At 41.3% G+C, this 57,671-nt stretch carries 47 protein-coding genes (1 of these 47 only partly in view); 31 read left to right on the forward strand and 16 right to left on the reverse strand.

Annotated elements, in window-relative coordinates:
* Nucleotide 1 precedes the first annotated feature (1 nt).
* Complete coding sequence (locus K7X70_RS04385; RefSeq protein ID WP_222535923.1) at nucleotides 2-844, forward strand: DUF1365 domain-containing protein; 843 nt, start codon at nucleotides 2-4, stop codon at nucleotides 842-844.
* Nucleotides 841-2,082, forward strand: coding sequence for an SAM-dependent methyltransferase (locus tag K7X70_RS04390; RefSeq protein WP_222535924.1), 1,242 nt, complete (start codon nucleotides 841-843; stop codon nucleotides 2,080-2,082). Before K7X70_RS04385 ends, K7X70_RS04390 begins: the two co-directional genes overlap by 4 nt.
* Before the next feature lie 210 nt (nucleotides 2,083-2,292).
* Here the strand turns inward: K7X70_RS04390 and K7X70_RS04395 are convergent, their stop codons facing one another.
* The 5 genes from K7X70_RS04395 to K7X70_RS04415 all read right to left on the reverse strand — a co-directional run bounded on the left by K7X70_RS04395 (nucleotide 2,293) and on the right by K7X70_RS04415 (nucleotide 7,795).
* Nucleotides 2,293-2,715: an SH3 domain-containing protein gene (locus K7X70_RS04395; protein ID WP_222535925.1), complete on the reverse strand. Its 423-nt coding sequence runs from the start codon at nucleotides 2,713-2,715 to the stop codon at nucleotides 2,293-2,295.
* Between the two features lie 17 nt (nucleotides 2,716-2,732).
* Complete coding sequence (locus K7X70_RS04400; protein WP_222535926.1) at nucleotides 2,733-3,224, reverse strand: BON domain-containing protein; 492 nt, start codon at nucleotides 3,222-3,224, stop codon at nucleotides 2,733-2,735.
* A 349-nt stretch (nucleotides 3,225-3,573) separates the two neighbouring features.
* On the reverse strand, nucleotides 3,574-4,941 hold the full coding sequence (locus tag K7X70_RS04405) for a DEAD/DEAH box helicase (RefSeq protein WP_222535927.1): 1,368 nt from the start codon (nucleotides 4,939-4,941) through the stop codon (nucleotides 3,574-3,576).
* 110 nt (nucleotides 4,942-5,051) lie between these two features.
* Nucleotides 5,052-6,398, reverse strand: coding sequence for an MFS transporter (locus K7X70_RS04410; protein ID WP_222535928.1), 1,347 nt, complete (start codon nucleotides 6,396-6,398; stop codon nucleotides 5,052-5,054).
* Nucleotides 6,399-6,436: 38 nt separating this feature from the next.
* Complete coding sequence (locus K7X70_RS04415; RefSeq protein ID WP_222535929.1) at nucleotides 6,437-7,795, reverse strand: APC family permease; 1,359 nt, start codon at nucleotides 7,793-7,795, stop codon at nucleotides 6,437-6,439.
* A 111-nt stretch (nucleotides 7,796-7,906) separates the two neighbouring features.
* Between K7X70_RS04415 and K7X70_RS04420 the strand changes: the two genes are divergently transcribed.
* The gene (locus K7X70_RS04420) at nucleotides 7,907-9,844 is read left to right on the forward strand and encodes a DNA topoisomerase IV subunit B (protein WP_222535930.1); all 1,938 of its coding nucleotides are present in this window, start codon (nucleotides 7,907-7,909) and stop codon (nucleotides 9,842-9,844) included.
* A gap of 130 nt (nucleotides 9,845-9,974) precedes the next feature.
* On the opposite strand, the gene K7X70_RS04425 is transcribed toward K7X70_RS04420, so the two are convergent.
* Genes K7X70_RS04425 through K7X70_RS04435 form a run of 3 tightly spaced genes read right to left on the reverse strand, consistent with a single transcriptional unit; the run spans nucleotide 9,975 to nucleotide 18,379 of the window.
* Nucleotides 9,975-10,970: a YihY/virulence factor BrkB family protein gene (locus K7X70_RS04425; RefSeq protein WP_222535931.1), complete on the reverse strand. Its 996-nt coding sequence runs from the start codon at nucleotides 10,968-10,970 to the stop codon at nucleotides 9,975-9,977.
* Nucleotides 10,971-10,977: 7 nt separating this feature from the next.
* The gene (gene tamL / locus K7X70_RS04430; protein WP_222535932.1) at nucleotides 10,978-13,260 is read right to left on the reverse strand and encodes a translocation and assembly module lipoprotein TamL; all 2,283 of its coding nucleotides are present in this window, start codon (nucleotides 13,258-13,260) and stop codon (nucleotides 10,978-10,980) included.
* Nucleotides 13,244-18,379: a translocation/assembly module TamB domain-containing protein gene (locus K7X70_RS04435; protein ID WP_222535933.1), complete on the reverse strand. Its 5,136-nt coding sequence runs from the start codon at nucleotides 18,377-18,379 to the stop codon at nucleotides 13,244-13,246. Before K7X70_RS04435 ends, tamL begins: the two co-directional genes overlap by 17 nt.
* A 165-nt stretch (nucleotides 18,380-18,544) precedes the next feature.
* Here K7X70_RS04435 and K7X70_RS04440 point away from each other — a divergent pair, with 165 nt between their 5' ends.
* Nucleotides 18,545-19,033, forward strand: a complete 489-nt coding sequence (locus K7X70_RS04440) for a cytidine deaminase (protein WP_222535934.1) — start codon at nucleotides 18,545-18,547, stop codon at nucleotides 19,031-19,033.
* Nucleotides 19,034-19,070: 37 nt separating this feature from the next.
* On the forward strand, nucleotides 19,071-22,250 hold the full coding sequence (locus K7X70_RS04445) for a DNA gyrase/topoisomerase IV subunit A (RefSeq protein WP_222535935.1): 3,180 nt from the start codon (nucleotides 19,071-19,073) through the stop codon (nucleotides 22,248-22,250).
* A 103-nt stretch (nucleotides 22,251-22,353) separates the two neighbouring features.
* Here the strand turns inward: K7X70_RS04445 and K7X70_RS04450 are convergent, their stop codons facing one another.
* Complete coding sequence (locus tag K7X70_RS04450) at nucleotides 22,354-24,681, reverse strand: M1 family metallopeptidase (protein WP_222535936.1); 2,328 nt, start codon at nucleotides 24,679-24,681, stop codon at nucleotides 22,354-22,356.
* A 62-nt stretch (nucleotides 24,682-24,743) separates the two neighbouring features.
* Nucleotides 24,744-25,328, reverse strand: coding sequence for a HupE/UreJ family protein (locus tag K7X70_RS04455; RefSeq protein ID WP_187667722.1), 585 nt, complete (start codon nucleotides 25,326-25,328; stop codon nucleotides 24,744-24,746).
* Nucleotides 25,329-25,398: 70 nt separating this feature from the next.
* Here K7X70_RS04455 and K7X70_RS04460 point away from each other — a divergent pair, with 70 nt between their 5' ends.
* A complete protein-coding gene (locus K7X70_RS04460; protein WP_222535937.1) occupies nucleotides 25,399-25,875 on the forward strand; it encodes a DUF6702 family protein in 477 nt (158 codons plus the stop codon).
* Between the two features lie 455 nt (nucleotides 25,876-26,330).
* Here K7X70_RS04460 and K7X70_RS04465 read toward each other — a convergent pair whose 3' ends face one another.
* Nucleotides 26,331-27,383 (reverse strand): hypothetical protein, encoded by a 1,053-nt coding sequence (locus K7X70_RS04465; RefSeq protein WP_187667724.1) that lies wholly within the window; start codon nucleotides 27,381-27,383, stop codon nucleotides 26,331-26,333.
* A 196-nt stretch (nucleotides 27,384-27,579) separates the two neighbouring features.
* Between K7X70_RS04465 and K7X70_RS04470 the strand changes: the two genes are divergently transcribed.
* The 6 genes from K7X70_RS04470 (at nucleotide 27,580) to K7X70_RS04495 (ending at nucleotide 35,107) form a co-directional block, all read left to right on the forward strand.
* Nucleotides 27,580-29,856 (forward strand): TonB-dependent receptor, encoded by a 2,277-nt coding sequence (locus K7X70_RS04470; protein ID WP_222535938.1) that lies wholly within the window; start codon nucleotides 27,580-27,582, stop codon nucleotides 29,854-29,856.
* A gap of 20 nt (nucleotides 29,857-29,876) precedes the next feature.
* Entirely contained in the window at nucleotides 29,877-31,298 is a 1,422-nt protein-coding gene (locus tag K7X70_RS04475; protein WP_222535939.1) for an HmuY family protein, read from the forward strand.
* Nucleotides 31,299-31,386: 88 nt separating this feature from the next.
* Complete coding sequence (locus K7X70_RS04480) at nucleotides 31,387-32,247, forward strand: heme/hemin ABC transporter substrate-binding protein (RefSeq protein ID WP_255606916.1); 861 nt, start codon at nucleotides 31,387-31,389, stop codon at nucleotides 32,245-32,247.
* Nucleotides 32,248-32,300: 53 nt separating this feature from the next.
* Nucleotides 32,301-33,290: a FecCD family ABC transporter permease gene (locus K7X70_RS04485; protein WP_187667728.1), complete on the forward strand. Its 990-nt coding sequence runs from the start codon at nucleotides 32,301-32,303 to the stop codon at nucleotides 33,288-33,290.
* The gene (locus tag K7X70_RS04490) at nucleotides 33,291-34,073 is read left to right on the forward strand and encodes a heme ABC transporter ATP-binding protein (protein WP_222535940.1); all 783 of its coding nucleotides are present in this window, start codon (nucleotides 33,291-33,293) and stop codon (nucleotides 34,071-34,073) included.
* Nucleotides 34,074-34,078: 5 nt separating this feature from the next.
* Nucleotides 34,079-35,107, forward strand: a complete 1,029-nt coding sequence (locus tag K7X70_RS04495) for a hemin-degrading factor (protein ID WP_222535941.1) — start codon at nucleotides 34,079-34,081, stop codon at nucleotides 35,105-35,107.
* A 93-nt stretch (nucleotides 35,108-35,200) separates the two neighbouring features.
* Here K7X70_RS04495 and K7X70_RS04500 read toward each other — a convergent pair whose 3' ends face one another.
* From K7X70_RS04500 to K7X70_RS04510, 3 genes are read right to left on the reverse strand one after another with little or no spacing between them, the layout of a single operon-like run.
* Nucleotides 35,201-36,088, reverse strand: coding sequence for a class I SAM-dependent rRNA methyltransferase (locus K7X70_RS04500; protein ID WP_222535942.1), 888 nt, complete (start codon nucleotides 36,086-36,088; stop codon nucleotides 35,201-35,203).
* Between the two features lie 13 nt (nucleotides 36,089-36,101).
* Nucleotides 36,102-36,854: an ABC transporter ATP-binding protein gene (locus K7X70_RS04505; protein WP_222535943.1), complete on the reverse strand. Its 753-nt coding sequence runs from the start codon at nucleotides 36,852-36,854 to the stop codon at nucleotides 36,102-36,104.
* Complete coding sequence (locus K7X70_RS04510) at nucleotides 36,851-37,585, reverse strand: MlaE family ABC transporter permease (RefSeq protein WP_187667733.1); 735 nt, start codon at nucleotides 37,583-37,585, stop codon at nucleotides 36,851-36,853. Before K7X70_RS04510 ends, K7X70_RS04505 begins: the two co-directional genes overlap by 4 nt.
* 184 nt (nucleotides 37,586-37,769) lie before the next feature.
* Here K7X70_RS04510 and K7X70_RS04515 point away from each other — a divergent pair, with 184 nt between their 5' ends.
* The 6 genes from K7X70_RS04515 (at nucleotide 37,770) to K7X70_RS04540 (ending at nucleotide 43,516) form a co-directional block, all read left to right on the forward strand.
* Nucleotides 37,770-38,459 (forward strand): SDR family oxidoreductase, encoded by a 690-nt coding sequence (locus K7X70_RS04515; RefSeq protein ID WP_222535944.1) that lies wholly within the window; start codon nucleotides 37,770-37,772, stop codon nucleotides 38,457-38,459.
* A gap of 34 nt (nucleotides 38,460-38,493) precedes the next feature.
* Entirely contained in the window at nucleotides 38,494-39,261 is a 768-nt protein-coding gene (locus K7X70_RS04520) for a PspC domain-containing protein (protein WP_222535945.1), read from the forward strand.
* Nucleotides 39,262-39,290: 29 nt separating this feature from the next.
* Entirely contained in the window at nucleotides 39,291-40,235 is a 945-nt protein-coding gene (locus K7X70_RS04525) for a toast rack family protein (RefSeq protein WP_222535946.1), read from the forward strand.
* 58 nt (nucleotides 40,236-40,293) lie between these two features.
* Nucleotides 40,294-40,914 carry an RDD family protein gene (locus tag K7X70_RS04530; RefSeq protein ID WP_222535947.1) on the forward strand — a complete coding sequence of 207 codons (621 nt, stop codon included), beginning with the start codon at nucleotides 40,294-40,296 and terminating at the stop codon, nucleotides 40,912-40,914.
* 63 nt (nucleotides 40,915-40,977) lie between these two features.
* A complete protein-coding gene (ispG, locus tag K7X70_RS04535; RefSeq protein ID WP_222535948.1) occupies nucleotides 40,978-42,945 on the forward strand; it encodes a (E)-4-hydroxy-3-methylbut-2-enyl-diphosphate synthase in 1,968 nt (655 codons plus the stop codon).
* Nucleotides 42,946-43,003: 58 nt separating this feature from the next.
* Entirely contained in the window at nucleotides 43,004-43,516 is a 513-nt protein-coding gene (locus tag K7X70_RS04540; RefSeq protein ID WP_222536509.1) for a DUF2911 domain-containing protein, read from the forward strand.
* 503 nt (nucleotides 43,517-44,019) lie between these two features.
* On the opposite strand, the gene K7X70_RS04550 is transcribed toward K7X70_RS04540, so the two are convergent.
* Complete coding sequence (locus K7X70_RS04550; protein WP_222535949.1) at nucleotides 44,020-44,844, reverse strand: alpha/beta hydrolase family protein; 825 nt, start codon at nucleotides 44,842-44,844, stop codon at nucleotides 44,020-44,022.
* Between the two features lie 173 nt (nucleotides 44,845-45,017).
* Here K7X70_RS04550 and hemA point away from each other — a divergent pair, with 173 nt between their 5' ends.
* The 13 genes from hemA (at nucleotide 45,018) to K7X70_RS04615 (ending at nucleotide 57,319) form a co-directional block, all read left to right on the forward strand.
* Nucleotides 45,018-46,244, forward strand: coding sequence for a glutamyl-tRNA reductase (gene hemA / locus K7X70_RS04555; RefSeq protein ID WP_222535950.1), 1,227 nt, complete (start codon nucleotides 45,018-45,020; stop codon nucleotides 46,242-46,244).
* Nucleotides 46,245-46,268: 24 nt separating this feature from the next.
* A complete protein-coding gene (hemC, locus tag K7X70_RS04560; RefSeq protein ID WP_222535951.1) occupies nucleotides 46,269-47,852 on the forward strand; it encodes a hydroxymethylbilane synthase in 1,584 nt (527 codons plus the stop codon).
* 13 nt (nucleotides 47,853-47,865) lie between these two features.
* Complete coding sequence (gene hemB / locus K7X70_RS04565) at nucleotides 47,866-48,834, forward strand: porphobilinogen synthase (protein WP_222535952.1); 969 nt, start codon at nucleotides 47,866-47,868, stop codon at nucleotides 48,832-48,834.
* A gap of 11 nt (nucleotides 48,835-48,845) precedes the next feature.
* The gene (gene hemL / locus K7X70_RS04570; protein WP_222535953.1) at nucleotides 48,846-50,219 is read left to right on the forward strand and encodes a glutamate-1-semialdehyde 2,1-aminomutase; all 1,374 of its coding nucleotides are present in this window, start codon (nucleotides 48,846-48,848) and stop codon (nucleotides 50,217-50,219) included.
* Between the two features lie 36 nt (nucleotides 50,220-50,255).
* On the forward strand, nucleotides 50,256-51,122 hold the full coding sequence (locus K7X70_RS04575) for a sensor histidine kinase (protein ID WP_222535954.1): 867 nt from the start codon (nucleotides 50,256-50,258) through the stop codon (nucleotides 51,120-51,122).
* A 5-nt stretch (nucleotides 51,123-51,127) separates the two neighbouring features.
* Nucleotides 51,128-51,832, forward strand: coding sequence for a response regulator transcription factor (locus K7X70_RS04580; protein WP_015809248.1), 705 nt, complete (start codon nucleotides 51,128-51,130; stop codon nucleotides 51,830-51,832).
* Nucleotides 51,832-52,347 (forward strand): tetratricopeptide repeat protein, encoded by a 516-nt coding sequence (locus K7X70_RS04585; RefSeq protein WP_222535955.1) that lies wholly within the window; start codon nucleotides 51,832-51,834, stop codon nucleotides 52,345-52,347. Before K7X70_RS04580 ends, K7X70_RS04585 begins: the two co-directional genes overlap by 1 nt.
* Nucleotides 52,348-52,363: 16 nt before the next feature.
* Nucleotides 52,364-53,386, forward strand: a complete 1,023-nt coding sequence (gene hemE / locus K7X70_RS04590; protein WP_062547034.1) for a uroporphyrinogen decarboxylase — start codon at nucleotides 52,364-52,366, stop codon at nucleotides 53,384-53,386.
* 69 nt (nucleotides 53,387-53,455) lie between these two features.
* The gene (gene hemJ, locus K7X70_RS04595; RefSeq protein WP_222535956.1) at nucleotides 53,456-54,001 is read left to right on the forward strand and encodes a protoporphyrinogen oxidase HemJ; all 546 of its coding nucleotides are present in this window, start codon (nucleotides 53,456-53,458) and stop codon (nucleotides 53,999-54,001) included.
* Nucleotides 54,002-54,086: 85 nt separating this feature from the next.
* A complete protein-coding gene (locus K7X70_RS04600) occupies nucleotides 54,087-54,653 on the forward strand; it encodes an RNA polymerase sigma factor (RefSeq protein ID WP_222535957.1) in 567 nt (188 codons plus the stop codon).
* Entirely contained in the window at nucleotides 54,634-55,395 is a 762-nt protein-coding gene (locus tag K7X70_RS04605) for a hypothetical protein (RefSeq protein ID WP_222535958.1), read from the forward strand. Before K7X70_RS04600 ends, K7X70_RS04605 begins: the two co-directional genes overlap by 20 nt.
* A gap of 26 nt (nucleotides 55,396-55,421) precedes the next feature.
* Nucleotides 55,422-56,222, forward strand: coding sequence for an outer membrane beta-barrel protein (locus K7X70_RS04610; RefSeq protein WP_222535959.1), 801 nt, complete (start codon nucleotides 55,422-55,424; stop codon nucleotides 56,220-56,222).
* Between the two features lie 89 nt (nucleotides 56,223-56,311).
* On the forward strand, nucleotides 56,312-57,319 hold the full coding sequence (locus K7X70_RS04615) for an ABC transporter ATP-binding protein (protein ID WP_222535960.1): 1,008 nt from the start codon (nucleotides 56,312-56,314) through the stop codon (nucleotides 57,317-57,319).
* Nucleotides 57,320-57,340: 21 nt separating this feature from the next.
* Here the strand turns inward: K7X70_RS04615 and K7X70_RS04620 are convergent, their stop codons facing one another.
* Nucleotides 57,341-57,671, reverse strand: the 3' portion of a protein-coding gene (locus tag K7X70_RS04620; RefSeq protein WP_222535961.1) for a hypothetical protein. It continues 86 nt past the right edge of the window; only the last 331 of its 417 coding nucleotides appear in the window; the start codon falls outside the window, past its right edge; its stop codon occupies nucleotides 57,341-57,343.

The raw sequence follows: 57,671 nt of genomic DNA on the forward strand, positions 1-57,671 counted from the left end.
AATGAATTCTTCTTTATATAGCTGTAGGGTAATGCACCATCGGCTGGCGCCTAAAACGCACAGCTTTGGCTACCGCGTATACCTGTTTTACCTGGATATTGAAGAACTGCCCATGCTTGCTAAAAAGCTGAGCTGGCTAAGTGTCAATCGCTTTAACCTGTTCAATTTTCGGGATAAGGACCATTTGCATTTGCCGGAAGAAAGTGCCGATCAATATCAGGATCCAGGAGAGCAGAGGTCTACTGATCAAAATAAAAACCTGCGGGATAAACTTAAGAAATACTTGCATCAAAATGGATTGGAGCTGGGAGCAGGCCGCGTAATGCTGCTTACTAATCTTGCTGTCCTGGGCTATAACTTTAATCCGGTTTCATTTTACTTCTGCTTTGATGAGCAGGGGGCTCCACTCTGTGCGGTCGCAGAGATCAGCAACACCTTCCGGGAGATGAAATTGTTTCTGATTAAAAAAGAAGAAATGGAAGGGGAGAGGTTCCGGCAGCGGGTAGAAAAATATTTCTATGTATCTCCTTTTATTGATCTGGATACGCTATTCGACTTCGACCTGGCGATCCCCAATGAAAAATTAACCATTCGTATTGATGATTATGATCAGCAGGGTAATCGTTTTTTCCTCAGCACATTGATGGGGGATCGCAAACCATTAACCAACACAAATTTGCTGCGTTATTTTTTCTCCATACCCATGATTCCACTTCAGGTGATGACCCTGATTCATTGGCAGGCTTTCTTATTGTGGAGGAAGAAGTTCTCTTTTCATAAAAAGAAAGCAAACCAACAGCTCCAAAAAGACGTATATAAACCTTTAAAAACAAATTTAAAATGAGGTCGTCGCTTGCCATTACCAGACACAGAGCTGGATTTTACGAGAAACTAGTCTTGAATGCCCTGTCTAAAATGACAAAAGGCAGTTTAAAGATTACCTTGCCAGATGCTCAGGAAATACAAATTGGGGAACCGCAATCAGTACTAAAAGCCAATATTCAAGTCACAGATGCCACCTTTTTTAAAAACCTGATACTATATGGCGACATAGGTTTTGGCGAAGCCTATGTAGATGGTTTATGGGAAACAGACAGTATTACCAATGTCATCAAATGGGTGTTACTTAATATAGAAAATGCACCTTCTGTTTCTGGAAGTCAGCATAAAACCTGGGCATTAAACGTATTTAAATGGTTAAATAGGGTATACCATAACAGCAGGTCAAACAGCATCTCCGGTTCTCAAAAAAATATTTCTGAGCATTACGACCTGAATAACGATTTCTTCTCGCTGTTTCTGGATCCTTCTATGACCTATTCCAGTGGTTATTTTTATAAAGAAGGATTGACTCTTGCAGCAGCCCAGGACGCAAAATACCAGAGGCTTTGTACGCAGCTGTGCTTAAAATCTACAGATCATGTGTTGGAAATTGGAAGTGGCTGGGGGGCGAATGCCATCTTTATGGCTAAAAATTACGGCTGTAAAGTTACCTCTGTAACCATTTCTAAAGAACAGCAGTATTGGGCAATGGATCAGGTTCGCGCAGCCGGTTTATCTGACCTGGTTACTGTGGAAATTATGGATTACAGAGACCTTAAAGGAAGCTTCGATAAAATAGTTTCTATTGAGATGCTGGAAGCAGTAGGACATAATTATTATCAGGAATATTTTAGTAAATGTAATGAGTTGCTAAAAGCTGAGGGGATCCTTGCCTTTCAGGTGATCACCAGTCCGGACTCCAGATATGATAGCTTGCGTAAAGGGGTAGACTGGATTCAGAAGCATATATTTCCGGGGTCTTTACTGCCATCTGTAGCGAAAATAAATGAGGCGATCAATAAAACCAGTAACCTGACCTTGGTTGATTTAAAGGATTTAGGCTTAGATTATGAACGAACACTACAATTGTGGATGGAACAGTTTAACAGGCACCGTTTGGCAGTGAAAGCGCTAGGCTTTGACGACCGGTTTATTCGAAAGTGGCAATATTATTTTAATTATTGTGAAGCGGCTTTTGCGATGAGGAACATCAATGTAATGCAGATGGTGTATGTGAGGCCGAACAATACCAGCAGGTAAGATTCCTGCGGTAGATAAAAAAAGATTAAATTTCTAAATCTACATCATTACTTTCAGACTGAAATCTTTTGCCCTGGAAAGGGAATAAATTTTCTAGGTCTAAAAGTAACGATATAGATTTTCAGGCATAAAACCCAGTATTTGACGATAGGGTAGTTCTTTATTACGCCGTATTCTGATTATTGCCGTATTCTGATCATTATTAAGGTATTACTCTACTGGAGTTAAGTATTGTGTATACGAATAACCTTGTTCTCCATCATCGGTTTTAATGAGCCACCACTGGTCATTTTCTTTTCCCACAAGTGTTACAATTTCATGGCGGGCAGCTTTTCCAACGATATCATCATTGGTACTAGGACCTTTGCGGATGTTGAGGTTGGAGCTGTTCGTAGTTACCTTTAGCTTAGCGCCTTCAGGGATACCGGCTACACTATTGATGTTCATCACGAGGTCTCCTGAAGCATAATTTGGATCAAGACGTTCGTAAGTATCCCAGAGCTGTTGTTTTACAGCGCCACTGGTAGCGCCATCAATATATAATACGCCATCCTGTTCGCGAACATTTAAGTCGTTTACACCTGCGTTGGTTGCCGCATCAATAAGTTCTTTATATTTTTCTTGTAAAGCCATTTTTCTGTCCTCCTGGATTATTTAATCACCAATTGATTGTCTACCTTTTTAGGTTTCAAGGCATTCAATGCCATCATTAATTTTTGAAGGTCGGCTTTTTTAAGTTCTCCTTTTAAAGTAACCACACCATCATTCACTGTTGCCGCAACCGTAGGGAAGTCCTTTGTGGCATCTTTTACTGCAAGTGCTAATGGGGTATCTGCACTCACTTCAACTTTAGCGACTTCTACAGTTAGGTTATTCACTACAGATTTTACTCCTGGAACTGCTGCTGCAGCTTTTCCCAAAGCATCTTTACTCGCTTCGTCTGTCACCTGTCCGGTGATTGTAACCACACCTTTGTCGACTGCAACACCTGAAGCAGATAAGTTAGGGCTCGACTGGATGGCAGTTTCAACCGCGGTTTTTAGATCAGCATCTTTCGGCGTGCTTTTACATCCAGCAATTGTAGCCACCATAAAGGCAGTTACCATAACCAGAGCCATCATTTTGCTCATTAGTTTTTTCATGTTTAGATAGATTTTGTTTAAACTATTGTTGCTCACCCTTTTTGTGAAGCGTGTATCTACAAGATAACTAAATAACTTAACGTCTGATGTTAAAAAAAGTTTAACATTTAAAGAAAATCACCTCCCTGAAATTAGCCTCCCTACAATTTAACCTCCCTACAATTTAACCTCCCTACAATTTAACCTCCCTGCCATTTAACTTCCCCAAGTATTTTGACCATTAACAAAAAAAGCAAGCATGCTATGAGAAGACCTAGAAAATTTTACCCTTTTTCAGGGTAAAAGATTTCAGTCGTCGAATAGTCTTGCTTGCTTTTTTAGAAGAAGGTTAAAGTACCTCCCCTCTCTTTTATCCTTTTGCTGTGCTGCCTTTAGAGCTCCATCTGCGGCTACCGCTGCTTGGTGTTCTTTTCGCTCCGCTCAGGTTAGGCTCGCGTTGTCCGCCACCTTGACCTTTACCGCCAGATGGTTTACCACCACCATTACCACCTCTGCTATTTCCGCCACGAGAACCGCCACCACCACGTGAACCACCGCCACCTTTAGGTTTTTCAGTTGCCGCGCTCATCAGGCTCTGCCAGCTCATTGCATACGGATGATCTTCCGTTACCGGAATGCTCAGCGCAATTAATTTCTCAATATCTTTCAAAAAATCTCTTTCTTCTGCATCACAGAAAGAAAGCGCTGTTCCACTTAATCCTGCACGACCCGTACGGCCGATTCTGTGTACATAAGTTTCTGGAATGTTTGGCAATTCATAATTGATCACATGTGCCAATTCATCCACATCAATACCACGTGCTGCGATATCTGTAGCCACAAGAATCCTTGTTGCTTTGGCTTTGAAATTAGTCAATGCCCTTTGTCTGGCATTTTGTGATTTATTACCGTGAATTGCTTCCGCTTTAATTCCTACTTTGATCAGGTCTTTAACAATACGGTCTGCACCATGTTTCGTTCTGGTGAAAACCAATGCTGTTTCGATCGACTTATCCTGTAAGATGTGAATCAATAAGTTTTTCTTATCGTTCTTCGCTACGAAAAACATTTCTTGTTTGATCTTTTCGGCAGTAGAAGATACTGGAGTAACCTCAACTTTCAAAGGATTTGTTAAGATCGTATCTGCAAGTTTTTGAATCTCTTGCGGCATGGTAGCCGAGAAAAACAAAGTCTGTCTTTTTACAGGCAGTTTGGCAATTACTTTTTTAACATCATGAATGAATCCCATGTCCAGCATTCTGTCGGCTTCATCCAGAACAAAGATTTCAACATCCTTCAGGTTGATAAAACCCTGGTTCATTAAATCTAATAGTCTGCCTGGAGTGGCGATCAAAATATCTACACCACGGTTTAGTGCATCAGTTTGTGCTTTTTGGCCCACACCACCGAAGATCACCAAATGACGAAGCGGTAAGTTTTTACCATACGCTTTAAAGCTTTCCTCAATCTGGATGGCCAATTCGCGTGTTGGTGTTAAAACCAATGCTTTGATGTTCTTATGAACTTTAGTATTTGTGTGAGGCTTGCTCAGCAACTGAAGCATAGGAATTGCGAAAGCGGCAGTTTTACCTGTACCGGTTTGCGCGCAGCCTAATAAATCTCTGCCTTGAAGTATAGTTGGGATGGATTGTTCTTGTATGGGGGTAGGTTGTGTATAACCTTCTGTTTGGAGCGCTTTTAAAATTGGCTCAATCAGGTTTAATTCTTCGAATAACAATGTGTTTGTCTTTTAATGTATAATAATGAAACGAAAGAATATCGTTCAATGCAAAGATACGTATAACTTTTGGCTTTTAGGTAATTCGCTTATTTCTGGTTAAGTGGCTGTTAGTTAGTTGGTTTGTTTTCTTTGAAGCGGCTAAAAAATAATAAGGCGAGCACACAGAGTACAAAGCCAACGACTCCATTTAAGCGCAGTCCATAATCATGTCCGGGGTCTTTTCCGTACACGGTGAGCATGGCGAAAATAGCAATTCCCAGCGTCTGACCGAGTTTCACAAACAGGTATTTTACCGCAAAAAACATCCCTTCATGGTTTTCTCCTGTTTCTTCGGTGTCTTTCTGGGCAATGTCGGCAAGGATGGCATTGGGTAGAATGCCGAGTGCAGCAAGGGGGAAGGAAGCACAGCACACCAGGATGGCCATCTGCATGGTTGGCGAAAAAGGAAGTTTACCCAGGAAAAATATAGTCACAAATATCAGGCTGAGCACCCCAAAAGCAACGAGTACCAATGGTTTTTTACCAAATCTTTTAGCTCCATAATTGATGAAGGGATAGAAGACCAGGGACAGCAGGACCATGATGCCCATAAACTTCCCACCGTCGGAATCTGGTAAACCCAATAACACGGTGACGAAGAACAGCAGTCCACTGGAAATGATGCTCAATGCGATGTAATAGCTGAAATCTGAAATCAGGTAATATTTGAAATTTGAATTCCTGAACGTATTTTTTATCGCTGGCAGCAATGCGATATGTGTGGGCTTCGCATTGGTATATTCTTTTTCATTGATAAAGATAATGGGCAGGATCATGACCAACCCGGAGAAAATACTGAGGCCCCAGATGGTATACTGCAAGGCTTCTGCACGTTCGGTTAGCGGAAAAAATTGCTGAATCAGGTCGGCATAATTATTACATAAAGCGGCCAGGATCATCCCCAAAACAAAACCAACCTGCTGATACGTAGAAAGGCGTACTTTCTGATTAGCACTATGGGTCAGCTCTGCCAGCAAAGCATTGTATGGGATGATGTAAGTGGTGACCGAAATGAAAAAGCCAGCCAGCACAAAAGTCAGCCACCAGGCATTGGTAATGCTTTCAGCCTTCACCAATGGATAGAAAACTAAGGCGCAAAAAATAACTGCGGGTACAATCGCGTATTTCATGATCGGGATTCTCCGGCCTTTGGGATGGGTGCTGGTATCACTTACCGAAGCGATAAAAGGATCGTAAAGGGCATCAAATAACCTGCCGGAGGCGGCAATGAGTGATAAAATATTGAAAGCCCCGAATACCAATAATTGTGGCACCAGCGGATATAAACCAGAATTGTTTGGCGGTAGATAAAAGTAAGGTAGCATCACAATGATCAGATTGGTCATGATACTCCAGCCCATCATTCCGGCAGCGTAGGCGATTTCTTTTCTTAAAGGCAGTGGTTTTATCGGCATATTCTATAATTCGGGTACTGGTCTGTTTTAAGGCTAAGTTAGGTTTTGGTGTGCTGTTTCCGGAGATAATGATTGAGAAAATAGAGCAGAATAAAAGCAGCAAAGATCAGCAGGCCATTTCTGCCGGCTTCTTGGTCACTGAAATAGATGCTGAAGCCTACAAAAGAATAGGCGGTAATAAAAATCAATGGCAGCAGCGGATAAAGTTTCATGCTGTAAATGGTATTCTTGTCCAGATGGGCAGTTTTTTTCCTCAGGAAAAAGATCGTTGCTGCAGAGCTGGCCATCCCGATACAGTCTAAAAATATGGTGTAATTTAAAATCTTATCGAAGGTTTGTGCATACAATAGTGTGAAAATAGAAATCACAGAAAATACACTGAGACTCACAAACATCACCTCATTTTTTTTGCTCTTTTTACTAAATACGGCGGGTAGGGCTCTTTCTTCGCCCATAGCATACATCACCCTCGGGTTGCTCAGTAAATTCACATTTACATAACCCAATACAGAAAAGTAAACCAGGCAGGAGAGGATCGTGAAACCCATTGGGCCGAATAATTTTCCGGCAAGGATGGCAGCAATACTTTCGGCAGTTTTCAATTGTTCAAATCCAATCACCTTTACATAAGCATAATTGATGGCCATATACAAGACAATAATTATGGCAAGGCCGATCATAATGGCGCGGGGAATCACTTTGCTGGGTTCTTTCGTTTCGCCGCCAAAATTGATGCTTTGCTGGTAGCCGCCAAAGGTAAAGGAGATCGCAATCAGGCAGACGCCGAGTGCCTTTCCATAATCCATCCAATCAGGTGCAACACCGGTGATCGTTTTAAACTCCGGTAAGCTATTGCTGATATTTGCGGCTCCTGGACCGGTAAAGATGGCGCAGATCAAGATCAGCACCATACCTATTTTTACCATCGACAATACATTTTGTGTCTTTGAGCTCACTTTTAATCCGAATAAATTGAGCAGATAAAACAAGAAAATGGTCACTGCAGCAATCACAATCCTATAAAATTCTGTTTGCAGTTCGAGGGGAAGAATGATTTTACTAAAGTACTCGGCACCAATCAGGGAAACTCCTGCAACAGAAGCGGCATTGGAAACCACGATGATACAATTGATGGCAAAGGCAATAGAAGGATGGTAAAATGCAGAGAAAATCTTGTAGTAACCGCCGGTAACAGGGAATCTCGAACCGATTTCGGCATAAGTCAGTGCGCCGCAAAGGGCAACTAGTCCACCAATGATCCATGCAGAGAAAAACAACTCCGGAACCTGTGACGCTGCAGCCACATTTATCGGTGTCCGGAAGATGCCCATCCCGATCACCAAACTAACCACAATCATAGATAAGTCGAAGAGGGAGAGCTGTTTCTTCTCAGGCATAAGGGATTTGTTTTATTCCTTGAATATACACGAAAATGTGTATTTGTTGAAACTTTGATGTTGATTCCCCGGCATATTACCTTAAATTTGTAATTCTACTCAAATTACATCATGGCTGAACCGAATTATAACGAAGATAGTATACGCTCCCTCGATTGGAAGGAACACATCAGACTGCGTCCCGGTATGTATATCGGTAAACTTGGAGATGGTTCTGCTCAGGATGACGGGATTTATGTATTGCTGAAGGAGATCGTCGACAACTCAATTGATGAGTTTGTGATGGGTGCCGGACGAACCATAGAAATTACCGTTTCTGATCAGAAGGTAAACGTCCGCGATTATGGTAGGGGAATCCCATTGGGTAAAGTAATTGATTGTGTATCAAAAATCAATACCGGTGGTAAGTACGATAGCAATGCCTTTCAGAAATCTGTAGGGCTGAATGGGGTGGGTACCAAGGCCGTAAATGCCTTGTCTAACACTTTCGTGGTGCAATCGTACCGTGATAATAAAACTAAAAAGGTAGAGTTCTCCAGAGGAGAGATCACGATTGATAATCCGATCATTGATACCACACAGCGCAATGGTACCGCGATTACGTTTTATCCGGACGAAACGATTTTCAGAAATTACCATTACATCACTGATTTCGTGGAAAGTATGATCTGGAACTATGTGTTCCTGAATGCCGGACTAACCATCAACTTCAACGGACAAAAATATTTATCTGAACGTGGACTTTACGACTTACTGCACAAACACGCAGGGGCGGAAACGATTCGCTATCCGATCATTCACCTGAAAGGGAATGATATTGAGATCGCCATGACCCACGGACAGCAATATGGAGAAGATTACCATTCTTTTGTAAACGGCCAGCATACTACCCAGGGAGGAACTCATCAGGCGGCATTCCGTGAAGCAGTAGTGAAAACCGTAAGAGAGTTTTATAAAAAAGAATACGATGCTGCAGATATCAGGGCTTCCATTATTGCCGCGATTTCGGTCAGAGTACAGGAGCCGGTATTTGAATCTCAGACGAAAACAAAACTGGGTTCCCAGAATATGGGGCCAGACGGACCTTCAGTAAGGACTTTTATCAATGATTTCGTAAAGAAAGAATTAGACGATTACCTGCACAAACATACCGATGTAGCAGATGCTTTATTGAAAAGGATCTTACAGTCGGAAAGAGAACGTAAAGACATTGCGGGTATTAAAAAACTGGCCAACGACAGGGCTAAAAAAGCATCCTTGCACAATAAAAAACTGAGAGATTGTAAGGTGCATTTTAACAGCACACATGAGAAGAAATACGAAACGACCCTGTTCATTACAGAGGGTGATTCGGCTTCTGGATCGATCACCAAGTCGAGAGATGTGGATTGCCAGGCAGTATTCAGTCTAAAAGGAAAGCCTTTAAACTGTTATGAGCTGACTAAGAAAGTAGTCTATGAGAACGAAGAGTTCAACCTGCTGCAGCATGCTTTAAATATTGAAGATGGCCTGGATGGTTTACATTACAACAATATTGTCATCGCTACCGATGCCGACGTAGATGGAATGCACATCAGGTTACTGATGATGACTTTCTTTTTGCAGTTCTTCCCGGATTTAGTGCGCTCAGGACACGTATACATCCTGCAAACGCCTTTGTTCCGCGTTCGTAATAAGAAGGAAACGATTTATTGCTATAGCGATGACGAGCGTAAAGCGGCCATTACCAAGCTGGGAAATAAACCAGAAATTACTCGATTTAAAGGACTGGGTGAGATCTCACCAGATGAGTTTGGTTTGTTTATCGGAAAAGACATCCGATTAGACCCGGTGATCCTGAAAGACCAAACGATCAAAAGTCTACTGGAATATTATATGGGCAAAAATACCCCAGACAGACAGCGTCATATCATCAAAAACCTGAGAATAGAAAAAGATACTTTAGAAGATATCGTAGCTCCGGCAGATCGTTCTAAAGCAGCTGCTGCGCTAAAGCAGGAAGCTGATGATGAAACAACAGATGAAGAAATGATCGCAGAATCTGCTTAAATTAAGCAGTGTTTGGCGCTAAATATGGCCCGTAAATCAACTGATCTACGGGCCATGTTTATTTAAAGGTTTTTAATTTCGAAGTTTATCACTCTAAAAATTGTTAACTCTTCAAAACAAAGGCAGGGAATTACTTTAATTGAACCGTATCTTCCGGATGCTGAGGAGGCAAGGCAGTCACTTCTCTCTCCACCACTACGACCTTAGTATGCACTGCATACTTGCTGGGTTTAATACCAGTATCATATTTTTCCGCATAAGCTTGTGTAAACTCAGCTCCGAAATAAAGAATAATCGCGGTATAATAAATCCATAATAGAATCACGATGATCGATCCGGCAGCACCAAATGCCGAAGCTGGATTGCCCACTTCTATGTAAATGCCGATGAGGTATTTACCCATGCCAAACAGCAGGGCGGTAAACAGGGCGCCAATAAAGGCCGGTTTCCATTTCAGCTCCACATCTGGTAAGACCTTAAATATAATGGTAAAGATACTGGTCACCACAGCCAGTGTGATTGCATTGGTAACCATCAACATCATCAGTTCCGAAATTTCTGCGATGTTGATATAATTGGCGATCTTATGTCCGAGGCCAACCACTAGACTATTCACTACTAAAGAAACCAGCATTAGAAAGCCCAGAGATGCAATCAATGAGAAAGAGAGCAGCCTGTTGACAATAAGTTTTTTCCATCCTTTTTTTGGAACGGCCTTTACTTTCCAGATCAGGTTGATGCTGTCCTGAATCTCAATGAAAACTGCTGTAGCACCAATAATCAAAGTGCCAAAACCTATAATCAGGCCCAGCGTACTCTTTCCGCTATAATTGGCATTGTTTACAAAGCTTCTCAATTGATTCGCTGCATCTTTACCAACCATGTTTCCAATTTCTGCAAAGAACTTTCCTCTAGGATTAATGCTGCCGATATCTGCCGTATCCCCTAAAAATAAGCTGGCTGCAGAAAGTACAATGATGATCAGCGGGGTTAAAGAAAATATCGTATAATAAGCAAGTGCTGCACTTAATTTCATCACGCGATCTTCCATGAAGCCTTTTCCGGCGGCAATAAAAAGATGCCCTGTGGCCTTAAGGAATTCGAAGGTTTTCTTGATAAAATTCATGCTGCTGTTAGAATGGGTAACCAATACCCAGGTTAAATGTTAAGTTTTGTTTTCTCCAGGTACTGCTGCCAAAATCGATGTCCTTGATCACCCATGCCGGTCCGGTAGGTAAATCAGGTCTTCTGATAGGGAAGGCCAGGTCCAAACGGATCACAAAGAAGGAAGCATCTACCCTTAATCCGGCACCTGTACCTACAGCCATTTGATTCAGGAAGCTGTTGAATTTAAACTGCCCTCCAGGTCTATCCGGATCGTCTTTCCTCAGCCAGATATTTCCTGCATCGATAAATGCAGCACCATAAAGCATACTCACAATTTTGAAACGCAGTTCAGAATTCAGCATGATTTTAATGTCACCACCCTGATCTCTGAATTTTAAAGTATCAGACACCTGAAATGTGCCAGGTCCCAATAACCTTGACCCATAGGCACGGATGTCACTGCTTCCCCCGGCAAAAAATTGACGAACGAAAGGGAGTGCCTTGCTATTTCCATAAGCATAGCCCATACCTACATTTAAACGATTGGCCCAGGTTACTTTTTTGTTGACCTTGTAATAGTTTCTTAAATCACCTTCCAGCCTGATAAATTGAGAAAGTGCGGTACCAAATATAGATTTTTGTCCTTGGTCGTCTTTAGGGGCAAATAAACCAAATAGAGTACCTGAGGTTTCCAGATCAGCAGAGAAATAAATGTTGTTTCTTTTACTTTGATTTACCTGATCATTATAGGTGAAATTATAGTTTAGGCCTATGATAAACTGGTTCTCTAAGCTGCTTCTTAAGGAAGGACTGCTGAGAAATATAGAAGTGTCTTTTACATTAGACCTGACATAATTGATGGAGATCGGATTAAAAATATGTTCTTTATAAATGTTTTCTTTCCAGTCGTAACCAAACTCTCCCTTAATGGCATTTAAGCTGTAATCTTTTCTATTCAGAATTTGATAAGAGGTTAGGATATTTGTTTTTGGAATGAAAGCATTGGTACTGTTAAACTTGAAAAATGGCAGCAGGAAACGTGGGAAAATCAATTTTGCCTGTCCGGTTAAGGAATAGGAGTTACCCTGCGCTTGCTGCGATCCTCTGATTTGCTGTTCAAAACCACCACTGGCACTGATTTCCAATTGCTCAGCACCACGAAACACATTTCTCGTCGTTTGAGTAATCTTCACTTCTGAACCTACAAAGTTATTCGACTTACTAGTTCCTATCACCTGAAAGGATAGCGAATTTTTCTTTAAGGGTGTCAGGTAAAAATTCACATCCAGCTGGTTGTTTTTAAAACTATCTACTGGTAGGAAATCTGCTTTAACCACCTTAAATGTACCAATGTTTACCATCCTGTTTAAGGATTGATTATGGTCCTGACGGTTATACAATTCTCCTTTGTTAAAAAATACAAGGCGATCAAATACACCCAATTTAAAGGTATTCCTTGGGTCTTTAATGATGAAATCTTTATAAAGAACCGGTTTACTAGCCCTGATCAAAGAATCAAACCTTAAGGAATAATTAGGGTAAATGGTGATGTCATTAATGGTATAAGGCTTCAATGCTGCATTTGGGGTAATCTCTTTTACTTTTAAAAAGATATTTACATTGTGCTTGCCAATTGTACTGTCTACCTGAAGAATCAGGTAATCTGGATTAAAGTAAAAATAACCACTTTGCTTCAGGTCATCATCAATACGCTCGCGCTCCGCTTTGAACACATCAAAGTCGTAAAAATTACCTGGTTTGAGTAAACTTTTTGAAGCATTTGTACGGATGATCGCGGCAATTCCCGAGCTGTCTGTTGGGAAATTTACCTTATTGATTTGATATCTATCGCCTGTTTCAGCGGTATAAACTGCTTTAGCTCTTCTGTTTTTTACGATGGTATCTCCGGTTACTGTTGCCTGTAAATACCCCTGACTAATTAAATAGCTAGTCAGCACAGCATTGTTGTAAGGAATTTTAACCTGGCTTTGCAATACCGGCGGTTCTCCCACTTTATTACGCAGCCAATAGCGAATACCTTTTTGTTTTTTTGGTTCGCCGGCCAGGTTATAGATGTATAACTTTATTTTCAATCCTAAGAATGATTTGTTAGGACGTGGTCTGGTTTTAGCCTCTAAAACTCCCTTCACATCTTTCTCCTCAGAAATCTTTCCTGTCGAATCCGGGTTGATCCTTACCGTTGCACCTGTATATAAGTTCTGTCCAGCCGGCAGGTATTTAATATTGCTGCAGGCAGAAAATACCAGGCAAAGACTCATAAAAAATAAAGGTCTAATTCGCTTTCTCATTTTTGGGCTTCTGTTCTTTTTTAATCGTTCTTCTGTCTTTGAATCTTCTAAAGATCTCACTGAATTTATTGTAATCTACTACTAATGCAAAACCTAAACCAGTTTCTATGATCTGACCTTCAATAATACCTTCCGTTTGGTTCCTTCTGTAGGCACGGAGGCGGTAACGTCCATCTTTAGAAAGTAGATATTCTATATTGACGTTTCCGGCAATGTTGCTGGCATTTTCATTATTCTGACCTGAACCGCCTTCTAATCCAAAAGAACTACCCACCGTCACCGTCAGTCTGTCGTCTAAAAGTTTTTTAGATAAACCAATTTCCAATTCAGTACGGTTTTCTAATTTTCCGGTAGAATAATCCTCCGAAGTATTCAGTCCGAAGTTCACATCTACTCCTTTAATCAGATCGGAAGCCAGGTTGTTCAATTGCTGCGTTAATAATTTACTCACACTCTGACGGGCATAATTAGCTACAAGTCCATTGCCGCTTCCTGCTAAACTTTGGAAAGGATTATCTGCAACAAAGCGTTCCAATGCCAGTAAAGCAAATACCTGTTTGTTCAATTCACTCTCATTGGCATTTACCTGCTGTAGCTTGGTATACACACGGCCCCCTATAATTCCACGTTCATTTTCTGGCAAGTCCAGCTTGAAACTGATGATCGGTTTCATTATTTCACCATCAATCATCAGGTATACCTGGAATGGGAATTTTTGTTTGGATTGAGTTCTTGTCGCATCATCCACCTCATTGGCAACTAGATCGATTGCAGGTGCATTTACTTCGTACAGTGCTGTAATGTCGACATTTGCGGATGTCGGTTCACCAGTCCACACAATGCTGCTGCCTTGCTGGATTTTAAATTCTCTGGTTGCAAGGCCACCAACAGAAAGTTTATAAGATCCGTCACTCAACTCGTATCTTCCGGTCATGCTGATCTTGCCACTTGGGTCCATCGTCGCATTTAAAGTCCCTTCTCCTTTTACCTTCAGCATATCACCATTAGAAGGGTCAACGACAACGTTAAACTCCGCTTCTTTATTCATTTCTATATCTACACTTAGGTTGATGCCCTGGATTGGTGCTTTATTGAGGCTATCCGCTGCACTGGTCAATGCCATTTTGCCATTAAATGGTGGGGCATCTTCATCTATAAACTGAACCACACCTTCCTGATCTATAATAGAAGGATCTGAAGTTGGCATGGCAAAGAAGAATTTAGTTCCTTTGTTAACGGACATCGCGATAGTGATCTGTGGCTGATTTAGATCTCCCCGTATTTTAAAGGCTCGGGTAGTGACAAACACTTTACCATAAATCATGTCATTATCGGCTTCCGTAGAATTCATCAATCTGAAATTATTGGCAGAAATATCTAATCCGAAACGGAAGTCTGTATAGTTTTTCGTATACACCATACCATTCACTTTTAGCGGCTGATTTAAGGAATCCAATACCGTAAAGTTGTTGAATTTGATCCCTTCCTCATTAAAGCTGATGGTTTCATTTGGCATTCTGAAATAAGAATTTACATAGGTAGCAGTAAAGGCAGCCTGGTTAAATTTCACTTCTCCACGGATCACTGGTGCTGTTAACGCACCTTTTACTGACATTTCTCCGCTGATCGTTCCAGAACCATTTTTAATCTGACCCATAGAAACGCTTTCCAGTTGTTTCAGGTCGATCTTGTCCACATGCAAGGTTAAATCTAAAGCACTTTCAGGTGCGGTATAATAGAAACCATTCGCTCTCAGCTCGTGAACACCGGATAAGGATATATTCGTTTCAAATGCATTTTCTGTATTGTTATTGACAGCCAGGCGTAAAGTACCCAGCTGATCTTTCTGATAGCGCAGCTGATCAATGGTTAAATTGGCTTCAAATTTCGGTGTGCCCATCAGGTCTTTTGCATCCACCGTACCATTGATGGAACCACCAACTAAAGAGCTGTCTTGCTCTGCGAATTGAGTCAGTGTTTCAATTTTAAAATCTTTAAACAATACTTTTAATGGCGCATTAGGCTCATTACTTACACTATTGACACTCAACAACTGATTGTTTCTGCTGATGTCAAAGTTCCTTGCCATGATGCCGGATTGTCCAAACTGAATGTAATTGTCTGGTGCCACAAGCCATTTCTGGTAGTTTAGCAGCAGCTTTTGAGGATCCAGACTAAAGCGGAAATCTTTATTGATCGATTGGAAAGTACCACCCAGCTGGTATTTGTTCTTCAGTTTGCTGTCTCTTAAATAAATGTTAACCCCTAAGTTATTGTTCAGTGCATCTCCGCTGACCTCTGTATTGTACAGGTTGATAGAAGTGCTTTGCAGGCTTTTTACCGTTAGCTTATAATTGATTTTCTGGTCTGTATTGTCAATGCTCAACTTGGTGCTGTCTACCTTGTAATCGCCATAAACTACATGAGGAACCCAGGCCTTCATCGATAAACTGTCTTTCTTCGTATCCAGCAATCCGTAGATATAGGAAGGGGAGAAGGTAGTTAGTGAAGGCACAAAATTCTGTATGAATTTAGGATTGTATATTCTGGCGAAGAAGCGGATGCGCTGATCAGGAATCTGCTTCACTTCTCCGAATTGATAGTATTTGTTGATTTGATTGGTAACGGCTGTAGCTAGATTGGTCAATTGATACTTTCCATCTATACGGGCACTCATCAACTCCGATTTTAAAGTCAGCAAACTTTTTTCGGCAGTCGTTTCTGCATGCAGCTGAATGGTATCCATGTTAAACTTTGTGCCATCTTTTACCACTTGTAAACCTTTGATAAAGACGTCGCCATTCAGGTAATCGACATCGGCAGTGCTCAAGTCTGCAGCTATTGTTCCAGCAACTTTAAATTCCGTCGGACTAAAGTTCAACGCTTTAAGGTCTACCTGTGTCAAGTCCATCTGCGCTTTTACGGCAGGATATTTACCTGCAATATTTACGGCCGCAGTCAGGTTGAAATTCAGGTTACTGTCGGCCATTTTGCTTTTCAGGTTCAACTTCTGCTGCGCATAAGTACCATTCAAACTCAGGTTTTTATAAGTGTATTTGTTGTAAACAGCACTCAGCACTTGCCCATTGATTTTAACGGCAGCAGTTTTTGGATCTAAGCCAGTTCCATTGATATGCGCTTTAACCGTGATTCTACCCAGCTGTGCTTGTTGTTTTAGCAGCTTTCCAACATTGAAATTGTTCAGGTTGATATCTGCAGTATATTGTTCTTTTCCTTTCGGCCCTTTCATGTTTGCCAGTAATTTGGCCGATCCCATATCCGTATTGATATTAAAGCCAGTATTGAAATTGGTTAAGGAACCGGTAAACTTGCCATTGGCCTGAATCGTATTTGGCAATTCTATATTAGTCGGTAATGTGCCCTTCGGAATCACCACCATCAGGTCTTGCTTGCTCATTGAAAACTGCCTAATGTTCAAGTCTGCATATAGCTTTTTCATATCCGGCAACCCTCTGACTTTACCATTGACATCGATTTTGGTGTTTTTTAAACCACTTGCCTGGAAACGTGGGATGTTCAGGTTATTTAGGTAACCATTCAGGCTGCCATCGATCTTTAACTTTTCATTTCTATAAGCGGCAGGTACAGCATCAGAAAAATAAACGGCATCCTTTAAACCTATGATAGAGTTTTTAACCACCAGGTTGATTTTTACCCTTTCCGGATGTTTCGTCAGATCCTCCATTGAGGTGTACGTCAATGAAGTGGCATTTTCAACGGAAGTATTCGGTGTTTTTAAGATAAAGTTTTTAACGTAAATCGCCTTGTCAGTATAAGAAACATCACCTTGAAGCCTTGAAAGCTGGAAACCGCTTTTTTCTTTCATAAAGCCTTTTTTTACGTTCACTTTGATGCCATCCGGACTGTAACTTAAGCCCTCCGCTATCACCTCCAGATCCCGGATTTTTAGGTGATTGAAGTCCATACCTTTTGCTGGTTTAGCACTAAGGTTGTCGTATTGTATGTTGTTTTTTGAAAGATTTAGCTTGCTTAAAAGTAATGAAATAGGCGCAGATTCCCCTGCTGCTGATGCTTTTGATGGTGCTGCGGGTTTAAACGCAAACAACACATCTGAATTGTTTAACGTGGCCTCTTCTAACTGGTAATTGCTTTTTGTTAAATCCGCCATCAGTTTATTAATGGAGAATTCTTTCAGGTTTACTTTTGCCTTCATCTGTGTAGCAGAAGCTTTATAATCTACCGTAGAATTGTTGATTTTTCCAGTGGCAACGTTATATTTATTATGCGTCAGATCGGCAATTAACTGCGTCAATACCAATTCATTCAGGTTTACATCCGCACTCATCTGTGACACCTGGTCGTCAAAACTGATCTTCACATTGTTAAATCCAAAATCCTGGATCTCTACTAAAGGAAGTTTTCCAGATTCCGTGTTTGCCGTATCAATACTTTTTTCAAGCTGCGCTTTTAGTACCGTAAGCGGTTTCCGCTGCGCATATTTTAAATCGGTATTTTTTAAAGTAAGAGATTTGATCACATAACGCTGCTGATCCATATCAAAGTCCTTAATATTGGTTTTAAATTCACCAAGATTAAGTTTCATCTCATTTCCTGCCACATCATCACGGTAAACAATTCCAATATCTTGCAGGCTGATTTTGCTGACCGAAAATTTAAGTGTAGAAGTGGTGTCTTTTGCTACCTGATCTTCCGGTTTATTCTGGTCAGACATAAATGCGTCTACTAAAAAGGAAAAATTGAAAGTGGTATCCGGATTAACCCGGGTCACATTTGCCCTGATATTTTCTAAGGAAATATTATTGATCTCTATTTTATTGTTTAATATTTTGAACAGATTCAGGTCGACTGCCAATTTCTGCGCGTACAGTAAAGTGTCTCCTTTTCGATCTTCCAGATAAAACTTATTCAGCACAATGTCCTTTGGAAAAGCAATATGGATGCTTTCCAGGCGAACTTCAGTTTTGGTCTTGTTTTTTAAATAACTGATTGCCTGATCTTTTACGAAGTTTTGGACGGCAGGAATGTTGAGCGAAATCGCAAGCAGAACCACTAGCAAAATGAGGCTGGCGATAATCCATAATACGACTTTAAGACTTTTACGTATATATTTATTCAATTGACTTAAATTGATAGTTTGCAGTATTATTGGTTAACTAAAACCATGCCACCGGACAGGTTTTGTAGTGTAATCCCTATAAGTACAATCAATATAATAAAATTGTTTATGAAGGTGGCCAAAAATTGATGTTCAGTATAATTTCGAAATTTGTATGTTTAGCCCATGGAAGAAAGAAACTTCACAATCAGTTACCAGTCGTTTAAGGGACTGGAAGCGTTAAACGAAAAAGATCAGGCATTGTGTTTAAAGGCCGAGGAAGCCTTGAAAACCTCCTATTCTCCGTATTCCGGATTCAAAGTAGGAACAGCGATACAGTTAAAAGGTGGGAGAGTAGTGCTGGGCAGTAACCAGGAAAATGTAGCCTATCCTTCGGGATTATGCGCGGAAAGAGTCGCCTTATTTGCAATCGGTTCAGAAGATCCGAATGCAGTGATTGAAAGTATGGCAATTACCGCAAAAACTGATAACTTTGTCATTGAAAAACCGGTGACTTGCTGTGGCGGCTGTTTACAGGTCATGGCAGAGTTTGAACAAAAGCAAAACCAAGAAATTGAAATCTTGTTTTATTGCATCAACGGCGAAATTTTAAAAGTTAAAGGGGTAAAAAATCTGATGCCTTTCGCATTTGTAGAATCGCGGCTTTCAGTATAATTCAATCCTTATATTTACAGCATACAATCCATTCTTGATGAGCGACGAAATAGAAAAAAACATAAACGAAGAAAGCAAACATACCGTAATACCTATCAATGGACTTTATGAAAATTGGTTCCTGGATTATGCTTCTTATGTGATCCTAGATCGGGCCGTACCACACATTAATGACGGTTTGAAGCCAGTTCAGCGACGTATTTTACACTCTCTGAAAGAGATGGACGACGGCCGTTTCAATAAAGCCGCAAACGTGATCGGGAACACGATGAAGTATCACCCACACGGGGATGCTTCTATTGGTGATGCCATGGTGCAGATCGGACAAAAAGACCTGCTGATCGATTGTCAGGGTAACTGGGGTGATCCAATTACCGGCGACAGTGCTGCGGCACCTCGTTATATTGAGGCCCGTCTTTCCAAATTTGCCAATGAGGTTGTCTTTAACGGAGATACTACGGTATGGCAATTGAGTTATGACGGCCGTAACAATGAACCCGTTACCTTACCTGTAAAGTTCCCTCTGCTATTGGCACAAGGTGCAGAAGGTATTGCGGTGGGTTTGGCGACGAAGGTAATGCCGCACAATTTTATCGAATTGCTGGAAGCTTCCATTGAAGCTTTAAGAGGGCAGCGCCCAAATATATTACCAGATTTCTTTACCGGAGGAATGGCCGATTTTTCTGCCTATAACGAAGGTATGCGCGGTGGTAAAGTAAGGGTGAGGGCCAAAATCACAGAAAAAGATAAGAAAACTTTAGTCATCACAGAGATTCCTTTCAGCACCACTACCGGTTCTGTAATTGATAGTATCCTCTCTGCAAATGATAAAGGAAAGATCAAAATCAAAAAGATTGAAGACAATACTGCCGCGCATGTGGAGATTGTGGTACAACTTGCCCCTGGTATCTCACCGGATGTGACCATTGATGCACTCTATGCCTTTACTTCCTGCGAAGTCTCCATCTCCCCAAATACCTGTATCATTAAAGGAGATAAACCTCATTTCCTGAGTGTAAACGATATTCTAATTGAGAATACACAAAACACAAAGGCTTTACTAAAACTGGAATTAGAAATTAAATTAAACGAACTTCAGGAGAAGATTTTCTTTAGCTCATTGCTGAAAATCTTTATTCAGGAGGGAATGTATAAAAATGCGGAGTATGAGAACTCCACCAACTTTGATACGGTAGTAGAGGTATTGAACAGGTTGTTCGAACCTTTTACGCCACAGCTGTACAGGGTCATCCTGCCGGAAGATTTCAAAAAGCTGATCGATAAACCGATGAGCAGCATCACGCGCTTCGATGTGAAGAAAGCGGATGATCAGATGCAGGCCCTGGCGGATGAGATCAAAGTCGTGAAAAATCACCTGCGCCATTTAACAGATTATGCCATTGCCTGGTTCCAGCGATTACTGGATAAATACGGCAAAGGAAGAGAAAGAAAAACAGAAATCCGTTTATTCGACAGGGTAGAAGCTTCCAAAGTGGCTTTGGCCAATGTGAAGCTGTACCTGAACAGGGAAGATGGTTTCATCGGTACCGGTTTGCGTAAAGACGAGTTTGTAGCCGATTGTTCGGATATCGATGAAGTGATCGTATTCAGGGAAGATGGAAAATGTATCATCACCAAGGTAGCCGATAAAACATTTGTGGGTAAAGGAATCCTGCATGCACAGGTGTTTAAGAAAGGGGATGAACGGACGATTTACAACCTGATCTATAAAGATGGAGCGAGTGGTATTTCTTACGTGAAACGTTTCGCAGTAGTCGGCATTACCCGTGATAAAGAATACGACCTGACCAAGGGCAGTAAAGGTTCTAAAGTGCTTTATTTCACGCCTAATCCTAACGGAGAAGCGGAAATCGTAACGGTGATGTTAAGACCGCATACGAAATTAAAGAAACTGCAGTTCGACCTGGACTTTGCAGAGATCGCCATCAAAGGGCGTGGTTCACAAGGAAATATTGTTTCTAAATATCCAATCAAAAAGGTCTTGCTGAAAAGTAAAGGTGTTTCTACCTTATCTGGATTGAAAATCTGGTATGACGAACTATTGAGAAGGTTAAACGTGGACGGCAGAGGTAAATACCTGGGCGAGTTTGATGGAGATGATAAAATCCTGCAGGTACATAAAGACGGCTGGTACGAGCTGAGTACTTTTGATTTGACCAATCACTTTGATGCGGATTTGATCCTGATTCAAAAGTATGATCCTGAAAAACCATTTACGGTAGTTCAATATGAAGGTAAAGCGAAGAACCATTTCGTGAAACGCTTTGTTTTCGAACCGATTGCAGTAGGTAAAAAACTCAGCCTGATCTCTGAGGAAAACGGCTCTAAGTTCCTTTACCTGACCAGTAATCCTGAAGCAATGCTGAAGGTAGATGTGTTAAAAGGTAAAACACAAACGCCAGAGACCCTGGAAATCCTGCTTTCTGAATTTATTGACCTGAAAGGAATTCGTGCAAATGGAAATCGTTTAACCCAGCATGATGTTCAGCATATTGAAATCTTCAACCATGAAGAAGAAGAATTAGAAGAACTAGGAAAAGCGGATACCAGTACCGAGGAAGATTCGGGAGAAGAGCCGGAGGATACAGCCTTAGCAAATGAAAGCGGAACTGCTGTGGAAAACAATGGGGAAAGTGATGTTGATCCTGATGATGAAGGTGAAGATGGTGAAAGGAATGCCGATGATCAGGCTGGTGATGATGAACCCACACCACCAAGCCCGGAAACTCCAATACAGGCTGAGGAAATTGCAGCAGCACCCGAAAAGGCAGCCGAAAACGAACCTGTAGTAGAAAACATAACAGCAGCAGCTCCAATAAAAGAAACAAAGCCGAAAACTAAGAAACTGGCATTGGAAGAAAATACCTCAGCAGTACCTGTTGTGGAGAAACTGTTGGTAAAAGAAGATATTCCACATTCAAATGTGGATAACTCTGTGGATAAGGCTGTGGAGAATAAAGAAAAGCCAGTGCTGAAAAAGCCTTTTAATGCCCCTGCAAAAGAGGCTGTTAAGCCTGCTGCTGCGGATGTGGAGAAACCGAATCAGGCAATTGTACCGCCAGCTGAGGAGAAATCAGCAGCTGCTCAGGCAAACACAGCAGCAGCACCGGCAGAAACAGAAAAGCCTAAGAAAGCATGGAATGCTAAGAAAGTTCCTTTAGAGATCACGAATAGAGATCAGCTGGATTTGTTTTAAATCGCTTTTGAGCGATCAGGACTGATCAGAAATCATAAAAAAAATGAGCCATAAAGTATACCACTTTATGGGCTCATTTTTTTTATAGGTGATAGGCTATGCTTTATTTTTGTCGGGCTTGCTGCATCGGGTTGCCTCCTGTTGAACTGCCTCTAGGCGCTTGCTGCTGTTTGAACAGCTCAAACCTGGATGGCTGCGCTTTTCTTGGCCAGGAGTTATTATTCTCGTCTATATCGGCCGTTTCACGGTAAGGGTCAAGCTGAACCGAGATCACTTCCTTGTCTTTTGCAAAAACCTTGGTCACCTGGTTTTCATTCTTTCTCCAGATATACGCAGGAATCCGGTCAATCTCCTTGCTGCCATCTTTAAAAGTCCATTCAATGATAATCGGCATCACCAGTCCGCCTTCATTAGAAAATGATAATTCATAAAAGTTCTTTTTGCTTTCATACAGTTTTTGCTCTTCTGCAGATAGTGAACCGTAATATTTTTGGAATTGCTCATCTGCTGTTTTGCTGACTTCAAAACGGTCAAACTTGTTGTAAAAATCCATTAAGCTGGTGTCCTGTTCTACTGCGAATTTTATACCTGCTTTTCTGTTTCGGCCTCTGCTGATGTTGTCATTGTTTTTTTCATAAGACTTTTGATCTTCTTTATTTTCTAAAGCCTGTTTTTTGCTGTCCATTCGGTAATAGCGGACCTCATTTAAGGCAATATCGACAGGATCTGTTCCAAAAAACCAGCCTCTCCAGAACCAATCCAGATCTACTGCCGAAGCATCTTCCATCGTGCGGAACAAATCAGCCGGTGTAGGGTGTTTAAAAGCCCATCTTTTCGCGTATTCTTTAAAGGCATAGTCGAACAGCTCTCTGCCCATCACTGTCTCTCTAAGGATATTTAATGCGGTTGCCGGTTTCGCATAGGCATTAGGCCCAAAGTTGATGATGTTTTCAGAATTGGTCATGATTGGCTCCAGCTGATCTTTAGGCATTTTCATATAATCGACGATTTTATGTGCCGGACCACGCTGCGATGGATAATTGTTGTCCCATTCCTGTTCCGCCAGATACTGGCAAAAAGTATTTAATCCTTCATCCATCCATGACCATTGGCGCTCGTCTGAATTTACAATCATTGGAAAAAAATTATGCCCAACTTCATGGATAATCACCCCGATCATCCCATATTTCGTTGATTCTGTATAGGTGCCATCTTTTTCCGCGCGACCGTGATTGAAGCAGATCATCGGGTATTCCATACCGTTAGCCGCCTCCACAGAAATCGCTACCGGATAAGGATAGGGGATGGTATGTTTCGAATATACTTTCAGCGTATGGTCAATTACTTTAGTCGAGTATTTGCTGTAAAGCGGATAAGCTTCCGGGCCATAATACGACATAGACATGATTTTTTTACCATTGATGGTGGTAGCCATTGCATCCCAGATCAACCTGCGGGAAGATACCCAGGCAAAATCCCTAACGTTTTCTGCCAGATAAGTCCATGTCTTTGTATTGGTTGCTTTTTTAGCTAAAGCAGATTTTGCCTCTTTCAGGTCTACAATTTCTACAGGAGATTTTGCAGTTTGAGCAGCATTCCATCGCTTTAAACTGCTGCTGCTGAGTACTTGTGCGTAATTCTGACATTCGCCTGTGGCACCCACCACATGGTCGGCAGGAACAGTCATGTTTACTTTATAGTTTCCAAATACCAATGCAAATTCCCCTCTTCCTTCGAATTGTTTGTTTTGCCAGCCCTGGTAATCGGAATAAACCGCCATTCTTGGGAACCATTGGGTGATGGTGAAAAGGTAATTGTCGTCTTCCGGGAAGTATTCATAACCACCTCTGCCATGAACAGTCATCCGGTTGGAAATGTTATAAGTCCAGGAAATCTTTAGTTTGTATTTCCCTTTAGGTTGAAGCACAGTTGGAAGGTCAATCCTCATCATGGTATTGTTGATGGTATAAGGAAGTTTGGTTCCTTTTTCATCGGTCACACTGATAATTTTTACCCCCAATTCATTAGGACTGTTGATAATGCCTGCCAGGTCCTCGAAATTCATTTGATTGCTGATCTTGCTGGTTTCCGTCAGCTTGTTATCACTGGTAGATTTATGTTCATTTTCATCCAGCTGCACCCATAAATAGCTGAGCGGATCAGGGGAATTGTTGTAATAAGTAATAGATTCTGAACCTTTCAGGCGTAGGTTTTTTTCATCCAGTTCTGCATTGATTTCATAATCGGCACGTTGCTGCCAATAAGCTGGTCCGGGAGCTCCGGAAGCGGAACGGTAAGAGTTTGGATCAGAAATGATCGTTCCTAGCTGCTCAAACTTGTTGCCGTGATTGGATCCCGGATTGTTCAAATATTGTGCATTGCTGTTGAAACCGATAACGAGTAAAGCAAGCAGGAGTAAATTTCTTTTCATTAGTTATTCTTGAGGTGGTGGTTTGGTTAAAATTGGTGCTGTGATATATGATTCTTCCCGATTTAAAAGGCAGCGGAAAAGCGTTCTGCAGCCATGATAAAGGAGATACCAAATATAGCAGATGAAACAAAGAAAGTCCAGTCCCAGCGTTTAATTTTAAATACGCCAATGAGGATCGCGGAAAATAGAAGAATTCCGATGACAATGATGACCTGACCAAATTCCAATCCAAGATTAAAAGCCAAAAGCTCAGGGACAATGTTGCTGCTTTTCCCAAGTAAACTTTTCAGGTAATTGGAGAAGCCTAGTCCATGGATGAGGCCGAAAAATAAAGCCAGTAGGTATTTGAAATTTGTTCCTCCTTTTTTGGGTCTTTTGTTTAAAATATTGCCTGCCGCAGTAATCAGAATGGTTACAGGAATAAGGAATTCAATCAATGGAGTGTGTAAACTGACGACTTTAAAAACGCTTAAAGCGAGGGTAATGCTGTGGCCAATGGTAAAAGCGGTTACTAAAATCAGGACTTTCTTCCAGTCGCTGAGGGCGTAGGTGACGCAAAGTACCACCACAAAAAGGATATGGTCGTATCCTTGCCAGTCTAAAATGTGTTGCCAGCCTAACTGGAAATAAAGCCAAAAATCTTGCATTGTGAATTGAATTCGTAATTTCGAATTAATTATACACACATTTTTTTAATTTCAGGGCATCCAAAGGGCTATGTTGAATATTCTATTGATTTATCTGTTACCTATTTTTCATCCGTTTTACGTAAGTGTAACGGAGATTACACAGGATCCCAAATCAAAAGTGCTGCAAATCAGTGTACGTGTGTTCTTTGACGACTTCGAAAAAGCGCTGGATCATCAGTATAAAGAGAAGGTAAATATTTTGAAGCCCACAGATCGTAAAAAAGTGGATTTACTCCTGGCCGATTATATCAGGAAGCACCTGCAGATTAAAGTCAATCAGCAAACTTTGAGTTTTAAGTACCTGGGGTATGAGATCGAAGAAGATGCCGCCTGGTGTTATTTTGAAAGTCCTGCCATTCCAACCATTAAAAACATCGAGGTTAAAAATGATCTGCTCTTTGCTGAGCATGAAACCCAGTCTAACATGATCCATGTTACCGTAAACGGAAAAAGAAAAAGTACCAAACTAGACAATCCTAAAAATTCGGTGAGCCTGTTTTTTTAATCAATTGCTCATTTTTTTGTTTTATATTTTTTCAGGAAAGATAGCCCGATGGTTTAATCTATGGTTAAGCCCGGTCTGTGCGTGGATTTAATTTTTTTTTTTGTCCTTTTATTGTTTTGCTCTTCTTTTACTTTTGTTTTGCTGCAACCAAAAGAGGAGCAAAACAATAGCAAAAGAAGAGCAAAACAATAGCAAAACAGATAGCAGTCTAAAGCCTGGTTTATTCTGGGTTTCCTGAGGCCTGTTTCTCTTATTTTTGTTCAACTCCCGACACATCGTCTTGTTTTTTTTTGAACTCTATTTCTGATTTTTTGGAAATTTTACTGGAAATTTATAATTCTTTAAACGTGTATTTTGTTAATTCAATTTTGCTTCCGATTTTCCAAATTAAATACAGGCCATAAAAAAAGGAGATCCATGGGATCTCCTTTTAAAATATCGGAATAGCAGTGCTATTATTGGTATTGTATATAAAGTGGCACTGGTTTTAGTTTCAATAACTCTTCTGGAGTCATCAATCTGTTTGGTGCTTTCTTCAAGTCATTTTTATAGAACAATTTAAATCCGGTAAACTGAACTGGTTCAGGGAAGATAAAGTGACGGTAAGTTCCGATTTTAAGATCTGGTTCACCCCATCCATCCATGTGCATCACGATTTGAACTTCCGGACGAAGTTTAATGTTTTTATAGTTCGTCACCATTTTACGGGTGAAGCGGTGAACCACAAATACTTTAGGAGGAAGGTTGTATTTTTTTACCAGATTAGCCAGGTATTCTGACACATAGTTAATGTCTGCAGCATCATAAGTACCAATTTTCTTTCCTGGTTTGCTGCCATCTTTCATGGAGAATTCCGGATCAATACCTAAATGTACCTGAGGCATCTGCAGGTATTTTTCTAACCTTGGCAATTCTTTCTGAATGCTGCTTAAACCTACCTGAATATCTAAAAATACAATTGCATTTTGCATTTTAGCAATGGCCAGAACGGAGTCGATCTGTTTATCACCCATACGGTTGATGTACATTCCGTCTTTTCCTGGTGTACCACTTGCTACAGAAGCAATGTAATGCACACCTGGTTGTACCGGCGTACTTGGATCTGCCTTTTCCCAGTGTTTTACTTCCTTATTTAAGCGGCTCCACATTTCTTTAGGGGCATACTCACCTAAAGCACCCATTTTTTTAGAGTGTAAGTTTCCGTAATAAACCACAATACGTTTAAATGGCAGGATGGCACCAGCTAATGGATACGGGCCTTTTTTTAGTCCCCAGTTTCCTGTAGTATCGCCATTGGCCATTTTACGGATCAGGGCATTATATTTTGCCGTGTCTACCGGTTCACGTACTGAGCCTATTTCAGGCTCTGGGGTAGCTACGGTATCTCCATTGGCAGTAACCGTCTTCGTCTTATCGTTCGTTTTTTTTGCGTCAGAAGTGCAGCTGATGAATACACCTAGCGATGCCATTCCTATCAAAACTCTTCCTGCTAACTGAGGTATTTTCATATAAAGGTAATTGTTTTTTAAAGATAAATATTGTTACAAGTATAACACTCTTTAAAGTAATAAAAAAGCAGTTTAGTAAAGCAAGGTCCTATTATTTCTACTGCTTATTAGAATTATTCTAAATAATATTTGGAATAATTCTAAATAAGTCCTTATACTTGCAGTGCTATTTAAAATCATTCTAAATAATCAAACAATGAAACGATTGCTGCTGTTGCCAATTTTACTTCTTTTTCTCTTCATTACAGTTAATGCTCAGGAAAAAGGCGGATTTATCTCTGGAAAAGTAAATACAGCAGATGGCAAGCCAGCAGGAAATGTATTGGTTTTTATCAAAGGCTTGAAAAGTATTGCTTATACCAATGCGGAAGGAAATTTTAAAATCTTTTCTCCAAAGGGGGCGCAAGTATTGGTTTTTCAAACAGCCACAAAAAAACAAATAGAACAGCCAGTTACGGTAACAGGGAATCAGCAGCAGGAAACTCCTGCAGTCAGCTTAAGAGAAAATTCTTACGAACTCCATGAAGTGGTGATTACTGGTCAGTACGAACCACAATCTCTGCGAAATTCTGTCTATAATGTTCGAACGATCAGCAGTGAAATGATTCGTTTACGTGGGGCAACAGAGTTGAAAAATATATTAAGTACCGAATTGGGCATTCGTTTTACGACCGATCGGCCAACCGGAATCAGCAGTCCAGACTTGATGGGCGTATCCGGTGCAGGGATTAAAATCCTGCTGGATGGGGTTCCGATGATGGATCGTGGTACAGGTAAAGAAAGTTTAGGACAGATTGATATCAACACCGTTGAGCGTATAGAAATTGTGGAAGGTCCTATGTCTGTGATTTATGGCACTGACGCCATGGCAGGAGTGATCAATATCATTACCAAAAGCCGCGGACAAGATCATTTTTCAGTAACCGCCAGAGTTCAGGAAGAAACTGCGGGTAGAGAATATGATGCATTTGACGGCAAAGGAACACACAATGAATTTCTGGGCTTCAACTGGCAGAAAAACGGCTGGAATGTGGCAGCTTCCGGCAGCCGTAATAATTTTGGTGGCTGGCAAGGTAATAAAATTGGCCGCGAGCAAGAATGGCTGCCTAAAAATCAATGGCTGACCTCGGCTGCTGCCGGATATAAAAATGAAAAATTCGATGTATGGTATCGTTTCAACGGAGCCGACGAAAGTTTAAAACTTTTAGGCCCGATTACCAATTCACCAAGGGTATCCGATAAAGAATACATTTCTAAACGTTGGTTCCACCAATTGCAGGGATCTGTATTTGTAAACGATAAGCTGAGCATCGATGCTGCTGCGGCCTATACAGATTATAGTCGCCGGACTTTATCCACAGATTTGGAACTGGCTACAGGAAAAGAAACCCTATCAACAGAATTGGGTTCACAGGATCTGGATGAATTGGCTACGGTCTTCTTTAGAACTACCGCGCAATATCAAATATCACCGGAACTGGTTTTACAGCCGGGTATTGAATACAATAGGAATTCTGGTCAGGGGGGGAGAATCAGCGGATCACCGGTCATCAATGATTATTCATTTTTCTTATCCACACAATGGCAGGTAAATGAAGCCATTCAATTGAAACCTGGTTTCAGGCTGACTAAAAACTCCATCTATAAAGCGCCGCCAATCATTCCGTCCTTGCATTCAAAAATCAGATTGAATAAAGACCTTGACCTTCGCCTTTCTTATGCAAGAGGGTTTAGAGCGCCAATGCTGAGAGAGCTTTATTTTTACTATAAAGATACCAACCATGACATTGCCGGGAACCTGGACCTGAAAGCTGAATACTCGAATAGTTTTTATGGCTCTCTTGCCTGGGCAGTAAAAACTGCTCCTGATCTGCGATTCAACACGATTGTAAGTGGTTTTTTCAACGACTATAAAAACAAGATTGATTTAGGACTAGTGGAGGGGACTACGAATGTAAATACCTACCTCAACATCGCTAAGAATAAGACGACAGGCGGAGAGTGGAACAATACTTTATACTGGAAAGGTTTACAAGCCAGTTTAGGCTTCGCTTATATCGGTCAATATAATTTGTATTCGGAAGAGAAAGAACAATTTGGTGATACCCCGAAGTTTGTGTGGACACCGGAAATCAATTCCAATATCTCTTATCTGCTGCCAAAAATCAACACCAATATCAGCTTGTTCTATAAGTTCACAGGGAAGAAATCGACTTATATCTTGAGCCAGGGGGCCAGCGGTACCACTGCAAGATTGTCGAAAATGGCTGCGTTTCATATTGCAGACCTGACTTTAAATAAAACCATTAACAAATACCTGAGCCTTAACGGAGGAGTCAGAAACTTATTCGATGTCACAAGAATTCGTGCTACAGGTGTAGAAGCGGGAGCACATACCAATGATGGCAGCAATCCATTCGGCTATGGACGTTCTTATTTCCTGGGCTTAACGATGAACTGGGCTAAAAAATAAACCAAAAAAATAAGAATATTATGAAAAAAGTTTTCCATTTCCTTTTAATGATCTCTCTGATGGCAACGGCAGTATCCTGCAAAAAGTCGGATCCGCCATTGCCAGACAATACGATCAGTTTTGAAGCTGCAAAGCAAGGTTTAGAGGCCGCAGCTTCAGAAGCAGTTTTGAAAATCAACTTAACAAGAGCAGCAGATGCTGCTGTAGCAGTAACCGTTAACCTTCAGGGAACTGGATTAACTTACGGAACAGAATATATTACTGAGCCAGCAGCAACTGCAAATGTATTGACATTGAGCATCCCAGCTGGTTCAACAAGTGTTTCATTTAAAGTGAAAAAGGTAGCCAATGCCATTCTGAATGGGACAGAAACCATTGCTTTTACCATTGGCGCTGCCGGAAGTCCTGCAGTAATGGGCAGCACGGTGAAAACAGAATTGACTTTCTCTTCAATTACTTCTGAAGGATCTCAATTGACACTGAAAGGAATTTTCGGGGCTGAAGCTGGAAGCAGTGCATTAAATTCGGTGTATGTTGATTTAAGCAGCAACTCCATGGTCAATGTGAAAAGAGATGCATGGGTACTTGGTTTTGCTTCCGGAGCTGACTTCCGCGTAAGATTGAACAATACCAATGGAACTTCAGCGATTAAACTGGCTGGTAAAACTGATTTGAATGCCGTAACTGCATCAGATGTGGTATTGGATGATTTAGCAATTGCTTTGGGCGTTTCTGAATCTGCAACAGACCATCCTTTTGTAAATATCGACAACGTATATGGTGATGTAACGAAAGATGTGATGGCCAATGTTTCTGCGACTGATGCAGACAATAAAGTATTTATCGTGAATCCTTCAGGAGGTAGCCATACTTCAGTATTGTCATTAGACAACTTATTGAAAATTCGTGTGCTGAGAAAAGGAACAGGATATACTTTACAATATGCAAAATTGAAAGAAACTACTTTCAAAACGATCGACCTGGTTAAAGATGACGCAAACAACTATGTGTTTGTAGATTTCAGCGATGTAGCGAAGGTAGTGAACGTAGAGCCTGCAAAAGCGAAATGGGATCTGGTATGGACCTGGTCTATCTATTATGGAGCAGCAGGTGCAACGACTTATCCTTACGGATTCTCTGATATTGTTTTTGTGAACAATGTGGGTGGCGTTCAGGCAGCACAAGTGGCGACTACTACGGTTTCTTTTGCCAACTATAAAGAAAGCAACATTGCGACGACTACTTTCAAAGCGGATCGTAATGTAATTGGTTCAGACTGGCGTTCTACCAGTCCGGCAACAGGAGTTAAATCGGATCGTTTCTATGTAATTAAAGACGGTTCAGGAAATGTATATAAACTGAGATTCATCTCAATGGGTGCTGGTGATGGCGGTAAACGCGGTGAGCCAGTGATTGAGTATGTACTCGTTAAGAAGGGCTAAAATTTGGTTAGTTTAGGTTGTAGGAAGCTTCCGGTGGATGCCGGAAGCTCATCCTTCTTTTACCGCAGCAGATTTTAAATACAAAAACATGAAATACAAACTAATTATTTTGTTCTGTGGCGTATTGGCACTGAGCGCTTGTAATGCCGGTGCAGACAAAAAGACAGCCAACCAGCAACTGGACAGTATCAAAATTGTTTCCCTCAACGGAACGATTTCTGAGATTGTTGCCGGCCTTGGTCTGGAGAAAAATATTGTAGGGACAGATATCACCAGCAATTACCCGGAGCGCCTGAAAAGCAAGCCTAAAGTAGGACATAACCGGAGAATTAATGCAGAGGGTGTGTTATCCCTACAACCAAATATCGTAGTCGGCATGGCGAAAGAAATGAGCCCGCAGCTGGCTACGCAGTTTAAAGCAGCAGGAATCCGATTGATCCTTTTCGATCAGGAATTTACTGCAGAAGGAACGAAAAAGTTGATTCATGCGGTGGCAGACAGCCTTCAGTATACGGCAAAAGCAGATTCACTGGCGAAAGCTTTTGAAATGCAATTGGCCGAAGCACAAGCGCATGTCAATAACACTAAAAAACCTAAAGTATTGTTCATTTATGCCCGTGGCACGGGAACAATGATGGTTGGCGGTACAGGAACACCGGTAGAAAAGGTAATTGAAATGGCCGGTGGTGTGAACGCCATCACTGAATTTGAAGAATACAAGCCTTTAACCTCTGAGGCATTGGTGAAAGCAAATCCTGATGTGCTGTTGTTATTTGACGACGGACTAGAAAGTTTAGGTGGTATTCCAGGGCTGTTAAAAGTGCAGGGGATAGCCGAAACCAATGCAGGAAAGAATAAAAGAGTGGTGACCATGCCAGGTGAAATGCTGACCAGTTTTGGTCCGCGATTAGGCCAGGCAGTAACTTCATTAGCAGAAAAGATAAAGTGATCAGGAAAACAGGATATATCCTTTTAAGTTTAACCCTCGTTTTAATTTTAACGATGGTCATTTCGTCTTGCGTGGGGGCGGTGCCCATTAGTTTTTCTGAATTAATGTCCATCATTGCTTACCATACCGGACTATCCGGGCATCAGAATTTTGAGTCCCAGCAGGCAGCGGTATTTTTAAACCTGCGCTTGCCAAGGGTGATGTTGGGGGTGTTGATTGGTGCTGCGCTTGGGATTTCCGGTGCTGCTATTCAAGGGCTTTTCAGAAATCCATTGGCAGAACCCGGATTGATTGGTATTTCCTCAGGGGCTACGCTGTTTGCGGTCGTGATGATCGTGCTGGAAACGAAAATATTTAAACAATTAACGGGAGTTCTTGGGTTTTACGCTTTGTCGGTAGCAGCATTTATTGGTGCGGCATTAACCACTATGCTGGTGTATCGCATTGCGATGAGAAACGGAAAAACCATCATCACCACTTTGCTGTTGGGTGGAATAGCGATCAATGCCCTGGCAGGTGCATTTACAGGACTCTTAACTTATATGGCTACAGACGCACAACTCCGCAACATTACATTTTGGAGTCTGGGGAGTTTAGGCGGTGCAAGCTGGCCAACAGTAACTGCTTTATTGCCTTTTGTTTTGATTCCGATATTGGGCTTGCCTTTTTTGTCTAAATCCTTAAATGCACTGGCATTGGGTGAAGCTCAGGCGATGCACATGGGCGTAAATGTGAAGGTGGTAAAATTACTGGTGATTGGTCTGGCTACGATGGCCGTTGGTGCTTCCGTAGCTGTGGCAGGAATTATCGCCTTTATCGGGCTGATTATTCCACATATTTTAAGAATGATGTTTACTGCTGATCATCGCCTGGTTATTCCAGGATCGGCATTGCTGGGTGCAGCTTTGCTTACCCTGGCAGATTTGATTGCAAGAACAGTGGTTGCACCGGCAGAATTGCCAATAGGTATCTTGACTGCCATGATTGGTGCCCCTGTATTTATTTATATCATCATTACGGAAAGAAATAAAACGAACCCATAAATGATCAAGGTAAGAGAACTGAGTTTTAAGGTAGGGAATAAAAAGTTATTGGATAATTTGAGCTTTGACGCCCATAAAGGGGAGTTGCTGGCCATATTAGGAGCCAATGGCGCTGGAAAAAGCACATTGATGAAATTGCTTTGTAAAGAGATCCGCCCTTCTTCAGGAACGATTTCGATCCATGATAAAGCCTTAAATGATTACCGTCTGGAAGACCTGGCAAAAACACGTGCGGTATTGTCGCAGCACAATACTTTGTCGGTTTCTTTTCAGGTGAATGAGCTGGTTTTAATGGGGCGTTACCCTCATTTTCAGCAAAAACCTAGGGAAGAAGATTTCAAGATTGTTCGCGAGGCAATGGAGGAAACAGGGATTACCCACCTGGCTTCCAGGGATTACAACACGCTTTCCGGTGGAGAGCAGCAAAGGGTACAGCTGGCCAGGGTAATCGCACAGGTTTATGACAGTCCGAATGCCTGTTTGTTTTTAGATGAGCCCACCAATGGCCTGGATTTATTGTACCAGCAGCAAATTATGGAGCTGGCCAGGAAGCTGGCCGACCGCGGTTATTGCGTGGTTTGTATCCTGCATGATATTAATTTTGCTTCCCGTTTTGCAGACCGCATCATGATGCTGAAGCAGGGAGAAAAGGTGGCCGAAGGCTTACCAATAGAAGTGATCAATTGTGAAAATATACACAAAACCTTCAGTATAAAAGTGAAACTGATGGAATGTGAAGGTTATACCTGTCCGCTGGTTGTACCAGCAACGATATTAAAGTAAGAATTATGGAAAAGACATTAGATTTAAAACAGCAATGGGAAGCTTTCAAAGTTGAAAATCCTAAACTAAGAATCAGAGATGCGGCCCGCGCATTAGGCACTGCCGAAGCAGCACTAATTGCCACTACGGTAGGGGATACTGCCATCCGCTTAAAAGATGAATTCCCTGAAATCCTTCAAGGTGTAGCAGCTTTAGGAAAAGTAATGGCTTTAACACGTAATGACAATTGCGTACATGAACGTAAGGGAGTGTATCATAAAGTGACTTTCCGTGGCTCCATGGGCCTTGCCGTAAATCCTGATATAGACCTGAGGTTGTTCATGAGCCAATGGGCATCAGGTTTTGCTGTCAATGAAAACAATAGAAAAAGCCTGCAGTTCTTTGGAAAAGATGGCGAAGCAGTACATAAAATTTACCTGACGGAAGCTAGTCTGGAATCTGCTTATGAAGATTTAGTCGCTAAATACACTGCGGAAGATCAGAAAGCAGCATTAGAAATCAGCGCAGCAAAAGCACCGATAGCGGAATTGCCGGATGCAGAAATTGAAGTGGAAGTATTCCAGAAAGCCTGGCTGGCTTTAGAAGATACGCATGATTTTCATGGTCTTTTGAAAACCTATACCGTAACCAGGACTCAGGCGCTGCGCTTGGCTCCGGAAGGACATGCTTTCTCTATTACTTTAGCTTCTTTGAAATCCATATTACATAAAGCCTCGGAAACAGATCTGCAGATTATGGTATTTACCGGTAGTGCGGGATGCATTCAGATCCACACAGGTTTGGTAAAGAAATTAGTAGAAACAGGACCTTGGTTCAATGTACTGGATCCTGATTTTAACCTGCATTTAAGAATGGATGCGATTGATTCGATCTGGTTGGTTAAAAAGCCAACAAAAGATGGTATTGTGACCAGTATTGAAGTTTTTGACAATAAAGGTGAAATTATCGTCCAGTTTTTCGGAAAGCGTAAACCAGGTATTCCAGAAGATGAAAACTGGAGGTTTATCGCCAATGAGTTGGCGGTAATCGCCTAAAGAACTATCCCCTTCATTGGGTTGCTTGGGTTTAGGTGTGTTTAAAGCGTCGGATTAGGCCCCGACGCTTTGTTTTTTATAGCTGAGGTGTGTTTACTTACCGAAATGATTGAACTTTCCGAAAACACCCAATGGCAATTTAATACCAGAGGTCGCTTGTAAGAACAATTCTCCAGTCTCCAGATTTTGAACCTGTGGGAAAGAAGTCTTGATCAGGTTTTCTACAATTACAGAAGAGAATCCTAAAGAGTAGGTGTTTAAGATTAAGAAGTGTTCATCTTCATCCAATAACTGTACTACATCCTGCATCATCTCTTGAATATGGTCTTCCAGTTTCCATTTCTCGCCATTTGGTCCATGGCCAAATGCTGGTGGATCTAAGATGATACCATTGTATTTTTTACCGCGTTTCAGTTCTCTTTTTACGAACTTTAAAGCATCTTCTACAACCCAGCGCACATCTTTAAGGTTCGAAAGTTCCTGGTTCTCATTGGCCCAGTTCACCACTTGTTTGATAGAATCTACGTGGGTGGTATCTGCACCTGCCGCTTTCGCGATCAATGATGCTGCACCAGTATAAGCGAAAAGATTCAATACTTTAGGTACTGGTGTTTTGAACTTTTTAACGCAGGAAGAGATATAATCCCAGTTTACTGCTTGCTCAGGGAATACTCCTACATGTTTGAATGAAGTTAAACCTAAACGCAGGTTGATGCTCACTTCATCATTTTTATAGTTTACATTCCAGCGATCCGGAAGGTGTGCGGAGGTTTTTGTCCATTCGCCGGTTGTTGCCGAGCGACCTTTGAACCTGATATGGGTTAATTTTTTCCATTCTTGTTCAGACATCATCTTTTTCCATACAGCCTGAGGTTCAGGTCTGCATAAGATCAGATTTCCAAAGCGTTCTAATTTTTCAAAATCACCACAATCAATCAACTCGTAATCTTTCCAGTGTGTGGGTGTTAACAGGCTTATCATAAAAATATGGGTATTAAAATTTGTCTTTTGCAGCTTTCATAAAGCGGCTGGCAAAAACAAAATCATTTAGTTCTTGAATGTCAGTATGGGCGATCTCTTTATTGGATCCTTCCCAGAATTTTTTTCCTTCGTGTAAGAATAGGATGTAATCTCCAATTCCCATTACGGAGTTCATATCGTGTGTCACGACCACGGTGGTGGTATTGTATTCTTCGGTCAGCTCTTTAATCAGCTCATCGATCACGATGGATGTTTTCGGATCCAACCCAGAGTTGGGTTCATCCACAAACAAATATTTAGGGTTCATGGCGATTGCACGGGCAATACCCACCCTTTTTTTCATCCCTCCGGAAAGTTCCGCAGGAAATAAAGCGTTTTTGCCAACCAGGTTTACCCTTTCCAGACAGAAGTTTACGCGATCGAGCTTTTCAGAACGTGCCTGATCGGTGAACATATTTAAAGGGAACATGATGTTCTCTTCTACCGTCATGGAATCAAAAAGTGCAGATCCCTGAAACAGCATACCGATTTCTTTTCTGATCTCAATCTTTTCCTCAAAGTTCATGGTGGTGAACTCGCGTCCATCATATTCTACACTTCCTTTTTCAGGATGGTGTAAGCCAATCATACACTTTAATAAGGTGGTTTTTCCGGAACCGGAACCCCCGATGATCAGGTTGGTTACTCCGGGTTTAAAGATGGCCGAAATCCCTTTTAGAACATCATTGCTGCCGAATGATTTGTAAATATCTTTGATTTCGATCATAGTAATAATTGGGTTACGATGTAATCACAAGCTAAAATAGTAATACAGCTTACTACAACTGCTCTGGTACTTGCCTGAGCTACTTCCAGTGCGCCGCCTTTTACGTAAAAACCTTCATAAGCAGGAACCGAAGTAATGATAAAGCCAAATACAAAAGCTTTTACCAGGGCTACTACAATGGTATATGGATTGAAGTCGGTAGTGATACCTTGAATATATTCAGCCGCAGAAACGGCACCTGATAAGGTACCACCAATAAATCCACCGCCGATACTCAATACCATGGAGATGATCACCAATAGGGGAACCATCGTAATTCCGGCAAGGATCTTTGGTAAGATCAGGTATCCTGGAGAGTTGATGCCCATAATCTCTAAGGCGTCAATCTGCTCACTTACGCGCATGGTACCAATCTCTGAAGAGATGGCAGAGCCGATTTTTCCGGCCAGTACAATTGCGGTGATTGTTGGACTAAGTTCCAGAATACTGGAGTCCCTGTTTACAGAACCGATAATGGTTTTAGGGATGAAATCGCTAACCAGCTGAAAGGCGATCTGTAAGGTCATTACCGCGCCAATAAAGGTAGAGATAATAGAAATCAGACCGAGTGAGCCTACGCCGATAAAGTCCATTTGTTTGAAAATGGCCTTCATATATATGCTTAACTTCTCCGGCCTTCTGAAAACAGCCTTTAATAAGAGTATGTATCTGCCAAAATTGGTGAAATTCATTTAATGAAAATTAGCTATGGTAATAATGCAATATTACTACAAAGAAACAACAAAAATTGTTGGGTCATTGCTTTATTTATTAAATAAATATTTCGTTTACTGCTCGTTTAGTGCGAGTTTAAGTGCGGTAAGGCCTATATACTATAGGGCATTTTATGTAATATTGCTGACAAATTTATAGGAGATGAACGCTGTAATTACAGGAGCTACCAAAGGAATTGGAAAAGCGATTGCCATTAAACTGGCGGAAAAGGGGTGCAATATTGCGATATGTGCAAGGAATACTGCTGAATTGGAGGCTTTTAGCGGGGAATTGAGGGCTTTTGGAGTTCAGGTATTCAGCTTTGCTGCGGATCTGGGTGTGAAAGCCGAAGTTGCCAATTTTTGCAGTGCAGTGAGCAGAACCTTTTCCAAGGTAGATGTATTGGTGAATAATGCAGGCACATATTTGCCGGGCATGCTGCTCGAAGAAGCAGATGATGCCTTCGAGAAACAGTTGAATCTGAACCTCTTGGCCCCCTATTATCTTTCTAAATATTTTGGTGAAATCATGTCTGATCAACGCTCAGGGCATGTTTTTAACATCTGCTCGGTAGCCAGTAAAGAAATCGTACCAAATGCCGGCAGCTACAGTGTAACTAAATCAGCCTTACTTAGTCTTAATGATGTATGCCGGGAGGAGTTATCGAAATACAATGTTAAAGTGACGGCAATTTTGCCAGGTTCCACCTTAACGTCTTCATGGGAAGGGACAGAAATCCCTGCGGAGCGTTTTGTACAGCCGGAAGATATTGCCAATACGATATACAGTATTTTAAACCTAAGTGCCGGTGTAAATGTTGATGAAGTAACCTTAAAGCCGTTACAGTTTTAAAGAAAAATATAAATAAGAAAAGGAGGATAGAATTATGGAAAAGCGATTATTTAGAAATGAGCACGATAAAGTTTTAGCGGGTGTTTCCTCAGGAATTGCGGAGTATATGGAGGTTGATGTAACCATTATCAGATTGTTGTTTGTGCTTTCGACCATATTTTTGGTGGGTACAGGGGTATTGGTGTACATTGTGATGTGGATTATTGTTCCTGTAAATAATGACCCGACAAAGCGTTTCTCCAAATTCAACGATTTTTATAAAGGGCAGCCTAATAACCCATTCAGTACACCGGGGAGTTTTTCACAAGCACCACCAACACCAAAACCTGAGCAGCCCGCTTCAGCAAGCAGCTGGACTTCATCTACGATAAATGAAGATCCATTTAACTTTGGTGCTAAAGCAGAGGATTTGAATAAGGTATTCCCTAAAACGAATAATGAAACCGGGAGAACAGTAGGTGGTTTGTTCCTGCTGGTGATTGGGATTTACTTCCTGATGAATGAGTTTGATATCATCCCATTCTGGTTTAGCCTGGGTAAATTATGGCCATTGGTATTCGTTGCCATCGGTGCGAGTTTCATCATGAAAGGCAAGAATAAGAATGCCTGGGAAAATTGGAAAGAACAGCAGAGTAGGGGTTTTAATGGGGATGCACCAGTAAACCCGGAAGCACCTGTAACTCCGGAAAGTCCGGTTAATTCATGGCCAAGTGATGCGGCAGCGCCTTCAGCACCTGCTGCAGGTACGGAAGGAACAGTGCCACCTGTAGACGACAGGTTTACCAAACGTGATCAATTGTAAGGAATTTTTCATTTTATAAATTTAAACAGATGAAGACAGATAGAATAATGTGGGGTATCGTGCTGTTGTTTATAGGCGGCGTATTACTTCTGGAGAATTTTCATATTATTGATTTTTACTGGCGCAGTGTGATCCGCTTCTGGCCGATCTTCCTGATCATTGCAGGGGTAAATATCCTTTTCAGCAGGAATAAATCACAGGTAGGCGGGATAGTATCTATAGCCGTTTTAGTAGTGACTTTGTCGATGTTGTTCGTTAAAGGGCAGCAAAGACCAAATGACGGACGCAATTGGTTAGGAGACGAACTGAGCGCAGAGATCAATACCGATGAAAATGACAACGATAAATCGTATGAGGAGTTGAACTTTTCGGAGCCTTATACGGATAGTCTGGGTAAAAAAGTAGTGCTGAACATCTCTGGAGGTGGTACTTCTTTTGAGCTGAAAGGATCAACAGATAGCTTACTTCAAGCACGTGTACAGAAGAAAGCAGGTGAGTTCTCGTTGAGTAAAAGTACGACAGACAGTTCTACCACGGTTACTTTCAAAATGAAAGGCAAAGGCTGGACGATGAATGACGGCGGAAATGATGTAGACTTTCATTTGAACAAAAACCCGGAATGGGACTTGCATATGAATATGGGTGCCGGAGAAGTAGATTTCGATTTTACCGATTATAAAGTGCGTAACTTTAACTTTGATGGTGGTGCTGCGGCATTGGACATTAAGTTTGGCAGTCTGCTGCCGATCACCGATGTGAATGTGAAAACAGGAATTGCTGATGTGAAGATTAGTGTGCCAACGGAATCAGGCTGTAGGATAAAAACTAAAACCGGACTTTCTGCTAAAGATTTTACCGGATTTACAAAGATGAAAGATGGTACTTATGAGACGCCAAACTATGCCAGTTCAACCAACAAAATTTTTATTAATCTGGATGGTGGATTGAGTAACTTTGAAGTGAAGCGCAATTAGCACCGGAAATTAAAAGGTGGTTCGCCATTTTTATCAATACTATATATAAAATATTAGCATGGAAAACGGGGTTAGCCCAGAATATACCGTTGTGATCAACGGAAAACCAACGGGGCCGTATGCTTTAGATATGCTGAAAACCTTGTCCATCCTCCCGGGAACATTTATCAGGAAACCTGGAATGGACGATTATAAAGAAGCTCAGGAGTTCGCGGAACTTCGTGAGCTTCTTGGTTTTACTTACACCAAGACCGCACCTCAATATTTTGCTTCATTTGACCAGCGCCTGCTGGCCAGTGTGATTGATTATTTTCTGATCACTATCTGCTACGCAGTTTTAGTGCTGATCAGCTTTGCTTTTATTTCGGAAAAAACAGAACGCATTGCCGCGATCGTGATCGGCTTGCCGCTGATCCCAATTGCCAAGTTTTTCTATGGCAGTATCGCAGAAGCCGGTATTAAACAGGCGACACTCGGAAAGGCTTTGCTGAATATCCAGGTGACAGATATGAAAGGGAACCGCATTAGCCTGGAGAAATCTTATGGTAGGAATGCCGCAAAAATATTATCGGTACTTCCTGTTTTCTTTGGCTATCTATACAGTTTCCTAAATCGGAAACAGCAATGTTTTCATGACCTGATTGCAGACACACTTGTGGTGAAGGATAGACTGATTTAACCAACATAATCTTTATCTTTGCTTCATATTCACATCGTAAGTTGATGTTGATGTCTTAAATTGATGGAAGAAGCAGCTGTTCAAAAAGAGTTAAGTGGTGGGTATTGCAATAGTTTAACCCAATATTCTAGGTTTTTAACCCGTGAGGTAAACATCGGTGATGTGCCTATGGGTGGATTAAATCCAATCCGGATACAATCGATGACCACCACAGATACGATGGACACGATTGGTACTGTAGAACAAACCATTCGCATGGTAGAATCTGGCTGTGAATACGTACGTATTACTGCGCCAAGTATCAAAGAAGCGGAAAATCTAGCCAACATCAAGAAAGAATTGCGTTACCGTGGGTATCATGTACCCCTGGTTGCCGATATCCATTTTACACCCAATGCCGCAGAATCTGCAGCAAGGATTGTAGAAAAGGTAAGGGTAAACCCAGGTAACTACGCTGATAAGAAGAAATTTGAAAATATAGAATATACCCAGCAAGCCTATCAGGCAGAACTGGACAGGATTTATAAGAAGTTCATTCCTTTAGTGAAAATCTGTAAAGAGTACGGTACGGCCATGAGGATAGGTACCAATCACGGCTCTTTATCAGATCGGATCATGAGCCATTATGGCGATACCCCAAGAGGAATGGTTGAGTCGGCAATGGAGTTTATCCGCATGTGCGAGGCGCAAAACTATTATAACCTGGTGATTTCAATGAAAGCGAGTAACACACAGGTGATGGTGCAGGCTTATCGCTTACTCGTAGAAACGATGGTGAAAGAAGGAATGAATTATCCTTTACACCTTGGCGTAACTGAGGCCGGAGACGGCGAAGATGGCAGGATTAAATCGGCGGTCGGCATAGGCACTTTGCTGGAAGATGGTTTAGGAGATACAATCCGTGTTTCCCTGACCGAAGATCCTGAATTCGAAGCACCAGTAGCGAAAGCAATGGCTATGCGCTATGAAAAGAGAGCTTTAAATACTTTGCTAAGCCCGGAGCGCGAGAAAATTACCATCAAAAACCTGCCTTACCAACCCTATGAGTACAACCGCAGGGTGACTGCTCCTGTGCAGCATATTGGTGGGCATCATCATCCAATTGTGATGCTGGATGTGTCAAAAGAAAATTTAAAAGATCCTTACTTTTTAACCGCTGTAGGGTATAAATATAGTGCCGGACTGGATAAATACAATATGGCCGATCAGGCTTGTGATCTTGTTTATCTTGGCGATGCGCTTCCTTCATTTTCATTTCCTGGAAACCTGAAGCAAATCTATAATTACCAGACCTGGTTAAATCTGAAAGATAAGCACAATTGTCACCCTTTAATGAGCCTTGCTGAATATCAGGAAGCCGCAGTAAAAGATGCACAGCTAAATCTGATCAGTGTGGATGCCAATGAGGAGGTAGATTGGTCGCTGCTGAAAGATAAGGAAAACATTGTATTGGTGTTGGAAACCACTGCCGATCATGGTATGGCCGCACAGCGCGCCTTCTTTGTCCAGTTGTTAAATGACAAGATTCAGCTTCCGGTAATTATCAGAAGAAACTACCCAGAGCTGAACGCAGATGACTTAATGTTGTACGCTGCTACAGATACTGGTGCCCTATTTACCGATGGTTTAGGGGATGGGATTTGGCTTACCGCCGCAGAATCTGTAGGTCTTGCATTGGTGAATTCTACCAGTTTTGGCATTTTACAGGCTACGCGTACGAGGATCTCTAAGACAGAATATATCTCTTGTCCAAGTTGTGGACGTACGCTGTTTGATCTTCAGGAGACGACACAATTGATCAGGTCACGTACAGATCATTTGAAGGGAATCAAGATCGGTATCATGGGTTGTATCGTGAACGGTCCAGGTGAAATGGCTGATGCGGATTATGGTTATGTAGGAACAGGTCCGGGGAAAATTACGCTTTACCGGGGTAAGGAAGTCGTGAAGAAAAACGTAAATGCAGACCGTGCGCTGGATGATTTAATCGACCTGATTAAAGAAGATGGCAACTGGGTGTATGTAAGTTAATTGTTGCTTTTTATTCTATAAATTTTCATCATCTTAGTGCATCAAAACCCAAAAGATGATGAAAAGAAATACATTGTTAGCATTAACCCTATTTGTAGGGTTTTTCAGCCTGAATGCAAGCGCACAGGAGAAAAAGAAAGCCAGTCCGCCGGCAAGTGTTAAAGAAACCACCAGTTCTGGGGTAACTATTGCTATTGATTACAGTCAGCCATCTGTGAAAGGCAGAACAATTGGTGGAGAAATTGCACCTTATGGTAAAGTATGGCGTACGGGTGCCAATGAAGCCACCACTTTTGAAGTCAGCAAGGCTGTAAAAGTAGAAGGTAAAAATCTTCCTGCAGGTAAATATGGTTTGTACACGATTCCTGGAGAAAAGGAATGGACGATTATCTTTAATAAAACCTGGAAACAATGGGGAACAAATTATGCGGAAGCAGATGATGCGTTACGCGTAACAGTAAAACCTGAAAAATCTTCGGCGTTTACAGAACAGATGACATTCAAAATTGACAAGTCAGGTAAGGTGACGTTGCTATGGGGAGACAAGTCGGTTTCTTTCCGCGTGAAATAAAGTTTTAAAAAAGAGGTTGATGATTCAAAGGCTGGAACCTTTGCCCGAAGAGGGCAAAATTCCTAGGCCTTTTCTTTCATCATCCTCTTTTTTTTATTTGAGGTCCGTTGAGGAGGTGATTGCTTACTTGGTTTGGACCTTTGTTGTTTGCTGGGTTTGAACCTTTGTTGTTTACTTGGTTTGGACCTGTGTTGTTTACTGGGTTTGGACCTGTGTTGTGTATTAGGTTTGAACCTTTGTTGTTTACTGGGTTTGAACCTTTGTTGTTTACTAGGTTTGGACCTGTGTTGGTTACTGGGTTTGGACCTTTGTTGTTTACTGGGTTTGAACCTTTGTTGTTTACTGGGTTTGAACCTTTGTTGTGTACTAGGTTTGAACCTTTGTTGTTTACTGGGTTTGGACCTTTGTTGTTTACTGGGCTTGAACCCTTGTTGTTTACTGGGTTTGGACCTTTGTTGTTTACTGGGCTTGAACCCTTGTTGTTTGCTCGTTTTGGACCTTTGTTACTTACGTTTTAGGAATTCAAGGCTTTTATCGCAGACTTCTTGTAAGTGTTTAGGCAGTTCTGTTTCCTGATAGGGATGACTGGCACCAAATACATGGTTTGCTCCTTCAATTTTTTGGATTTCGGCTTTTAGCTGCTTCTGCGCTAGTTCTTGCGCGACACTGAATTTGACATTTACATCTTCATCACCGTGTAGGATGAGCCAGGGGATTTTTACTCGCGCTGCGGCTTGGATAATGCTAAATGATTCTTTATTGGAGTTGAAATCTTGTAGCAATGTACTGTTTAAAGGCATCTTCTCTTTTGTTCTTGCATTTTCTACGTAGATTTTGCCAGTTTTTACCCATTCTTCTTCCTGTTCTGGTTTCCATAAACTGGAGAAATCGGCAATGGCTGACCAGGTGATGAGCTTGGTAATTCTGGGATCTTTTGCTGCTTGGAGTATGACCAAGCCGCCACCTCTGCTATGACCGATGAGGTAGATGTTTTTTGGGTGATAGGTTTGTTCCGTGTAGTTGATCACGGTGTTTAAATCTGCCAGCTCCATGCTGATGGTATTGGACGCAAATGCTTCCATATCTGTGACATCATTCGGATTTTCCGGGCTAACTCCGCTGTGCGACAGGTTAAATTTAAGGTAAGGATAGCCGTTTTTTGCAAAATATCGGGCAACAAGGTGATGCGCTCCCCAATCTTTAAAGCCTTTAAAGCCGTGAACGAAAATTATAATGGACGAATTTTGCTGCTGATCATCAACGGTATAATCACCAATTATGGGCTTCCCTGATGAGCCGGTTAGGCTAAATTGCTCGTTTTTAATCATGTAGGTGTGTTTTATTGTTTTACATCCTCTATAACAAAATTAAAGAAAAGATGTTTCTATTGGTTGGGTTTATTTGGAATCGTTTTAAATAGCTCTTAATTACTCCATAATGACAGTGAAATAAGCTTCGGTTGTTACTTTTGTTACACTAAAAATAAACAGAGTACGACATTTTGGAATATTTAAAAATCATTGCTTTTACGCATAAACATATTGACCTAAAAGCATTGGGTAAATTGGTGATATGTGAGCAGACATTAGACGACAGATTGAGGAACATTCAATCGGAGTTAGATGTTAAAGAAATATTCTACATCGGAACCTGCAACAGGGTTGAATTTGTGTTTACTTCTGCGCATCATCTGGACAAAGCTTTTATTACACGCTTCCTTACGGTATTGAATATGGGCTTGCCTGAAGAATACATGGACAAGTTCGTTGAAAACGTTGTGGTGTATGAACAAGTGGCCGCTTTTAATCATTTATTACGTACTTCCTGCTCTTTAGAGAGTTTGGTAGTAGGAGAGAAAGAAATTCTTGCTCAGGTACGGAAAGCTTATGAAGCTTGTCGCGTGGCAGGATTTACTGCGGATTATATGCGCATGATTATGAATAGGGTGGTGAAAACGGCGAAAGAAGTTTATACACATACCAATATTTCAAAAAATCCGGTTTCAGTTGTATCTCTGGCTTATCGCAAATTGCGTGACCTGAAAATTGTCAGCAATTCAAGACTGCTAATTATCGGTGCGGGTGAGACGAATAAAAATATCGCTCAGTACCTTAAAAAACATAAATACTCCAATTTCTCGATTTTCAACAGAACGGTTGAAAACGCAGAAGTATTGGCTAAAGAATTAAATGGGACAGCCTACCCGCTGTCTGAACTGGAAAACTTCAACCAGGGATTTGATGTGATCATCACCTGTACAGGTGCTACTGAGCCCATCATCACAAAAGAAATCTATACAAAACTTCTAAATGGGGAAACTGGCAAAAAGATTATTGTCGATTTAGCTATTCCTAATGATACCGCTCCAGAAGTGGTCGCAGAATTCCCAATTCATTTTATAGAAGTCGAATCTCTGAAAGAGATTGCACGCAAAAATATTCAGGAACGTTATGATGAGCTGGTGAATGCCGAGCACATCATAGAAGAAAATATCAAGGACTTTGAATTGGTATTACGTCAGCGCAAGATAGAGATTGCAATGAGTAGTGTTCCTCAGAAAATCAAGGAAATTAAGCATACTGCTATCAATGGTGTCTTTGCCGAAGAGATCAGCGGTCTTGATGAAAACTCAAGATTGGTGTTGGAAAAAGTGATGAATTACATGGAAAAAAAATGTATCAGCATTCCAATGGTCATGGCAAAGGAGATATTGGTAAAGAATAGCTAGATTTGCCCAAAAAATAGCATTAACGTGAAAAGACTTATTATCGGTACGAGAGGTAGCGACCTGGCTTTATGGCAGGCCAATTTTATTAAGGATAGACTTGCAGAGATTGGTGCCGAAGCCGAACTAAAGATCATCAAAACTCAAGGAGACAAAATTCTAAACCTTAGGCTGGATAAGCTGGAAGGCAAAGGTTTTTTCACCAAAGAGCTGGAAGAAGAACTTTTAGGGGGTACCATTGATATAGCCGTACACTCCCATAAAGATTTACCAACTACACACCCTGCAGGCTTAACTATTGCAGCGGTAACAGAGCGTGAGGATCCCTCAGAGCTGTTATTGATCCTGAAAGATTGTGTAGACATCAAACAAAAGCTTTCCCTGAAAACGGGAGCAATGGTGGGTACTTCTTCCAACAGACGTAAAGCACAAATGCTTTCCCTGCGTTCTGACCTGAATATTGAAGATTTAAGAGGTAATGTGCCTACAAGAATTCAAAAGCTTAGGGATGAGGATTATGATGCGATTTTATTGGCGAAAGCTGGTGTGAATCGTCTAAACATCGACCTTTCAGAATTCCATGTGGAAGTGGTAGATACAACAGAACTAGTTCCTGCACCTGCACAAGGCGCATTGGCCATCCAGATCAGAGAAAATGATGCGGAACTGGCGGAATTGCTGAAAAAACTAAACCATCAGGAAACGATCGACGCCATTGGTGTAGAACGTAAGGTGTTGAACCTTTTTGAAGGTGGCTGTCACATGCCTTTAGGATGTTACTGCAAAAAAGAAGATGGAATGTATGAAATCTGGACTTCCAAAGCGGAAACTGATGAACATTTCCCTGATCGCTTCTTTTGTCGCGAGGAAAGCCTGGAAGGTGTAGCCGAAAAAATTGTTGCTAAATTCAGTACGGATAGAAAATTACCTGCAAAGGTGTTTATCTCCAGAGAAATTGGTGAACATAGCTATTTTAGAAAAGCATTAGAAAAACATAATATTGAAATTGAAGGCAGATCATTGATCCGTACGTTCCCAATCGTAACCGTATTGGATCCCTTCTATCTTAAACACCTCAACTGGATATTCTTTAGCAGCCGCAATAGCGTGGAATATTTCTTCGCATTGAAGCCTTTATTGCCTAAACATGTGAAGTTTGGCGTAGCAGGAAGAGGTTCTGAAGATTCATTGAGAAAGGCCGGACACCTGGCAGACTACGTAGGTGAAGGTGGTGATATTGATGAAGTAGCGGAACTTTTCGCCAAATTGGTTGCAGGGCAAACTGTATTGTTCCCAAGAGCGCAGGATTCATTACAGAGCATACAAAAAGCGTTAACACCAGATACGAAAGTAGTGGATCTTCCAATTTACGAGACTGTAATTGAAGAAGATGTAGACCAGACGTACGCAGAGGTGCTGATCTTTACCAGCCCTTCCAATGTGGAAGCTTATTTTGTGGAAAACTTATTAGAACCGGGACAGCAGGTTATTGCCATCGGAAACTCGACAGGAAAGAAATTTGATGAGATGGGCGTAAGCTACATCCAGCCCTATTCTCCTGATGAGATCGGATTGGCCGAAGCAGTATTCGGAATAGATATAAAACGATAAAAGTAAATTTAATATGGTGCACCGTCCGCGTAGATTGAGAAAGAATCCTTTAGTGAGGGAAATGGTAGCTGAAACGAGGTTATCTAAAGACATGTTCATTTTTCCATACTTTGTAGTACCGGGAAAAAATGTAGTACATCCTTTAGGAGCAATGCCAGGCATCAGCCATTTTTCTGAAGATACTTTATTGAAGGATGTGGAAAAAGGATTAAAGCTCGGTGTGAATAAGATCATGCTTTTTGGTGTAGGTGATGAGAAATCTGAAGATGCCGCATCAGCTTATCATGATCATTCCCTGGTTCCTTCGGCAGTTCGCCTGTTAAAGAAAAATTTTGGAGAAGATTTGTACGTCGTAACTGATGTTTGTGTTTGTTCTTATACGACTCATGGTCATTGTGGAATTATGAAGGACGACTATGTTCAGAATGATCCAACAGTGGAGGTGATTGCTAAAATGGGATTGGCACATGCGGAAGCGGGTGCAGATATGCTGGCGCCATCAGATATGATGGATGGCAGGATTTCCGCGATGAGACAATTAATGGATGGACAAGGTTTTGTAAATACGGCAATCATGTCGCACGCTACAAAATTTGCTTCTGCTTATTACGGTCCTTTCCGTGAAGCGGCAGACTGTGCGCCGAGTAAAGGCGACAGAAAAGCTTATCAGATGGACTTTAGAAACGGTAACGAAGCGCTTAGAGAGGCTTTACTGGATGAAAGTGAAGGCGCAGATGTATTGATGGTGAAGCCAGCTTTGGCTTACCTTGATGTGATGCATAACCTGAAACAGCATACAAATTTGCCGATTGCTTGTTATAACGTGTCGGGAGAATACTCGATGGTGAAGGCTGCTGCGGAAAAAGGATGGATTGATGAGCAGAAAGTAGTGATGGAAACCATGCATGCTTTTGCGCGTGCGGGTGCAAGTATCATTACCACTTATCACATCAGGGATATGGTTGAAAAGAATTGGTTGTAAGTAAAAAAAATATGTTAGAATCTTTAAAAAAAATGTTTTCAGGAAATGAAGGCGAAATGCCAGTGAATACTGGTAGTAAACCTGATATTTCGAGAGAAAAATCGGCAGAACTGTATGAAAAAGCAAAGAACTATTTCCCTGGAGGGGTAAATTCTCCGGTGAGAGCTTTTAAATCAGTATATGGCACTCCTTTGTTTATTCAAAAAGGAGATGGCTGTTTCGTATGGGATGCCGATGGTAATCAATTTATAGATTTTTGCGGAAGCTGGGGCCCATTAATTTTGGGTCATAACAACGCTAAGGTTAGGGAAAAAGTAACGGAAGTGATGCAGAGTGGAATGAGCTTCGGCGCACCTACCGCATTGGAAAACGAGCTTGCAGAACTGATCATTAAAAACAACAAATTCGTAGAGAAAATCCGTTTTACAAGCTCAGGTACGGAAGCCGTAATGTCGGCAATCAGACTGGCTCGTGGTTATACCGGAAAAGATAAAATCATCAAGTTTGAAGGCTGTTACCATGGTCACACCGATTCATTATTGGTAAAAGCAGGTTCAGGCCTGGTTACTTTCGGAGAAACTTCTTCTGCAGGTGTTCCTAAATCATTCGCTCAGGAAACGATTGTGATTCCTTTGAATGATACAGAAGCCATCAAAGCCGCTTTCGAGCAGTTTAAAGATGAGGTTGCTGCGGTAATTATTGAGGGTATTCCAGCAAATAATGGTTTATTAATGCAGGATGCTGAGTACATCAAATTCCTGGAGCAAATCTGTAAAGAAAATAAAGCATTATTGATTTTTGATGAGGTGATTACTGGATTCAGAATCGGTTTTGAAGGTGCTGCTGCTTATTATGGGGTGAAACCGGATATTGTTACTTATGGTAAGATTATCGGTGGTGGATTGCCAGTAGGTATGTATGGTGCTTCAGCAGAAATTATGGGCCACATTTCTCCGGATGGCGGCGTTTATCAGGCAGGTACATTATCGGGAAATCCGGTAGCAATGGCCGCAGGTATCGCCCAGTTAACAGAGCTATTGCGTTCAGGTTTCTACAAAGAATTGAACAATAAGGCCTCAGAATTTGCAGAAAGCATTCAGCGTTTTGCGACAGCCAGAAACTACAAGCTGAAAGTATTTCACGTAGGTTCTATCTTCTGGATGGCCTTCACAGATAAAGATAAGATCCAGTGCGCCGAGGATATCGATCCGGCGAGCATGGAGAAATTCAAACTGATGCACAGAGAGTTATTGAACAGAGGCATTTACTTAGGTCCATCAGGATATGAAGTAGGATTTGTGTCTGCTGCACACACTAAAATTGAGCTGGAGAAAGCGAAAAGAGCAATCTTCGACAGTCTTGATGTGGTTTTCAGAAATAAGTAATTATAGCGTATATTTAAATAGTATAAAACTGCTGCTTTGAAGAAATCAATTGTCATCTTTTATTTTATGTTGCTGTACTCCTTGGTACAGTTGATCTCCTGGGGAGCATTGGTAGTAAGATTGGAGCCTGCCAGAATGGCCATGGTGATGGGAGAGGGATCTGTATTCCTTTTTCTACTGTGTGTAGGTGCCTACTTTTTACACCAGTCGATTAAAAAAGAAGATCGTTTAAGAGAACAGCAGCAAAACTTTTTACTTTCTGTAACGCATGAACTAAAATCGCCTTTGGCAGCCATTAAATTGTCTGTTCAAACGATCATTAAACGCGACCTTGACAAAGCCAGACAAACTTCATTATTGAACAATTCCCTAAAGGACATTGAGCGTCTGGACGACCTGGTGGAGAATATGCTGCTGGCTACGAAAATCGAGAATGGCTCTTTATCTTTTCCGAAAGAAGAGTTTGACTTTTCAGAGCTGGTGACTAAGGTTACAGACCGTCTGCAGATCCACTCTTGTGGCTGCGAGCAAGTGATCACCTTGTCGATAACGCCTGGTATAAAGGTAGTTGGAGATCAGTTTTCCTTGTCTTCTGTAGTGACGAATCTAATTGAGAATGCTGTCAAATATTCAGGTCCATGTGCGGAAATAGATGTCGAATTGACAGTGAAGGATGGCCACCCGTTTTTAAGGGTGGCTGATAAAGGTCCAGGTATCCCAGATCAGGAAAAAATGTTGATTTTTGACAAATTTTATCGCGTTGGTAATGAGAATGTAAGAAAATCAAAAGGAACAGGATTAGGCCTGTTTATTGTTAAGGAAGTATTACAAATGCACGACGCTGATATTAGCGTTAGAGATAACGTACCGCATGGTGCTATTTTTGAAATTACATTTAGTTGATCATTATGCAACAGAAATTAAGAATATTACTGGTCGAAGATGAAGACCACTTGTTAGATGCTATAAAATTGAACCTTGAACTGGAAGGCTATAAAGTTCATGCAGTAAAAGACGGTAAGACGGCTTTAAAAGTTTTTAAAGAAGAACGTTTTAACCTGATCATTCTGGATGTAATGCTTCCTGAAATGGATGGATTCCAGGTGTGTGAAACCATCAGATTAGAAAATACAGAGGTACCTATCCTTTTCCTTACGGCTAAGAACACAAGTGAAGACCGTGTAATGGGGTTGAAAAAAGGTGCGGATGATTATCTGGTTAAACCTTTCAACCTGGAAGAACTGATTCTTAGAGTTGGTATTTTAGTGAAACGCAGTATGAAAGCTGATGACCTGAAAGAAATTAACTCATATAAAATCGGCGATAAAACGATCTATTTCAACTCTTTCGAATTGAAACAGGATGATGGTGTGATTGTTCCATTGACTAAGAAAGAAACTATGCTATTGAAATTACTGATCGAACGTAAGAACGAAGCAGTATCTCGTGAGCAGATTTTAGAGACGGTTTGGAACTATGATGTTTATCCTTCAACACGTACGATTGATAACTTTATCCTGACTTTCCGTAAGTATTTCGAACCAGATCAGAAAAACCCGGTTTATTTCCATTCCATCAGAGGTGTAGGTTATAAATTCACAGATATTCATTAATGTACAATAATAAAGGCAGGTATGCCCTCATGGCACTCTTCGTGATTGCTGCGGGAGTATGCCTTTTCTACGATCAAATTCAACTGGCTGTATTGGCCGGTTTTTTCTTTGCCTTTGTGATTTGGAGCCATTTCAAGCACAGCTCGATTTTATTGGCTTCCAAGTACTTTAAGAACGGGGATTACGAAAGAACAGAAAAGATATTGGCAGAAGTACCTAATCCGGATCGCTTAGCGCGAAACAGAAGGGGATATTACGAATTTATGCGTGCCAATATTGCACTGAAAAGAGAAGAGTATGAAGATGCCGAGCGTCATTTTCAAATTGCCAGTCGCTTTCCATTAGGTGGCAAAAACGACAAGGCTTTTGTGATGATCCACCTGGCCAATCTCGCCCTGCGGAAAAAGGACCTGGAACGTACCAGGGCTTATATTGAGCGGGCCAAAGAACTGGCTGTTACCCCTAGAGCACAAGAGATCATTAGTAAAATTGAGCAAGAAGCAAATCGATTATAAAACAAACACAATATAGATGAACACGTTATTTTTAGATGCCGCATTTTCGAAGCAAACAGAACGTCCACCGGTATGGATGATGCGCCAGGCTGGCCGTTTTATGCCTGAGTACTGGGAAATCAAAAACAAATACTCTTTCCTGGAGATGTGCAAAACGCCAGAAATTGCAGCGGATGTAACGATGTTGCCAGTGGATTTACTGGGTATCGATGCTGCCATCCTTTTCTCGGATATTTTAGTAACCGGAGAAGCTATGGGCGGTGACCTGAGTTTTACTCAAGGTGTTGGGCCAAGATTCGCCAATCCTGTACGCTCTGCGAAAGATGTAGATAACTTAAATGTAGATTGCCTGGGCGAGCTGCAATATGTAGCAGATGCCATTAAAGTAATTCAGCAGCGTTTAAATGGCAGCATTCCATTGATCGGTTTCGCTGGTGCACCATTTACAGTAATGAGCTATCTGGTTGAAGGCGGTTCTTCAAAAGATTTCAAGCTGACCAAGCTGTTGATGCACAATCAGCCAGAAATTGCACACCGTTTATTAGCGAAAATTGCTAAAGTAACTGCAGATTATTTAAACCTTCAGATTGCTGCCGGTGTAAACGCAATTCAGATTTTTGATAGCTGGGCGATGGCATTGTCATGGAACGATTATCAGGAGTTTTCTCACCGTTATATCCAGGAAATTATTGCAAACCTGAATAGAAAAGATATCCCTGTGATCTCTTTCTGTAAAGGCAGTTCTGTATTTGCACCGATCATGGCACAGGCAAAACCTGATGTGATCTCTGTAGATTGGAACGCAGATTTATTAAACATTAAACAAAGTTTGCCTGCTGGTATCGCTGTTCAGGGTAACCTGGATCCGTTTATCTTATATGCAGATAAACCAGTCATCAAAAAAACAATTCTTCAGTTGTTTGAGCGTATGCGTGGTGAGAAAGGGTTTATCTTTAACCTTGGTCATGGTATCATGCCAGACATCCCATTCGATAACGTGAAATATGCAATCGAAGTAGTTAAAGAATTCAGATACTAATATATAATCCAGGCCATCTTTAAAGCTTGCTTTACAGATGGCCTTTTTAATGATCAAAAAAGAAACAAAATGGAATACTATTATTACGTACTCTCTGTGCACATCATTTTTGTGGTAAGCTGGATGGCGGGGTTGTTTTATAGTGTCCGCTTGTTTATCTACCATGTAGAGGCCGAAACCAGACCTGAGCTGGAGCGCAATATCCTGCAAATAGAATATGAGCGTATGGAAGCCAAGCTTTGGCACATCATTACCACACCAGCGATGGTGCTGACGGTTGCCGCTGGGGTAACGATGATTTGCCTTAATCCTGGTCTGATGTCCGTAGGCTGGTTCCATGTGAAGCTCGCTTTTGTGGTCCTTCTTTTGATTTATCATTTCATTTGTCAGCGGATCATGAATCAGTTGAAACATGGCAAATGTAAAATCAGCTCTTTCCAGCTGCGTTTATGGAATGAAGTAGCCACAGTCCTGTTGGTTGCTATTGTTTTCACTGTAGTGCTTAAAAGTGCAGTAAATTGGATTTATGGACTGATTGGTCTGATCATTTTCTCCTGTGTCATCATGATGGCTGTGAAATGGTACAAATCTTACCGTAAAAAGCACAATTGCTAATCCCCTTTTTATTATTTTTTTTATTTTTCCCTCTGCGTGCAACCTTTAGTTGATCATGCTCATCTTCTATATACCAAACAAACAGATGATTTTGACGCAGTATACGATAAATGAACTCATGGAAGGCTGTAAAGCTGGAAAGCGAAAGATGCAGGAAGCGCTTTATCAGCAGACTGCCTCTAAGATGCTGGTCGTTTGCATGCGTTATGCGAAAGACCGGATGGAGGCGGAAGATGTGTTGCAAATGGGCTTTATCAAGATTTTTCAAAAGATTGGGGAGTATAGAGGAGATGGGTCTTTTGAAGGTTGGATGAGAAGGGTCATGGTGAACACCGCAATTGAGAGTTATAGAAAAAATTTGAGAACGCTGAATATCGTGCCGATTGAGGATGCTTATGAGCAGCCAGGTGTGGGTTTCGATTTTAGCAGACTAGGAATGCAGGATTTATTGAAAGTGATACAAAAGCTTTCTGACGGTTATAGAATGGTGTTTAACATGTACATCATTGAAGGATATTCTCATAAGGAAATCGCTGAAACATTAGGGATTTCTGAAGGAGCAAGTAAATCGCAGTTGTCGAGAGCAAGGGCGATCTTAAGAGAGGAGATTATAAAAATGGAGGGTATAGATTATGCAAGCTATGCAGGATAAAGATTTTGATCAGTTGTTCAAAGATAAATTTGAAGGGGCAGAAATAAGGCCATCGGCGAATTTGTGGGGCAATATTGAAAAAGAACTGACACCAAAGAAAAAGCGTGTTTTCCCGATTTACTGGGCAGCCGCTGCTGCTGTAGCAGTGATTGCAGTGTCGGTAGGTTTATTAGCTCCGGAAACTGAAAAGATGCAGCTGCATGGGACTACAGCGGGTTCGGGAAATAGTGCTGCGGTGATTAATAAAGCTGGGAATAATAGGACAGCAGCTGAAAGCACTAGCACTGGTGCAATAACAGTTCCTGTTACAGATGAGGGTGATCCTACCGGAACTCCTTTAGTTCTCGCTCCAAAATTGAAGTTGAAAAATCTGGTTCAGGAAAATAATTTAGTGGCAGTGCAACGAAATGAAAAGATCAAGCGTCATCAAATAAAAGCAGTGGAGATGAAAACTACTTTGAAAGAAGAAGAGCTGAAATCAATGCCGGAATTGGCAACGGAAAATGTAATCGCTAATGTACCTATACCTGATGTACAGCGAGGAGATCAGGAACTGATAGAAACAGAAGGCAGGGAAAGAAAAGGCATTAGAAATGTAGGGGATGTGATCAATTTTGTGGTAGATAAATTGGATAAAAGAGAGCAGAAACTGATACAGTTTAAAACGGATGAGGATGACAACTCTTCTTTAATCGCAGTAAACATTGGCATTTTAAAATTTAATTCAAAAAAGAACAAGTAGCACACTTATATAGCTCAACCAACAATATGAAGAAATTAGTATGGACAACACTTTTGGTAAGCGGGCTTGCCGGTGTTATGGCACAAAGCGCATTTGCACAACAAGATAGTGTGAAGAAGAAATCATCATTTGGTATAGACAATGGGCTGATCTCTATCAAAATCAACGGAAAGGACAGCACCAGCAAGGCGAAAGCACCAAAAGGCCGCTTTATGGGTGGCATTACCTTCACACGCCTGGATATTGGTTTCTCGAGATTGGTAGACAATGGCAGTTTTTCTTTATCAAAAGAAAATGACTTCCTGGATTATACGGGTGTAAAAACAAGTACAGTTTCATTTGATGTTCTGCAGTTTGGCTATCGCTTTGATCCCCATTTTAAAGTATATATCGCCGGTGGTTTCGACTGGACGATGATTCGCTTGAAACAAAATATCACCCTGAAAAAGAACAGTCCGACTTTAGACTACGACCAGGAGTCTATAGAGTTCTCTAAAAACAGGTTGTCTAATAGCTATGTGCACATTCCTTTAAATTTTGAATTGCGTACAAAAGAAAATTCCCATGGTAAACGTTTTTACTTTGTATTCGGACCAGAAGTCGCTTTCCTGTTAAATGGAAAAGTAAAACAGGTCAGCAAGGAGAAAGGAAAAGAGAAGTTTAAAGATGACTATAACTTCGAACCATTCCGTTATGGCGGTACGTTGCGCATCGGTTATGGTGGCCTTGGTATTTTTACCAAGTATTACTTCAACGATATGTTTACAACCACGGCACAAAAAGGACTTAAAAATATGGCATTTGGTGTCACCCTAGGATTAAACTAATCAATACACACACAAATATTACTGATCCCGTAACCTTGATAGGCTGCGGGATTTTTTTTTGGCAAGACTAAATACTTTATCTTTACCGCGTGAAGGAAAACATCATCAGCGTTAAGAACATCAGCAAACAGTATCAGCAGGAACAGGCTTCTGGAATTCATAATATTAGTTTCGATATTAATAAAGGAGATATTATCGCCATTATCGGCGAAAGTGGCAGCGGTAAATCGACCCTGCTGAAATGTATTTATGGTTTACTGACTATTGATGAAGGTGAGGTTCGCTACCAGGATGAAAAGGTATGGGGACCAGATGTATTGCTGATTCCAGGGCACAAGCAAATGAAAATGGTGACTCAGGATTTTTCACTGAACATCTATGCAAAGGTCTATGACAATATCGCCTCCATGATGGCCAATACAGATGTAAATCATAAACATCAAAAAACGATGGAAATGATGGTTCATTTGCATATTGATCACCTGAAAGATAAAAAGATTACGGAATTAAGTGGGGGAGAGCAGCAAAGGGTGGCAATTGCCAAAGCTTTGGTTACAAATACTTCCGTTTTACTACTGGATGAACCTTTTAGTCAGGTAGATGCACTGCTTAAAAATCAGCTTCGCGCAGATATTAAAAGGATTGCTGCGGAGACAGGCGTGACCGTGATTATGGTTTCTCATGATCCTGCAGACGGATTGTTTCTTGCCGACGAGTTATTGATCATGAAAGATGGTCATTTGCTGGAACGTGGTAAACCGGAAGATATTTATCAGTATCCTAAACATATATACACCGCTAGAATGTTAGGGAATGCCGTGGTTTTAAACCCGGAAGAAGCGAAAAAACTAGGTTTGGAATTGAAGGAAGGACATGCTGTGTTTTATCCGGAATGGGTGGAGCTGAACAATTCCTGGAACAGCAGGCGCTTTGAAGTGAAAGATGTGTATTATAAAGGATTTTATGAGGAACTTTTGCTGGAAAGAAATGGCGTGAAAATCAGAGCCATCCAATTGAATAGGGGAGTACATAAAAAAAACGACCACGTTCAGGCGAACATTGGTCGTTTCTTGTCGTTATCACCTGATCTTCATTAAAGGATCAGGTTTGAATATTTATTATCTCAACTTTGAGGTTACAAAAGTTACTCTTAAACCCAAATCTCTTGTTGGCCTTTCAGGTGTTAAAGTTTGGTCCCCTGTAGTCTGTATGTCAATGATGATTGCACCTTTTCTTACCGTATGGCTATAAGTTTCGCCACCATACACAAAAGGCATTGCTCTGTATTCCGGAACATTATTATCAGGATAAAGCGACACAATTACCGCATCATTATTAAATGTTTCATCATCTAACTCTGGGAAAGGAATTGTGGCTGTTAAAGTTGTCCTATTTGGAGTTGCGATCCATGCACTTGGCTTTATGACCACTTCAATCGTTTCATTTGGA

This window comes from Pedobacter polysacchareus (genome assembly GCF_019802255.1).
In the GTDB taxonomy this organism is placed as follows: Bacteria; Bacteroidota; Bacteroidia; order Sphingobacteriales; family Sphingobacteriaceae; genus Pedobacter; species Pedobacter polysacchareus.

What these genes read in the sequence shown, in the direction of transcription:
- K7X70_RS04495 (WP_222535941.1), top strand. Translation starts at nt 34,079, where the DNA reads ATGGAAAAGACATTAGATTTAAAACAGCAATGGGAAGCTTTCAAAGTT.
- tamL (WP_222535932.1), bottom strand. Translation starts at nt 13,260, where the DNA reads ATGAGAAAGCGAATTAGACCTTTATTTTTTATGAGTCTTTGCCTGGTA.
- K7X70_RS04480 (WP_255606916.1), top strand. Translation starts at nt 31,387, where the DNA reads ATGAAATACAAACTAATTATTTTGTTCTGTGGCGTATTGGCACTGAGC.
- K7X70_RS04610 (WP_222535959.1), top strand. Translation starts at nt 55,422, where the DNA reads ATGAAGAAATTAGTATGGACAACACTTTTGGTAAGCGGGCTTGCCGGT.
- K7X70_RS04385 (WP_222535923.1), top strand. Translation starts at nt 2, where the DNA reads ATGAATTCTTCTTTATATAGCTGTAGGGTAATGCACCATCGGCTGGCG.
- K7X70_RS04410 (WP_222535928.1), bottom strand. Translation starts at nt 6,398, where the DNA reads ATGCCGATAAAACCACTGCCTTTAAGAAAAGAAATCGCCTACGCTGCC.
- hemB (WP_222535952.1), top strand. Translation starts at nt 47,866, where the DNA reads ATGGTGCACCGTCCGCGTAGATTGAGAAAGAATCCTTTAGTGAGGGAA.
- K7X70_RS04450 (WP_222535936.1), bottom strand. Translation starts at nt 24,681, where the DNA reads ATGAAAAGAAATTTACTCCTGCTTGCTTTACTCGTTATCGGTTTCAAC.
- K7X70_RS04460 (WP_222535937.1), top strand. Translation starts at nt 25,399, where the DNA reads ATGTTGAATATTCTATTGATTTATCTGTTACCTATTTTTCATCCGTTT.
- K7X70_RS04580 (WP_015809248.1), top strand. Translation starts at nt 51,128, where the DNA reads ATGCAACAGAAATTAAGAATATTACTGGTCGAAGATGAAGACCACTTG.
- K7X70_RS04530 (WP_222535947.1), top strand. Translation starts at nt 40,294, where the DNA reads ATGGAAAACGGGGTTAGCCCAGAATATACCGTTGTGATCAACGGAAAA.
- K7X70_RS04440 (WP_222535934.1), top strand. Translation starts at nt 18,545, where the DNA reads ATGGAAGAAAGAAACTTCACAATCAGTTACCAGTCGTTTAAGGGACTG.
- K7X70_RS04520 (WP_222535945.1), top strand. Translation starts at nt 38,494, where the DNA reads ATGGAAAAGCGATTATTTAGAAATGAGCACGATAAAGTTTTAGCGGGT.
- K7X70_RS04550 (WP_222535949.1), bottom strand. Translation starts at nt 44,844, where the DNA reads ATGATTAAAAACGAGCAATTTAGCCTAACCGGCTCATCAGGGAAGCCC.
- hemJ (WP_222535956.1), top strand. Translation starts at nt 53,456, where the DNA reads ATGGAATACTATTATTACGTACTCTCTGTGCACATCATTTTTGTGGTA.
- K7X70_RS04445 (WP_222535935.1), top strand. Translation starts at nt 19,071, where the DNA reads ATGAGCGACGAAATAGAAAAAAACATAAACGAAGAAAGCAAACATACC.
- K7X70_RS04420 (WP_222535930.1), top strand. Translation starts at nt 7,907, where the DNA reads ATGGCTGAACCGAATTATAACGAAGATAGTATACGCTCCCTCGATTGG.
- K7X70_RS04400 (WP_222535926.1), bottom strand. Translation starts at nt 3,224, where the DNA reads ATGAAAAAACTAATGAGCAAAATGATGGCTCTGGTTATGGTAACTGCC.
- K7X70_RS04540 (WP_222536509.1), top strand. Translation starts at nt 43,004, where the DNA reads ATGAAAAGAAATACATTGTTAGCATTAACCCTATTTGTAGGGTTTTTC.
- K7X70_RS04505 (WP_222535943.1), bottom strand. Translation starts at nt 36,854, where the DNA reads ATGATCGAAATCAAAGATATTTACAAATCATTCGGCAGCAATGATGTT.
- ispG (WP_222535948.1), top strand. Translation starts at nt 40,978, where the DNA reads ATGGAAGAAGCAGCTGTTCAAAAAGAGTTAAGTGGTGGGTATTGCAAT.
- K7X70_RS04515 (WP_222535944.1), top strand. Translation starts at nt 37,770, where the DNA reads ATGAACGCTGTAATTACAGGAGCTACCAAAGGAATTGGAAAAGCGATT.
- K7X70_RS04500 (WP_222535942.1), bottom strand. Translation starts at nt 36,088, where the DNA reads ATGATAAGCCTGTTAACACCCACACACTGGAAAGATTACGAGTTGATT.
- K7X70_RS04415 (WP_222535929.1), bottom strand. Translation starts at nt 7,795, where the DNA reads ATGCCTGAGAAGAAACAGCTCTCCCTCTTCGACTTATCTATGATTGTG.
- hemE (WP_062547034.1), top strand. Translation starts at nt 52,364, where the DNA reads ATGAACACGTTATTTTTAGATGCCGCATTTTCGAAGCAAACAGAACGT.
- K7X70_RS04490 (WP_222535940.1), top strand. Translation starts at nt 33,291, where the DNA reads ATGATCAAGGTAAGAGAACTGAGTTTTAAGGTAGGGAATAAAAAGTTA.
- K7X70_RS04605 (WP_222535958.1), top strand. Translation starts at nt 54,634, where the DNA reads ATGCAAGCTATGCAGGATAAAGATTTTGATCAGTTGTTCAAAGATAAA.
- K7X70_RS04465 (WP_187667724.1), bottom strand. Translation starts at nt 27,383, where the DNA reads ATGAAAATACCTCAGTTAGCAGGAAGAGTTTTGATAGGAATGGCATCG.
- K7X70_RS04525 (WP_222535946.1), top strand. Translation starts at nt 39,291, where the DNA reads ATGAAGACAGATAGAATAATGTGGGGTATCGTGCTGTTGTTTATAGGC.
- K7X70_RS04390 (WP_222535924.1), top strand. Translation starts at nt 841, where the DNA reads ATGAGGTCGTCGCTTGCCATTACCAGACACAGAGCTGGATTTTACGAG.
- hemL (WP_222535953.1), top strand. Translation starts at nt 48,846, where the DNA reads ATGTTAGAATCTTTAAAAAAAATGTTTTCAGGAAATGAAGGCGAAATG.
- K7X70_RS04475 (WP_222535939.1), top strand. Translation starts at nt 29,877, where the DNA reads ATGAAAAAAGTTTTCCATTTCCTTTTAATGATCTCTCTGATGGCAACG.
- K7X70_RS04585 (WP_222535955.1), top strand. Translation starts at nt 51,832, where the DNA reads ATGTACAATAATAAAGGCAGGTATGCCCTCATGGCACTCTTCGTGATT.
- K7X70_RS04470 (WP_222535938.1), top strand. Translation starts at nt 27,580, where the DNA reads ATGAAACGATTGCTGCTGTTGCCAATTTTACTTCTTTTTCTCTTCATT.
- K7X70_RS04395 (WP_222535925.1), bottom strand. Translation starts at nt 2,715, where the DNA reads ATGGCTTTACAAGAAAAATATAAAGAACTTATTGATGCGGCAACCAAC.
- K7X70_RS04510 (WP_187667733.1), bottom strand. Translation starts at nt 37,585, where the DNA reads ATGAATTTCACCAATTTTGGCAGATACATACTCTTATTAAAGGCTGTT.
- K7X70_RS04600 (WP_222535957.1), top strand. Translation starts at nt 54,087, where the DNA reads ATGATTTTGACGCAGTATACGATAAATGAACTCATGGAAGGCTGTAAA.
- K7X70_RS04425 (WP_222535931.1), bottom strand. Translation starts at nt 10,970, where the DNA reads ATGAATTTTATCAAGAAAACCTTCGAATTCCTTAAGGCCACAGGGCAT.
- K7X70_RS04485 (WP_187667728.1), top strand. Translation starts at nt 32,301, where the DNA reads ATGGTCATTTCGTCTTGCGTGGGGGCGGTGCCCATTAGTTTTTCTGAA.
- K7X70_RS04455 (WP_187667722.1), bottom strand. Translation starts at nt 25,328, where the DNA reads ATGCAAGATTTTTGGCTTTATTTCCAGTTAGGCTGGCAACACATTTTA.